This window comes from Microbacterium sp. K24, assembly GCF_004794465.1.
Lineage (GTDB): Bacteria > Actinomycetota > Actinomycetes > Actinomycetales > Microbacteriaceae > Microbacterium.
The window spans coordinates 53351-108501 of record NZ_SSDJ01000147.1; the positions used below are offsets into that span (position 1 = coordinate 53351).

The 55151-nt window shown below is 69.1% G+C and carries 61 protein-coding genes (2 of these 61 running past the window's edge); 33 read left to right on the forward strand and 28 right to left on the reverse strand.

The window, feature by feature from the left end; translation table 11 throughout:
* Both DW306_RS18520 and thrC read left to right on the forward strand, forming a co-directional pair.
* On the forward strand, positions 1 to 321 hold the 3' portion of the coding sequence (locus tag DW306_RS18520; RefSeq protein WP_136057047.1) for a methylated-DNA--[protein]-cysteine S-methyltransferase. The gene continues 174 nt to the left of window position 1, outside the view; only the last 321 of its 495 coding nucleotides appear in the window; the start codon falls outside the window, past its left edge; the stop codon is at positions 319 to 321.
* A gap of 88 nt (positions 322 to 409) precedes the next feature.
* The gene (gene thrC / locus DW306_RS18525) at positions 410 to 1813 is read left to right on the forward strand and encodes a threonine synthase (protein ID WP_136057048.1); all 1404 of its coding nucleotides are present in this window, start codon (positions 410 to 412) and stop codon (positions 1811 to 1813) included.
* A 30-nt stretch (positions 1814 to 1843) separates the two neighbouring features.
* Here the strand turns inward: thrC and DW306_RS18530 are convergent, their stop codons facing one another.
* The 5 genes from DW306_RS18530 to DW306_RS18550 form a co-directional block, all read right to left on the reverse strand.
* On the reverse strand, positions 1844 to 2254 hold the full coding sequence (locus DW306_RS18530; protein ID WP_136057049.1) for a VOC family protein: 411 nt from the start codon (positions 2252 to 2254) through the stop codon (positions 1844 to 1846).
* 94 nt (positions 2255 to 2348) lie between these two features.
* On the reverse strand, positions 2349 to 2615 hold the full coding sequence (locus DW306_RS18535) for a thioredoxin domain-containing protein (RefSeq protein WP_136057050.1): 267 nt from the start codon (positions 2613 to 2615) through the stop codon (positions 2349 to 2351).
* Positions 2616 to 2697: 82 nt separating this feature from the next.
* The gene (locus DW306_RS18540; RefSeq protein WP_136057051.1) at positions 2698 to 2919 is read right to left on the reverse strand and encodes a hypothetical protein; all 222 of its coding nucleotides are present in this window, start codon (positions 2917 to 2919) and stop codon (positions 2698 to 2700) included.
* Between the two features lie 6 nt (positions 2920 to 2925).
* Entirely contained in the window at positions 2926 to 3936 is a 1011-nt protein-coding gene (locus DW306_RS18545) for an FUSC family protein (RefSeq protein ID WP_240747270.1), read from the reverse strand.
* Positions 3937 to 3966: 30 nt separating this feature from the next.
* Positions 3967 to 4707 (reverse strand): NAD(P)H-binding protein, encoded by a 741-nt coding sequence (locus DW306_RS18550; RefSeq protein WP_136057053.1) that lies wholly within the window; start codon positions 4705 to 4707, stop codon positions 3967 to 3969.
* Between the two features lie 118 nt (positions 4708 to 4825).
* On the opposite strand from DW306_RS18550, the gene sigJ reads away from it, so the two are divergent.
* Genes sigJ through DW306_RS18565 form a run of 3 tightly spaced genes read left to right on the forward strand, consistent with a single transcriptional unit; the run spans position 4826 to position 8593 of the window.
* On the forward strand, positions 4826 to 5707 hold the full coding sequence (sigJ, locus tag DW306_RS18555) for an RNA polymerase sigma factor SigJ (protein ID WP_136057054.1): 882 nt from the start codon (positions 4826 to 4828) through the stop codon (positions 5705 to 5707).
* Between the two features lie 16 nt (positions 5708 to 5723).
* A complete protein-coding gene (locus DW306_RS18560; RefSeq protein ID WP_136057055.1) occupies positions 5724 to 7133 on the forward strand; it encodes a M20/M25/M40 family metallo-hydrolase in 1410 nt (469 codons plus the stop codon).
* The gene (locus tag DW306_RS18565; RefSeq protein WP_136057056.1) at positions 7130 to 8593 is read left to right on the forward strand and encodes an MFS transporter; all 1464 of its coding nucleotides are present in this window, start codon (positions 7130 to 7132) and stop codon (positions 8591 to 8593) included. Before DW306_RS18560 ends, DW306_RS18565 begins: the two co-directional genes overlap by 4 nt.
* Before the next feature lie 2 nt (positions 8594 to 8595).
* On the opposite strand, the gene DW306_RS18570 is transcribed toward DW306_RS18565, so the two are convergent.
* The 8 genes from DW306_RS18570 to DW306_RS18605 form a co-directional block, all read right to left on the reverse strand.
* A complete protein-coding gene (locus DW306_RS18570; RefSeq protein ID WP_136057057.1) occupies positions 8596 to 8994 on the reverse strand; it encodes an MmcQ/YjbR family DNA-binding protein in 399 nt (132 codons plus the stop codon).
* Between the two features lie 54 nt (positions 8995 to 9048).
* Positions 9049 to 9876, reverse strand: coding sequence for an acyl-CoA thioester hydrolase/BAAT C-terminal domain-containing protein (locus DW306_RS18575; protein WP_205814210.1), 828 nt, complete (start codon positions 9874 to 9876; stop codon positions 9049 to 9051).
* Positions 9873 to 10166 carry a hypothetical protein gene (locus DW306_RS18580; protein WP_240747271.1) on the reverse strand — a complete coding sequence of 98 codons (294 nt, stop codon included), beginning with the start codon at positions 10164 to 10166 and terminating at the stop codon, positions 9873 to 9875. Before DW306_RS18580 ends, DW306_RS18575 begins: the two co-directional genes overlap by 4 nt.
* Positions 10167 to 10327: 161 nt before the next feature.
* The gene (locus DW306_RS18585) at positions 10328 to 11497 is read right to left on the reverse strand and encodes an RtcB family protein (protein WP_136057059.1); all 1170 of its coding nucleotides are present in this window, start codon (positions 11495 to 11497) and stop codon (positions 10328 to 10330) included.
* Positions 11498 to 11771: 274 nt separating this feature from the next.
* Positions 11772 to 12176 (reverse strand): VOC family protein, encoded by a 405-nt coding sequence (locus DW306_RS18590; protein ID WP_136057060.1) that lies wholly within the window; start codon positions 12174 to 12176, stop codon positions 11772 to 11774.
* 45 nt (positions 12177 to 12221) lie between these two features.
* Positions 12222 to 12419, reverse strand: a complete 198-nt coding sequence (locus tag DW306_RS18595) for a hypothetical protein (protein WP_136057061.1) — start codon at positions 12417 to 12419, stop codon at positions 12222 to 12224.
* Positions 12420 to 12458: 39 nt separating this feature from the next.
* Complete coding sequence (locus DW306_RS18600) at positions 12459 to 13418, reverse strand: DNA-3-methyladenine glycosylase 2 family protein (protein WP_136057062.1); 960 nt, start codon at positions 13416 to 13418, stop codon at positions 12459 to 12461.
* A 46-nt stretch (positions 13419 to 13464) separates the two neighbouring features.
* Complete coding sequence (locus DW306_RS18605) at positions 13465 to 14175, reverse strand: winged helix-turn-helix domain-containing protein (protein WP_136057063.1); 711 nt, start codon at positions 14173 to 14175, stop codon at positions 13465 to 13467.
* A gap of 326 nt (positions 14176 to 14501) precedes the next feature.
* Between DW306_RS18605 and DW306_RS18610 the strand changes: the two genes are divergently transcribed.
* The 4 genes from DW306_RS18610 to DW306_RS18625 all read left to right on the forward strand — a co-directional run bounded on the left by DW306_RS18610 (position 14502) and on the right by DW306_RS18625 (position 19766).
* Entirely contained in the window at positions 14502 to 14810 is a 309-nt protein-coding gene (locus DW306_RS18610; RefSeq protein WP_136057064.1) for a GNAT family N-acetyltransferase, read from the forward strand.
* Positions 14811 to 14861: 51 nt separating this feature from the next.
* Entirely contained in the window at positions 14862 to 15329 is a 468-nt protein-coding gene (locus tag DW306_RS18615; RefSeq protein WP_136057065.1) for a DIP1984 family protein, read from the forward strand.
* Positions 15330 to 15584: 255 nt separating this feature from the next.
* Complete coding sequence (locus DW306_RS18620) at positions 15585 to 16754, forward strand: exonuclease SbcCD subunit D (protein WP_136057066.1); 1170 nt, start codon at positions 15585 to 15587, stop codon at positions 16752 to 16754.
* Positions 16755 to 19766, forward strand: coding sequence for an SMC family ATPase (locus DW306_RS18625; protein ID WP_136057067.1), 3012 nt, complete (start codon positions 16755 to 16757; stop codon positions 19764 to 19766).
* A gap of 27 nt (positions 19767 to 19793) precedes the next feature.
* Here the strand turns inward: DW306_RS18625 and DW306_RS18630 are convergent, their stop codons facing one another.
* Positions 19794 to 20351 (reverse strand): nucleoside phosphorylase, encoded by a 558-nt coding sequence (locus DW306_RS18630; protein ID WP_136057068.1) that lies wholly within the window; start codon positions 20349 to 20351, stop codon positions 19794 to 19796.
* A 106-nt stretch (positions 20352 to 20457) separates the two neighbouring features.
* Between DW306_RS18630 and nadE the strand changes: the two genes are divergently transcribed.
* The 3 genes from nadE to DW306_RS18645 all read left to right on the forward strand — a co-directional run bounded on the left by nadE (position 20458) and on the right by DW306_RS18645 (position 25600).
* A complete protein-coding gene (gene nadE / locus DW306_RS18635) occupies positions 20458 to 21276 on the forward strand; it encodes an ammonia-dependent NAD(+) synthetase (protein WP_136057069.1) in 819 nt (272 codons plus the stop codon).
* Positions 21277 to 21350: 74 nt separating this feature from the next.
* The gene (locus DW306_RS18640) at positions 21351 to 24821 is read left to right on the forward strand and encodes a bifunctional RecB family nuclease/DEAD/DEAH box helicase (RefSeq protein ID WP_136057070.1); all 3471 of its coding nucleotides are present in this window, start codon (positions 21351 to 21353) and stop codon (positions 24819 to 24821) included.
* A gap of 8 nt (positions 24822 to 24829) precedes the next feature.
* Positions 24830 to 25600 carry a hypothetical protein gene (locus tag DW306_RS18645; protein ID WP_240747272.1) on the forward strand — a complete coding sequence of 257 codons (771 nt, stop codon included), beginning with the start codon at positions 24830 to 24832 and terminating at the stop codon, positions 25598 to 25600.
* Between the two features lie 31 nt (positions 25601 to 25631).
* Here DW306_RS18645 and upp read toward each other — a convergent pair whose 3' ends face one another.
* Positions 25632 to 26264, reverse strand: coding sequence for a uracil phosphoribosyltransferase (gene upp / locus DW306_RS18650; protein WP_136057072.1), 633 nt, complete (start codon positions 26262 to 26264; stop codon positions 25632 to 25634).
* 81 nt (positions 26265 to 26345) lie between these two features.
* Between upp and tadA the strand changes: the two genes are divergently transcribed.
* Positions 26346 to 26801, forward strand: coding sequence for a tRNA adenosine(34) deaminase TadA (gene tadA, locus DW306_RS18655; RefSeq protein ID WP_136057073.1), 456 nt, complete (start codon positions 26346 to 26348; stop codon positions 26799 to 26801).
* A 25-nt stretch (positions 26802 to 26826) separates the two neighbouring features.
* Here the strand turns inward: tadA and DW306_RS18660 are convergent, their stop codons facing one another.
* Positions 26827 to 27798, reverse strand: a complete 972-nt coding sequence (locus DW306_RS18660) for a cation diffusion facilitator family transporter (RefSeq protein ID WP_136057074.1) — start codon at positions 27796 to 27798, stop codon at positions 26827 to 26829.
* Positions 27799 to 27857: 59 nt separating this feature from the next.
* Here DW306_RS18660 and proC point away from each other — a divergent pair, with 59 nt between their 5' ends.
* The 3 genes from proC to DW306_RS18675 are packed head-to-tail and all read left to right on the forward strand — an operon-like array spanning position 27858 to position 29508.
* The gene (gene proC / locus DW306_RS18665; RefSeq protein ID WP_136057075.1) at positions 27858 to 28697 is read left to right on the forward strand and encodes a pyrroline-5-carboxylate reductase; all 840 of its coding nucleotides are present in this window, start codon (positions 27858 to 27860) and stop codon (positions 28695 to 28697) included.
* A gap of 3 nt (positions 28698 to 28700) precedes the next feature.
* Positions 28701 to 28988: a DUF1905 domain-containing protein gene (locus DW306_RS18670; protein ID WP_136057076.1), complete on the forward strand. Its 288-nt coding sequence runs from the start codon at positions 28701 to 28703 to the stop codon at positions 28986 to 28988.
* 31 nt (positions 28989 to 29019) lie between these two features.
* Positions 29020 to 29508 (forward strand): hypothetical protein, encoded by a 489-nt coding sequence (locus DW306_RS18675; protein ID WP_136057077.1) that lies wholly within the window; start codon positions 29020 to 29022, stop codon positions 29506 to 29508.
* Positions 29509 to 29535: 27 nt separating this feature from the next.
* Here DW306_RS18675 and DW306_RS18680 read toward each other — a convergent pair whose 3' ends face one another.
* Both DW306_RS18680 and DW306_RS18685 read right to left on the reverse strand, forming a co-directional pair.
* Positions 29536 to 30207, reverse strand: coding sequence for a TrkA family potassium uptake protein (locus DW306_RS18680; RefSeq protein ID WP_116634434.1), 672 nt, complete (start codon positions 30205 to 30207; stop codon positions 29536 to 29538).
* Positions 30200 to 31630 (reverse strand): potassium transporter TrkG, encoded by a 1431-nt coding sequence (locus DW306_RS18685; RefSeq protein WP_136057078.1) that lies wholly within the window; start codon positions 31628 to 31630, stop codon positions 30200 to 30202. Before DW306_RS18685 ends, DW306_RS18680 begins: the two co-directional genes overlap by 8 nt.
* 104 nt (positions 31631 to 31734) lie before the next feature.
* On the opposite strand from DW306_RS18685, the gene DW306_RS18690 reads away from it, so the two are divergent.
* From DW306_RS18690 to DW306_RS18740, 11 genes are all read left to right on the forward strand, one after another.
* Entirely contained in the window at positions 31735 to 32151 is a 417-nt protein-coding gene (locus DW306_RS18690) for a metalloregulator ArsR/SmtB family transcription factor (RefSeq protein WP_136057079.1), read from the forward strand.
* Positions 32152 to 32358: 207 nt separating this feature from the next.
* Positions 32359 to 33285, forward strand: a complete 927-nt coding sequence (locus DW306_RS18695) for a cyclase family protein (protein WP_136057080.1) — start codon at positions 32359 to 32361, stop codon at positions 33283 to 33285.
* Between the two features lie 75 nt (positions 33286 to 33360).
* Positions 33361 to 33552 carry a helix-turn-helix domain-containing protein gene (locus DW306_RS18700; protein WP_046013605.1) on the forward strand — a complete coding sequence of 64 codons (192 nt, stop codon included), beginning with the start codon at positions 33361 to 33363 and terminating at the stop codon, positions 33550 to 33552.
* 21 nt (positions 33553 to 33573) lie between these two features.
* Positions 33574 to 34059 carry a hypothetical protein gene (locus DW306_RS18705; RefSeq protein WP_136057081.1) on the forward strand — a complete coding sequence of 162 codons (486 nt, stop codon included), beginning with the start codon at positions 33574 to 33576 and terminating at the stop codon, positions 34057 to 34059.
* 115 nt (positions 34060 to 34174) lie between these two features.
* Positions 34175 to 34273: an AURKAIP1/COX24 domain-containing protein gene (locus tag DW306_RS18710; RefSeq protein WP_003792170.1), complete on the forward strand. Its 99-nt coding sequence runs from the start codon at positions 34175 to 34177 to the stop codon at positions 34271 to 34273.
* A gap of 77 nt (positions 34274 to 34350) precedes the next feature.
* Entirely contained in the window at positions 34351 to 34653 is a 303-nt protein-coding gene (locus DW306_RS18715; RefSeq protein WP_136057082.1) for a rhodanese-like domain-containing protein, read from the forward strand.
* On the forward strand, positions 34650 to 34946 hold the full coding sequence (locus DW306_RS18720; protein WP_136057083.1) for a glutaredoxin family protein: 297 nt from the start codon (positions 34650 to 34652) through the stop codon (positions 34944 to 34946). The genes DW306_RS18715 and DW306_RS18720 overlap by 4 nt, the downstream gene beginning before the upstream one ends.
* Positions 34943 to 35245: a Dabb family protein gene (locus DW306_RS18725; RefSeq protein WP_136057084.1), complete on the forward strand. Its 303-nt coding sequence runs from the start codon at positions 34943 to 34945 to the stop codon at positions 35243 to 35245. The genes DW306_RS18720 and DW306_RS18725 overlap by 4 nt, the downstream gene beginning before the upstream one ends.
* Positions 35246 to 35394: 149 nt before the next feature.
* Positions 35395 to 36210: a transporter substrate-binding domain-containing protein gene (locus DW306_RS18730; protein WP_136057085.1), complete on the forward strand. Its 816-nt coding sequence runs from the start codon at positions 35395 to 35397 to the stop codon at positions 36208 to 36210.
* 34 nt (positions 36211 to 36244) lie between these two features.
* Positions 36245 to 37042: an amino acid ABC transporter permease gene (locus DW306_RS18735; RefSeq protein ID WP_136057086.1), complete on the forward strand. Its 798-nt coding sequence runs from the start codon at positions 36245 to 36247 to the stop codon at positions 37040 to 37042.
* On the forward strand, positions 37039 to 37794 hold the full coding sequence (locus tag DW306_RS18740) for an amino acid ABC transporter ATP-binding protein (protein ID WP_136057087.1): 756 nt from the start codon (positions 37039 to 37041) through the stop codon (positions 37792 to 37794). The genes DW306_RS18735 and DW306_RS18740 overlap by 4 nt, the downstream gene beginning before the upstream one ends.
* Positions 37795 to 37893: 99 nt before the next feature.
* Here the strand turns inward: DW306_RS18740 and DW306_RS18745 are convergent, their stop codons facing one another.
* The 6 genes from DW306_RS18745 to DW306_RS18770 all read right to left on the reverse strand — a co-directional run bounded on the left by DW306_RS18745 (position 37894) and on the right by DW306_RS18770 (position 42893).
* On the reverse strand, positions 37894 to 38070 hold the full coding sequence (locus tag DW306_RS18745) for a YegP family protein (protein ID WP_136057088.1): 177 nt from the start codon (positions 38068 to 38070) through the stop codon (positions 37894 to 37896).
* Between the two features lie 202 nt (positions 38071 to 38272).
* Positions 38273 to 39364 carry an ABC transporter ATP-binding protein gene (locus tag DW306_RS18750; protein ID WP_136057089.1) on the reverse strand — a complete coding sequence of 364 codons (1092 nt, stop codon included), beginning with the start codon at positions 39362 to 39364 and terminating at the stop codon, positions 38273 to 38275.
* Positions 39361 to 40164 (reverse strand): ABC transporter permease subunit, encoded by an 804-nt coding sequence (locus DW306_RS18755; protein ID WP_240747273.1) that lies wholly within the window; start codon positions 40162 to 40164, stop codon positions 39361 to 39363. Before DW306_RS18755 ends, DW306_RS18750 begins: the two co-directional genes overlap by 4 nt.
* Positions 40152 to 41105 (reverse strand): ABC transporter permease subunit, encoded by a 954-nt coding sequence (locus tag DW306_RS18760; RefSeq protein ID WP_240747274.1) that lies wholly within the window; start codon positions 41103 to 41105, stop codon positions 40152 to 40154. Before DW306_RS18760 ends, DW306_RS18755 begins: the two co-directional genes overlap by 13 nt.
* Complete coding sequence (locus DW306_RS18765; RefSeq protein WP_136057091.1) at positions 41102 to 42244, reverse strand: ABC transporter substrate-binding protein; 1143 nt, start codon at positions 42242 to 42244, stop codon at positions 41102 to 41104. The genes DW306_RS18760 and DW306_RS18765 overlap by 4 nt, the downstream gene beginning before the upstream one ends.
* 133 nt (positions 42245 to 42377) lie before the next feature.
* Positions 42378 to 42893: a GNAT family N-acetyltransferase gene (locus DW306_RS18770; RefSeq protein WP_136057092.1), complete on the reverse strand. Its 516-nt coding sequence runs from the start codon at positions 42891 to 42893 to the stop codon at positions 42378 to 42380.
* Positions 42894 to 42918: 25 nt separating this feature from the next.
* Here DW306_RS18770 and DW306_RS18775 point away from each other — a divergent pair, with 25 nt between their 5' ends.
* The gene (locus tag DW306_RS18775) at positions 42919 to 43746 is read left to right on the forward strand and encodes a TSUP family transporter (protein WP_136057093.1); all 828 of its coding nucleotides are present in this window, start codon (positions 42919 to 42921) and stop codon (positions 43744 to 43746) included.
* 95 nt (positions 43747 to 43841) lie between these two features.
* Here the strand turns inward: DW306_RS18775 and aspS are convergent, their stop codons facing one another.
* Positions 43842 to 45617 (reverse strand): aspartate--tRNA ligase, encoded by a 1776-nt coding sequence (gene aspS / locus DW306_RS18780; protein WP_136057094.1) that lies wholly within the window; start codon positions 45615 to 45617, stop codon positions 43842 to 43844.
* 143 nt (positions 45618 to 45760) lie between these two features.
* On the opposite strand from aspS, the gene DW306_RS18785 reads away from it, so the two are divergent.
* The 5 genes from DW306_RS18785 (at position 45761) to ccsB (ending at position 50727) form a co-directional block, all read left to right on the forward strand.
* Positions 45761 to 46390 (forward strand): histidine phosphatase family protein, encoded by a 630-nt coding sequence (locus tag DW306_RS18785; RefSeq protein ID WP_136057095.1) that lies wholly within the window; start codon positions 45761 to 45763, stop codon positions 46388 to 46390.
* Positions 46391 to 46521: 131 nt separating this feature from the next.
* Positions 46522 to 47187: a TlpA disulfide reductase family protein gene (locus DW306_RS18790; protein WP_240747275.1), complete on the forward strand. Its 666-nt coding sequence runs from the start codon at positions 46522 to 46524 to the stop codon at positions 47185 to 47187.
* Between the two features lie 16 nt (positions 47188 to 47203).
* Positions 47204 to 47986, forward strand: coding sequence for a cytochrome c biogenesis protein CcdA (locus tag DW306_RS18795; RefSeq protein ID WP_168429379.1), 783 nt, complete (start codon positions 47204 to 47206; stop codon positions 47984 to 47986).
* Between the two features lie 19 nt (positions 47987 to 48005).
* Complete coding sequence (locus DW306_RS18800; protein WP_136057096.1) at positions 48006 to 49745, forward strand: cytochrome c biogenesis protein ResB; 1740 nt, start codon at positions 48006 to 48008, stop codon at positions 49743 to 49745.
* Positions 49746 to 49749: 4 nt separating this feature from the next.
* Positions 49750 to 50727, forward strand: coding sequence for a c-type cytochrome biogenesis protein CcsB (gene ccsB / locus DW306_RS18805; RefSeq protein ID WP_136057097.1), 978 nt, complete (start codon positions 49750 to 49752; stop codon positions 50725 to 50727).
* A 14-nt stretch (positions 50728 to 50741) separates the two neighbouring features.
* Here the strand turns inward: ccsB and DW306_RS18810 are convergent, their stop codons facing one another.
* The 3 genes in view from DW306_RS18810 to DW306_RS18820 are tightly spaced (at most 30 nt apart) and all read right to left on the reverse strand, a layout consistent with a single transcriptional unit that may run on beyond the window.
* Entirely contained in the window at positions 50742 to 51332 is a 591-nt protein-coding gene (locus DW306_RS18810) for a 2'-5' RNA ligase family protein (RefSeq protein WP_240747276.1), read from the reverse strand.
* A gap of 30 nt (positions 51333 to 51362) precedes the next feature.
* Positions 51363 to 53243: a YhgE/Pip family protein gene (locus DW306_RS18815; RefSeq protein ID WP_136057098.1), complete on the reverse strand. Its 1881-nt coding sequence runs from the start codon at positions 53241 to 53243 to the stop codon at positions 51363 to 51365.
* A protein-coding gene (locus DW306_RS18820) for an MMPL family transporter (RefSeq protein WP_136057099.1) crosses the window boundary here: on the reverse strand, positions 53240 to 55151 show its 3' portion. It continues 860 nt past the right edge of the window; 1912 of the gene's 2772 nt are visible here — the last part of the coding sequence; its start codon lies beyond the right edge, outside the window; the stop codon is at positions 53240 to 53242. The genes DW306_RS18815 and DW306_RS18820 overlap by 4 nt, the downstream gene beginning before the upstream one ends.

The following is a 55151-nucleotide window of genomic DNA, read 5'->3' on the forward strand; positions in this document are numbered from 1 at the left end:
CTGACCGCATTCGATCTGCCGATCGATCTCGGCGTGCAGACCGCGGCGACGCAGGCCGTGCTCACCGCGCTCCACGAGACCGTGGGCTACGGCACGCCCGTCACGTACGGCGAGCTCGCGGCGCGGAGCGGAACGGCTGTGCCGGCTCGCGGGATCGGCTCGATCATGGGCGCGAATCCGATCCCGATCATCGTGCCCTGTCACCGAGTCGTCGCGGGCGACGGCCTCGGCGGCTACTCCGGCGGAGCCCCGGGGCAAGGACTCGCGACGAAGCGGTGGCTGCTCGAGTTCGAGGGCGCGCTGCCCGCATCGCTGTTCTGATCTCGGCAGCGGGATCCGTCATCCCGTCATCTCCGACCACCGGGGCCTGAGAGAATGGAGGCGCCGAGTCCCGACCCGAGGAGCCACCGTGCCGTTCATCTCCACCCGCGGCGGCATGCAGCCGCAGTCGTTCAGCGAGACGCTGCTGGAGGGACTCGCGCCCGACGGAGGGCTCGCGGTTCCCGAGGTCATGCCGACCGTCGACGGCGAGACGCTGGAGCGCTGGCGGGCGCTGACCTACCCGCAGCTGGCCACCGAGGTGATCGGCCTGTTCGCGACCGACATCCCGCGCGAGGACCTCGCGCGGATGACGGCGGACGCCTATGCGGACTTCCCGGCGGGTGTCGTGCCGCTGCGGGCGATCGACGACGACATCACGCTCGTGGGGCTGTCGGAGGGACCGACCCTCGCATTCAAGGACATGGCGATGCAGTTCCTCGGCCAGGTGCTCGAGTACACGCTGGAGCGCCAGGACTCGGTGCTCAACATCCTCGGCGCCACGTCGGGCGACACGGGCTCTGCCGCCGAGCACGCGCTCCGCGGCAAGGAGCGGGTCGCCGTGTTCATGCTGTCGCCGCAGGGCCGGATGAGCGCGTTCCAGCGTGCGCAGATGTTCTCCCTCGATGACGCGAACGTGCACAACATCGCGGTCGAGGGCGTGTTCGACGACTGCCAGAACCTGGTCAAGCACCTCGCCGGCGACCTGGTCTTCAAGCGCGCACAGCACCTCGGCGCCGTGAACTCCATCAACCTCGCGCGCATCACCGCGCAGGTCGTCTACTACTTCTGGGCCTGGCTCCGCGCGACGGACGCCGGAGGCTGGACCGAGCTCTCGTTCACCGTGCCTTCCGGCAACTTCGGGAACATCCTGTCGGGCTTCTACGCGAAGCAGATGGGGCTGCCCATCCGCCGGCTCGTGCTCGCCGCCAACGAGAACAATGTCCTCGACGAGTTCTTCCGCACCGGCATCTACCGCCCTCGCAACGCCGCCCAGACGCTGGCCACCTCCAGCCCGTCGATGGACATCTCCAAGGCGTCGAACCTCGAGCGGTTCATCTTCGAGCTCGTCGGTCGCGACGCGTCACGCGTCGTGGGCGCCTGGCACGAGCTCGAAGAGCAGGGCTTCTTCGACTTCTCCGCGGAGCTGTCGCGCTTCGTCGACGAGTTCGGCATCGTCAGCGGGACCTCGACCCATGAGGATCGGCTCGCGACGATCCGCTCCGTCTACGAGTCGAGCGGCGAGATCATCGACCCGCACACGGCCGACGGTGTGCGGATCGCACACGAGCACCTCGAGCCGGGAGTGCCCATGCTCGTGCTCGAGACCGCGAAGCCCGAGAAGTTCGCCGAGACGATCCACGAGGCCATCGGCATCGAGCTCGCCTACGCGCCCGAGTTGCGCGCGATGCTCGACGCCCCGCAGCACGTGACCGAGATGGCCGACGACGAGCACGCGCTCCGCGCCTTCATCGAGGAGAACGCGCTCCACTGAGCGCGGCCCACCATCAGGTGGGAATCCGGGTCACTCCGGGTCGCCCTGCAGCATCCAGGCGATGCCGAAGCGATCGACCAGCATGCCGAACGTCCCGCCCCACGGCGGCACGTCCAGCGGCATGGTGATCGTGGCGCCGTCGGACAGCTTGTCCCAGACCTGCTGCGTGACCTGCTGCGTGTTGCCGCTCAGCGACACCGAGATGCCCTGCGGCTTCTCGTATGTCATGCCCTCGGGAGTGTCGGACGCCATCAGGACCAGGCCGTCGGGCGTGGTCAGCTGGCCGTGCATGACGAGGTCGTGCTGGCTCGGGTCCTGCACCATGTCGGGGAAGTCGCCGAAGACGCTGATGTCGAGCTCGCCGCCGAGCACGCTCTGATAGAACTCCATCGCCTGGCGTGCTTCGGTGCGGAAGGACAGATACGGGTTGAGAGCGGGCATGAACGACTCCAAGGGTGAGCGGGAGGTGTCCGGGTGGGCATCTGTGCCCGTCAGTCTGCGCTCGGAGGCTCCGGTCCGCAAGGGCCCCTCGGGCTCAGGCCGGAAGAGCCCTCACTGCCGCCGCCAGCACCTGCGGCACCGTGGGCACGCCCTCGGCGCGGAAGACCTCCGCACCGGAACCGTCACGGATGATGACGGTCGGAGTGAAGCCGATGTCGAGTGCCTCAGCGGCATCCGGTTCGCGGGCGACGTCGATCTCGGTGACGGTCGCGTCGGGAAGGAAGCGCACGGCGTCGGCGAGCACGGAGCGGGTACGCGCGCACGCGCCGCAGAACGACGACGAGACCAGTGTCAGCTCCATGCGCACCTCGCTTCCAGGACATCGGGTTCGACGGATGCAACCGCCCACCGTCGCCGGGTGTTCCCGGTGACGGCCACGCGAGTCAGAAGTCGGTGCGCTTGACGAGCCCGCGGTTCGTGCGGATATGCTCGTAGTCCCATTGGATGTCGCGGGCCGCCGACAGCCATGCGGCCAGGGCGTCGACGTCGATGTCGTCCACGTCGGTGAAACGCGCTTCCGCGGCCTCGAAGCTGCCGGACGCGGCGAGCCCCTCTGCGCCGAACGACTGGCCGCTCCAGCTGTGCGGGCGGATCCACCCTGCCAAGGGGTCTCAGCGGCTCTCCGGCATCGCCCGCGGATGCAGGAGCCCGGATGCCGCTCCCAGAGCCGCACCGACGACCGTGTCGACGATGCGCTCTCCCGCCACGTCCATCGAGCCGATGTCTCCGGTCGCCGCCCCGGTGAGGAGCAGGACGAGCGGAGTGATGAAGACGAGCGCGAGAGCATAGTGTCGCACGACGACCAGCTCGATCGTGAACTGCAGCGCCGCCAGCAGGAGCGCCAGCCAGACGCCTGACGGATGCAGCAGCGCGAGCACCGCGTAGACGCCCGCTCCGACGACCGTGCCGAGCATGCGGTGCAGTCCGCGTTGGAACGCCGCCTTCCTCGCCGCTGCGACGCCGATGACCGCGACCGCCGACCCGACGATCCAGTACGTGCGTGCGGGATCGATGACGAGTCCGAGGAGCACGCCGACGACGGCGACGATGCCGACGCGCAGCACCAGGATGCGGGAGTCCGCTCCCAGAGAGGGCCCGGGAAGCAGGTCCCGCACAGGTCGGGAGGGCGTCGTGCGAGTGCGCCGCAGCAGCAGGGGTGCCATCGCGACCAGGTACGAGAACGCGCAGCCGGCCGTCAGCGCGGCGATGTAGACGACCGGTGTGATCGCCGAGACGTCGACCACGTGCGCCGAGAGCCCGAAGACCAGCACGAAGAACAGCGGACCCGGCGGGCCGAGACGGAAGCCGAAGGCGAGCGCCGCCGAGGCGACCGCCACGATCACGACACCGGCGCTCACCAGCCACACGTTTCCTGCGAGGAGCACGCCGAACACGGCGCTGAGGAGGAGGCCGGCCGCGACCAGCGGCAGCACCCGTGCGCGGTCGACGGCGGGCGCGGAGCCGAGATACAGCACCGTGAAGGCACCGCTCGCCGCGACATAGCCGAGCGCCGGCTGACCGAGAAGGGTCATCACCGCGATCGGCGCCCCGATGCCCAGCGCGGCCTGCAGTGCGAGCGGCCAGCGCGGGCCTCGTGAAGGGGCGAAGGCGAAGAGGCTCACCCTTCCATTGTCGTCCCCGCTCGGCATCCGTCAGCGCGCGGCGAGCCACTCCTCGAACGTCTGGCGTCCCAGAACGGCATCCGGTCCGGGCAGCGCGTCTCCGGCACGCATGCCCGCCATCTGGGGGCCGGGGACGTTGAGCGCGGGAATCCACCCGCGATGCCCTTCACGGCGCGCATACGAGCGGATCATCTGCGCCAGCTGCTCCTCGCGCGGGCCGGCGAGGTCCCGCACACGCCCCTGCGGCTCTCCGGCGGCGAGGTCGGCGAGCCGCTCGCCGACCTCGCGAGCGGCGATCGGCTGCGTGCGCGCGTTCGGCGCGAGATGCACGGGACCGACCTTCGCCCGCGCGAACATCTGCGCGGCGAACTCGTGGAACTGCGTCGCCCGGAGGATCGTCCAGGGTACGGGCGAGCGCTCCACGACCTTCTCCTGCGCGACCTTGCCCGCGTAGTAGTCGTAGGGGATGCGATCGATCCCGACGATCGACAGCAGCACGATGTGCGCGACGCCGGCGTCCGCGGCCGCCGAGACGAGGTTCCCGGTCGCGGCGGTGAAGAACTCGATGGCCGCGGCGGCCTTGAGGGTCTCGATGCTCGCGACGTCGATCACGGCGTCGACGTGACGCAGAGCCGCATCGAGGCCCGTCCCCGTGACGAGGTCGACGCCGTGGGAACGGGAGAGGACGACGGCCTCGTGGCCTGCGGCTCGCAGCGCCTCGACCGTGTGCCGACCGACGACTCCGGTACCTCCTGCGACCGCGATCCTCATGGGGGATTCTCCTTCTTGCATGCTCATACTCCTCCGACGCGGCAGCCGCGGCGAATGTGAGGCGCGCGCGTGAGACTCGTGTCGACGGATCGTCCGATGGGGGACAGGATAGGAGTCGATGGATGACATCGACGCTCTCGAAGCCGAACGCCGGAACCTCCTCGCTCGCGCGTACCGCATGCTCGGCACCGTCGCCGACGCGGAGGATGCCGTGCAGGAGACGTATGTGCGCTGGTACCGCCTCTCCGACGTGGAGCGCGCGAAGATCGTCAATCCGGCCGCGTGGCTCATGCGCGTCGCGGGCCGCATCTGCCTCGACGTGCTGGGATCGGCCCGCGTGCGACGGGAGAGCTACGTCGGACCGTGGCTTCCCGAACCGCTGCCGCGCAGTTCGCCTCTGGTCGCGACCGCACAGCTCGACCCGCTCGACCGTGTCACCCTCGACGAATCGGTGAGCATGGCGCTGCTGGTGGTGCTCGAATCGCTCACGCCGGCGGAACGCGTCTCGTTCGTGCTGCACGACGTGTTCGGGGTGCCGTTCGCCGAGATCGCCGAGACGGTCGGCAGGAGCCAGGACGCCGTTCGTCAGCTCGCCTCGCAGGGACGACGTCGGGTGCGGGATCGCCGCGAGGGCATGGCCACGCGGGAGCAGCACGACGCGGTGGCGAAGGCGTTCCTCGCGGCGTCCTCGACGGGCGAGTTGCAGCAGCTCATCTCGCTGCTCGACCCCGACGTCGTGCTGCGCTCCGACGGCGGGGGCAAGATGTCTGCGGCGCGTCGCCCGGTGGTCGGCCCCGACCGCGTGGCGCGCTTCCTGCTCGGGATCCCGCGTCTCAATCCGGGGATCGAGCTCAGCGTCACCGAGACCGCCGACGGTATCGCGCTGCTCGCGACGCTGGACGGTCGCACGGATTCCGTGACCTCCTTCGTGGTCGCCGACGGCCGTATCACCGAGATCTTCATCGTGCGGAATCCCGACAAGCTCACGCAGTGGCAGTGATGCGTCGATCGCTACGATGACGACTGTGACGACACCGACCGTGCGCCCCGGCATCGACGACCGCCTCTCCCAGATGATCCGGCTCCCGACCGTCTCGGCCGAGCTCGAGGAGCGCGGCGCCGGGCCGTTCGAGGAATTCGTCGCTCTGCTGGCGGAACTCTATCCGCTCACCCACGAGAGGCTGCGGCTGGAACGGCACACGGACTTCGGGCTCCTGTACCACTGGGCAGGACGCGGCGCGGCATCCGACGGGCCCGTGGTGCTGATGGCGCATTACGACGTCGTGCCCGTCGATGAGAGCGACGCCTGGACGCACCCGCCGTTCGCCGGAGTCATCGCCGACGGCTCGGTCCACGGCCGCGGAGCGCTCGATGACAAGGGGCCGCTGATCGTCGTGCTGGAGGCGGTCGAGAACCTGCTCTCCGACGGATTCGTTCCCGCCCGCGACGTGTATCTCTCCTTCGGCGGCAACGAGGAGACGTACGGTCGCGCGGCGGAGGAGATCTCGCGGGTCCTCCGCGACCGCGGGGTCGTGCCGTGGCTCGTGGTCGACGAGGGCGGGGCGGTCGTGGATGCACCGCTGCCCTTCGTGCCGGGGCGTGCGGCGATGATCGGTGTCGGGGAGAAGGGCGTGCTGACGGTGCGGCTGTTGGCTCGCGGTGACGGCGGACACGCCTCCGCCCCGCCCACGCTCACCGCCGTGCGGCGCATCGCCCGCGCCGTCGACCGGCTCGGACCGACCACCTTCCGCCCGCACGCGTCGCGCGCGATCCTCCGGATGCTGACGCAGCTCGCCGCGCAGACTCCGGGCCCGGCGCGCCACCTGCTGCGTCTGCTCGGATCGACGCCGCTGCTGACCGCGAGAGTCTTCGCCGCGCTGGGTGGGGAACCTGCGGCGCTCGTCCGGACGACGGTCGCGCCGACCATGCAATCCGGCGGAACCGCGGCGAACGTGCTTCCTTCCCAGGCCGCAGCGACCCTGAACCTGCGCATCGCGCTGGGCGAGACGACGCAGCAGGCGGTGTTCCGCGTGCGCCGCCGCATCCGGGATCCGCTCATCTCGGTCGAGGTGCTCGAGGCGAGCGAGCCGTCGCCCGAGTCGGCGACCGACAACCCGCAGTTCGCCCTGCTCGCAGAGGCGCTCGCGGTGTCGCATCCGGGCGTCCCTGCGGTGCCGTACGTGATGATGGCGGCGACGGACTCGCGACACTTCCACCGCTTCTCGCCGGCTGTCTACCGCTTCGCTCCGCTGGACATGTCGAACGCGCAGCGCGCCTCGATCCACGGGGTCGACGAGAGCGTCGAGATCGCCGCGCTGGAACGCGGAGAGCGCTTCCATCGCGCGCTCCTCGAACGGCTGCAGTGCCCTTCGACTCGTCGCTCCGCTCCTCGTTCAGTGACCGGCCCCGAAAAGGAACTCTCATGACGCGCAATCGCACGCTGGGCACTCTCGCCGTCGTCGTCGGCTTCCTCGCCTTCGTCGAGTTCACGAGCGGCGTGCTGCAGGGCTACTACACGCCCATGCTCACCGACATCGCCCGTCATCTCGGCATCCACGACGCCGACGTGAACTGGCTCGAGGGCGCGCAGCTCATGCTGTCCGCCCTCGTGGTCCCGGCGTTCGCGAAGCTCGGCGACATGGTCGGCCACAAGCGGATGCTGCTGATCTCGACGGCGCTCACCGCGGCGGCCGCGCTGGTGCTGCCGTTCACCGATTCGTTCGCCGTCTTCCTCGCCGCGTGGGCGCTGATGGGCTTCTACGTCGTCTGGCTCCCGCTGGAGATCGCCCTCATCTGGTCGCGTTCTCGGCGGATGGAGGGGCGTTCGTCGATCACGGCGAAAGCGGCCGGGCTCCTCGTCGCCGCGCTCGAGGGCGGCGCGATCATCGGTGCCCTCGTCGGCGGCGCGCTGATCGATGTCCTTCCGCTCACGGTCGTGCTCCTCGTGCCGGCCGTTCTCATCGTCGTCTGCTTCTTCGTGATCCTCTTCGGCGTGAAAGAATCGCCGGATCCGACCGGGGGAGTGTTCGACACGGTCGGGCTCGTGCTGATCTCCCTCGCGCTGGTCTGCTTCACCGGCGGTCTCAGCCTGCTCCGCCTCGAGGGGGGGCTCGGGAATCCCTGGTCGTGGACCGTCGTCGTCCTGGGGCTGCTGTTGGTGATCCCTTTCGTGCTGTGGGAACTGCGCTCGGACGACCCGCTCATCGACGTGCGCATGTTCCGCTCGCCCGCGCTCGGCCCGGTCTTCCTCACCGCGGGCCTCTTCGGGGTGAGCGTGCTCGGTGCGCAGGCCCCGCTGTCGACCTTCGCCCGCACTGATCCCGACGTGTACGGCTATGGACTCGGGACGACCGGATTCGCGACCTCGCTGATCATCGGGATCTACCTCATCGCCATGATCACGGGTGCGCTGCTCTTCCCGACGATCGCGCGACGTCTGTCGCCGCGGTTGACACTCATGGGCGCCTCCGTGCTCGTCGGGTTCGGGTTCCTGCTGTTTCTGCCCTTCCACCATGAGTATGCGCAGGTCATCACCAACATGGTGGTGGTCGGCCTCGGGTCGGGTGCTCTCGTCGCCGCGCTGCCGGCGGCCGCGGCATCCGCTGCTCCGGCCACGCAGACGGGCGTCGCGACCGGCCTCACCAACTCGGTGAAGACCGTCGGCGGAGCGATCGCGTCGTGCGTCTTCGGCATCGCGCTGCTCAACGGGGTGGCGAGCACGGCGGCCGGCGCCGCCGAGGGCACGGCGGGATCGCTGGCCGGTTACTTCACGGTGTGGCTCGTCTGCGGTGTGACCGCGCTCGCCGCGGCGGTGCTGCTCGTGTTCGTGCCCAAAGCGGCTTTCACCGATCGGTCGGTCGAGACGGAAACGGCGCCGGCCGTCTGAGATCAGCGGCCGCCGCGTCGGCCGTCCTGCCCGAACGTGGCCGGGTCGACCGGCCGTTTCGCCCGCGGGAGGTTCGCCACGACGAGCAGGTACGAATCCGTGACGAGGTCCTCGATCAGCTCAGGATCCAGGTCTCCGGAGGGGTTCACCGTGATCCAGTGCTTCTTGTTCATGTGATAGCCGGGGGTTATCGCGTCGAACTGTTCGCGGAGCGCCTTGCTGTCCTCCGGATCGGCCTTCAGGGTCACCCTCGGATCACCGGCGACATCCATCATCAACAGGAACACCTTGTCCCGCACCTTGAAGACCTCCCATTCGGGTCCGAACGGGTATTCCAAGACGGCACCGGGCAGCTCGTCGACCCGTGCCCGAGCACATTCCTGCAGTTCCTCGCCGTTCACGTGGGCTCCTTCATTCTGGGTCTCTTCACTCTGCCGCAGCGTCGGCGCACGCAGTCAGGCGCGCACGAGGTCGAGCGCTCGCGTGATCTCCGGCCACGCGAGCGCTCCGAGTTCGGCGTCGGCATCGGGTGAGCCCCCGCGCGCCATCGCCTGTCCGCCCACGACAGCGGTCTCGCCGGGCAGCAGGAGACGGTGACCGGCTGCGGGATGGGTGACGATGACGGTGTCGAGGCCGGCGGCCGTGCGCCGGCGCGCGAGGCGGTCGGCGAACGGGACGCTCGGCCACACCTGGTCGTCACCTCCGGCGACGAGGACGAGATCCCCGACGATGTCCTCGGCGCGGATCGTGGCGGCGACGGACAGCTCCGGATGATGCTCGATGCTCGACTCGTACAGCGAGCGGTACGCGGGCGGATCGGTGTCCGCCCGCCAGGACGAGTCGAACGGCATGGCCGGAAGGGGGTTTCCGCCATGCGTCCAATGCGACGACCAGCGGCCGTCTGCGACTCCCGACCAGACGACCGATGAGGGCGAGACAGCGATGGTCGCATCCGTCGGATGCACGGATGCCGTGACGAGTGCGGCCTCGGCGCCGAACGACGTCCCGAAGATCGCCACGCGATCGCTGTCCCGCCGCAGCAGTTCGAGCTGCTCGATGAACAGCTCGATCGGCACCTCGTGCGGCGCGGGCCGCTGCCCGACACCGCCGAACCAGCGGATGGCCCGCACGCGAGCGCCGTGCTGCGCGAGCAGGTCTGCGCGTTCGTTCTCGATGCGTCCGCTGGAGCCGGCGAGCAGCAGCACGGCGGTCCCGGAGGCGCACTCCGGGTGCGCGTCGTGAAGATCGGCCAGGTCGAGCGACCCGCTGTGCAGCGGGGTCATCCGTCGCGGTCGATGCCGAAGGTACGCTTAACGATCGCCTGCACGTCTCGGTCGAGTCCGTCGATGCGGGTGTTCACGGCATCGAACCGTGCGTTCATCTCGTTGCGGAGCCCGCCGATCTGCCCGTTCATCTCGTTGCGGAGCCCGCCGATCTGGCCGTTCATCTCGTTGCGGAGTCCGCCGATCTCGGTCCGGAGGATGCGGACGAACAGCGTGGAGACGACCGTGAGGGTGCCGAACATCAGCGCGGTGAACGAGCCGATCATGGTCCAGATCTGCGCGTCGTTCATGAATCCCATCTCCTCATCGTGGCATCGATCCGGCAAGCCTGCCAGAGCTCGCGGGCGAACATATCGGTTCCCCACGAAACGCGGACAACGCTTCTCCACCCGTGTCTGTGGAGGAGATGCGAGAGGCCGGGCGGTGGGTGTCCACCGCCCGCCCCCTCGTCTCAGTCGCCCTTCACGTTGACGAGCTGCCGCAGCGTGTGCCGGATCGATACGAGGCTCGCGGCATCCGCCATCACCTGGTCGATGGGCTTGTACGCCTGCGGGATCTCATCGATGAAGGCGTCCGTGTCACGGAACTCGATCCCCGCCATCGCCTCCCGCAGCTGCTCGTGCGTGAACGTCTTCCGTGCCGTCGACCGGGAGAAGTTCCGGCCGGCGCCGTGCGGCGAGGAGTTCAGCGACTGCGGGTCGCCGAGTCCCTCGACCACGTACGAGGCCGTGCCCATCGAGCCGGGGATGAGCCCGGGCCGACCGGCATCCGCCTGGATAGCGCCCTTCCGAGACACCCACACCTGCTTGCCGTCGTGCTTCTCCGACTCGGTGAAGTTGTGATGGCAGTTGATCCGCTCCTGCTCGTCGACCGGCGTGCCGAGGAACTCCGACACCTGCCGCACGACGCGGTCCATCATCTCCGCCCGGTTCAGCAGCGCGAAGTGCTGGGCCCACCGCAGCTCCCGGATGTACCGGGTGAACTCCGGGGTCCCCTCGACCAGGTACGCCAGGTCGGGGTCCGGGAGGTCGATCCACCACTGCTTCGCGAGCCGCTGCGCGACCGAGATGTGCTTCATGGCGATCTTGTTCCCGACGCCGCGCGAACCCGAGTGCAGGAACAGCCAGACCCGGTCGAGTTCGTCGGCCGAGACCTCGATGAAGTGGTTGCCCGAGCCGAGCGTGCCCAACTGCAGCCGCCAGTTCCCGGCGTACTGCGCGGGGTCGAACCCGTTGTTCTCGGCCAGCGCCTCGAGCTCCGCGATGCGGGGCGCGGCGGTCGCGACGATCTTGTTGTTGTACCGGCCGGCCGAGAGCGGGATGGCGCGCTCGATCTGCTCCCGGAGTTCGGCGAGGTCGCGACCGTCGAGGTCGCTCTTCGTGAAGTGGGTGCGGACGGCGATCATGCCGCAGCCGATGTCGACGCCGACCGCGGCAGGGATGATCGCCCCGAGCGTCGGGATGACCGACCCGACCGTCGCGCCCTTTCCGAGGTGCGCATCCGGCATCAGTGCCAGGTGCGGGTGGATGAACGGCATGCGTGCCGTGGTGTGCGCCTGCGCGAGTGTCTTCTCGTCGATCAGCGACGCCCACGACAGCAGCCGTGCGGAGAGCCTCTCCATGATTCCTTTCCTTGTGGTGATGTCCAGCCACAGGTCAGGGGTCTCTCCAACGGAAAACGCCCCGGACCTGACGGTACGAGGCGTGAGAGCAGCGGATGCTGTCAGACGGCGCGCGCCGGAGGGTACGACTCGTAGCGGTCGTTGCGCTTCGGCTGAAGCGCCTCGACCGCGGCGAAGGGGAGTTTCCGCAGGGCGGTCATCCGTCGTCTCCTCGGCTGGCGTGCTGCGCCGGTCGGCACAGCTTTCCGAGAATAGGGGGCGACACGCCCGGGCGTCAAGCCGGATCGCGCGGAGGGTTGTACATGAATTCGATGCGGATGCCGTCGGCGTCTTCGATGAACGAGGCGTAGTACCGGTCGCTGTAGCGCGGGTACTCCTTGGGCTCGCGCACCGCGGTCCATCCGGCGTCGAGCGCGACCGCGTGGAGGCGGTCGACGTCGGCAGGGGATTCCATCGCCCAGGCGAGATGCTGCCATCCGACGCGGCCGTGCCGGTGCGGGGTGCTGTCCTCGTCCCACACGTAGAGGATGATCTCGGTCTCATCGCCGTTGTTCCACGAGATCGAGTGATCGTCCTCCCCGCCGCTCTGATAGCCGAGCGCCGCGAGGACCGGATGGAACTGCGCGCGCCCCCGTTCGAGATCGGCGACGGTGATACCCAGATGATCGAGGAGAGCCATGGGGCCAGTCTTGCAGGGGCGACGGACGTCGCACCAGAGCGGCGCTCAGAGCTCGATGCCGTGGTCCTCGTCGTTGACGCCGGCGTTGTTCCCGCGCCGCGACTCGTAGCCGAGGAACCAGCCGAGCCAGACGATCGCCGCGAGCAGGATGCCGAGCCAGACGTTCTGGAAGATCAGGCCGATGACGACACCGACGACGAGCAGACCGGCGGTGACGGAGACGCGGAGCGCGGTGCGGGACATGACCTCAGCCTAGATCTTCGCTGGCGGGGAGCGGGCAGCTCAGCGGCCGCGATGGTTCTCGGGTGCGAGGCGCGGGCCGCGGCGGGGCTCCTTCACTCCGCTGGCGTAGATCAGCCGGATGACGCGCTGGCGGTGCCCCGCCCAGGGCGCGAGGAGCTCGAGCATGCCGTCGTCGTCCGTGCGCGTGCCGGTGAGCACGTAGCCCACCTCGTGAGCCAGGTGGTAGTCGCCCACGCTGACGGCATCCGGGTCGCCGAGCGCGCGGATGCGGGTCTCGGCCGAGGTCCACACGCCGATCCCGGGGAGGCTCGTGAGCACGCGGTCGCGGTCGATTCCCGTCGATGCCGCGCGCACCGCGCGCTCGATGCTGTCGCCACGGGAGGCGGCGCGCACGAGTGTCTTGGACTGCGGCGGCTCGACGGCCGCGCGGTGCCAGGACCACGACGGGATCGTGCGCCAGACGGATGCCGCGGGCGGCGCGAACATCGGGCGAGGGGTGGGGCCGGGTGCGCGCTCGCCGAAGCGCGATACCAGGAAGCGCCAGGCGCCGAAGGCCTGCATCGCGGTGACCTTCTGCTCGAGGATGGAACCGGCGAGGGCGTCGAACACCTCGTCGGTGCGGGCGAGGCGGATGCCGGGGTTGCGACGGGCGACTTCGGCGATGAGCGGATGCCCCGAGGCGTCGAACCCCTCGGCGTCGTCGCTCGCGCCGCACAGGTCGGGCACCCGGTCGAGCGCCTCGGCGGCTCCGGGCCCCCAGGCGGTCGCGCGGACTTCGTCGCCGATCGCGCGCATCGCGAGAGTCGCGGCTCCGAGCGGAGTGCGCACGGCCCGCCAGATCACCCGGGCGTCGATGACCGTCGTCGGATCGGTTCCCCCACGCCGCAGCACGCCGACGGTGCGACCGAAGTCGAGGTCGTGCCGAGGCCGGTAGACGGTCTCGTGCGCGGCACCCGACCCTGCGGCGGATGCCGCTGCGGGATCGGCTGTGAGGGTCATGCGCCCACCCTACGCGGCGGCGCCGACAACGCTGCCGGGGTCGTGCTCAGAAGCGGTCGGGCGAAGGCGTGCCGTGGCCGTAGCGGATGACGACGTCGGCGTGCCGGTCGAAGCGGTAGCCGATGCCCCGCACGGTGCGCACGATGTCCTCGTAACGGCCGAGCTTGGCGCGCAGGCGGCGCACGTGCACGTCGATGGTGCGCTCGCCGGGGGTCTCGTCGTCCTGCGCCTGCCAGAGGGCGGACACGAGCTCGGAGCGCTCGATGGTGCGGCCCTCGCGCAGCACGAGGTACTGCAGCAGCTCGAACTCCTTGTAGGTGAAGGCGGCGGACTCGCCGTCGATGAGGACGCGCTTGCGGGAGATGTCGACCGTGACGCCCGTCTCCTCCTCGACGGTGTCCTCTTCGGCGGCGGCCTTGGTGCGGGCGATCGCGCCGGGCTCCTGCAGTGCGAGGCGCACGACGTCGAGGTCGCGCCCGCCGGAGCCGTGCGGGGCGAGAGCCACCGTGGCGTGGGTCTCGGCGCCCGGCGCGAGCTCCGCGAGCGTGCGGCGCAGGGCGTCGACGAGGAGCGGGAGGCTCACGCCGGCTTCGGCGGCCTTGATCTCGTCGAGTCCGACGTAGAGGGCGAAGCCGCGGGGCGAGCGGACGGCGGGAAGATCGGCGGCGCCGTTCAGCGAAGCGGCCTCGGACTGCGGGCGGGCGGTGCGGGTCTGGGCTGCGGTGGCGGGACGCTCGAGAAGTGCGATGTTCGACATGATGATGAAGTCCTCAGGACGTGAGCCGGAGAGCGGCTCTGATGTGTTGCGAATGACCGGCGGAGCCGGGAAACGAGCAAGGGTGGATGCTCGGTGACTCTGACCTCGCAGATGGCGAAGGATCAGGTCAGGCGGGGTGGCTGTTCGTTCAGCGACACATTCGGCAACACATGCCAACGCGACCGGGCATCATCATCCCGGCAGTCCCGTTCGCCTCCTGGGCGGACAAAGGGCGTGCGTTGGTGGTCATGGGGGGATTATGTCCGATCGTGTCGCCTCGTGTCAAAACGGGCTCTGTGCGCATGAGCGGGCGTAACGTTGCTCGAATGACGATCTCGACCACGATCGGCGGGTTCATCCTGACCGACGAGAAGGATGAATCGCGCTACACCCTGATGCGTGACGGGCGACTGGTGAGCGTGCTCGACTACCGCGACGACGGCAGCACCGTCGCATTGACGAGAGCGTTCACGATCCCGACTTTCCGCGGTCACGGGTACGCGGGGAAGGTCGTCGAGGGCGCCGTCGCCGACATCGAGGCGCGCGGGGATCGCAAGGTCGACGCGGTCTGCTGGTACGTCGCGGACTGGTTCGCGGCCCACCCCGATCGCGCTCACCTCCTGCGCACGCGCTGACGCGCGCGATTGTTTCGTTCTGTTACGCGGTCGGCCTGACAGGATGAAGCCATGAAACTCGCCGAGGCCCTCACCGCCCGAGCCGATCTGCAGCGCCGCATCGAGCAGCTCCGCGCTCGCATCACCGCCAACGCCCGGTACCAGGAGGGCGAGGAGCCGGCGGAGGATGCCGCCGCCCTGATCATCGAAGCGGATGCCGCTCTCGCGCAGCTGCGCGACCTGATCCGCCGCATCAACGCGACGAACACGCGGCTGAGCCTCGGCGCCGACGGCACCATGACCGATGCGCTCGCCGCCCGCGACGTCCTGCGCCTGCAGCACTCGCTGCTGACGGATGCCGCGGCCGCCGCCTCCGGATCGAACGATCAGTTCCTCCGCCAGATGCGCTCGGAGCTCCGACAGATCTCCGCGCTCCCGGTGGCACAGCTGCGCTCCCGGGCCGATGCGGTCGCGCAGGAGCTGCGCGAGCTCGACAACCGGATCCAGCAGGCGAACTGGACGAGCGACCTGGAGGAGTGAGCGGAAGTCGGTAGTCACGACGAGGCGGGCACAACCCCGGCCGGAGGGGCAATTCCGGCACCTGTTGGGCGGAGGGCAGCCCGGATCTCGCATCGCGCAGCCCCGCACGCCGCACAGGTGAAGGCGCACACCGCACCACGCATCACCGCGTGCCGATCGTCGCGACGAGGGTGGGTCAGGGGACCTTCCGCTCTCTCCTCCCCATCTGCGGCACGCCTCGGACCGAATGTCGGAGGGGGTTCGTACCTTGTGAGTATGCGCATCCTGCACACCTCCGACTGGCACATCGGTCGCACGTTCCACGGTCACTCGACCATGGACGCGCTGGCCGAGATTCTCGGAGCGCTCACCGAGCAGGTGCGGGAGAACGCCGTCGACGTCGTCCTCGTCGCGGGAGACGTGTTCGATTCCGCCACGCCTTCGGGCCCCGCCTACACACTGCTCGGCGACGCGCTCGTCGCGCTGCACGAGACCGGCGCCCGCGTGATCGTCACGAGCGGCAACCACGATTCGGCAGCACGCCTCGGCTTCCAGGCCCGACTGCTGCGCGACGGCATCCATGTGCTGACCGATCCGCTGGCGGTCGGTGCCCCCGTGACCGTCGACGATGCTTTCGGGCCCGTTCATTTCTTCGGCATCCCCTACCTCGAGCCGGCCATCGTGCGCCAGCACTGGCCGGACGGCGACTCCGAAGGGCGACAGCTGCGCACCCAGGCGCAGACGATGTCGCATGCGATGGATCTCGTCCGTGCAGGCATGAGCGCGCACCCCGGCCGCTCGGTCGCGATCGCCCACTGCTTCGCGGCCGGGGTCGATGCCACTCTGGGCCTCGAACGCGAGGTAAGGCAGGGCGGCCTCGACGTCGTGCCGCTGAGTGTCTTCGACGGCCCCGATTACATGGCCCTCGGGCACATCCATGGACGGCAGCAGCTGAGCGAGCGCGTGCGCTATGCAGGCGCACCACTGCACTACAGCTTCGGCGAGCAGCACAAGCCCCGCGGCTCATGGCTGGTCGACCTCGATGCCGAGGGACTCGCCTCGGTCGAATGGCTGGAGCTGCCGGTGCCGCGTCGGCTCGTGACCCTCACGGGCCCGCTCGCCGAGATCCTCTCCGAGGCCAGCGTGGCCGCTCACGCCGACGACTGGGTCTGCGCGATCTACACCGACGCGTTGCCGCAGGCGGAGCCGATGCGCCGCCTGCGCGAGAGCTTCCCGTTCTGCGCGATGGTGCAGCACCAGCCCGCGATCGTGGCCGAAGAGCGGGAGCGCACTTATTCGCAGCGTCTGCGTGCCGCCGTCAGCGATGCCGAGCGGATCGAAGCCTTCCTCGAGCACGTGCGCGCGGGGCACGGGCCGACCGAGACCGAGAGCCAGCTGATCCGTGCCGTGCTCGACGACCGTGTGCGCGCGGAGGCGCTCGTCTAGATGCGTCTGCACCGCCTGGAGGTCGAAGGGTTCGGCCCGTTCCGGTCCCGCCAGACCGTCGACTTCGACGCGTTCGCCGACGATGGCATCTTCCTGATCGCCGGGCGCACCGGCGCAGGAAAGTCCAGCATCCTCGACGCCGTCTGCTTCGGCCTCTACGGCGGGGTGCCGCGCTACGACGGTGGTGAGAAGCGACTCCGCAGCGACCACTGCGAGCCCGATGACCTCTCCGAGGTCGTCGTCGAGTTCAGCGCCTCGGCCGGCCGCTTCCGTGTGACGCGATCGCCGGAGTACGTGCGCCCGTCGAAGCGGGGTGGGGGCACGACGAAGCAGGCTGCCGGCGTGGCGCTCGACGAGTGGACGGATGCCGGGTGGGTCGGCCGTGCCGCGCGGGCAGTCGACGTGGCGAATGAGCTCGACGAGATCCTGCAGCTGAGTCGTGACCAGTTCCTGCAGGTCATCCTGCTCGCGCAGAACCGCTTCTCGGAGTTCCTCCTCGCCGGCAGCAAGGACCGGCAGACGCTGCTGCGCCGACTGTTCGGCACGCAGCGGTTCGAAGACGTGCAGGCTCGCTTCGACGATCGGCGCCGAGCGGCCGAGCAGGCACTCGGCGCACGGCTCGCGACCGTCGCGGCGCGTGTCGAAGAGGCGGAGCGACTGGTGTCCACCGCCGACCTCTGGGGTGACGCGGTCGAGGCGGGCACGGGGGAGGCAACCGGTGCGGGGGAAGCCGTACGACCGACGGTCACCTCGACCACCGCCGAGCGCCTCGATGGTCTGCGCAGGGCGAAGGCCCGCGCCGACTACCGGGCGGAGCGGCGTGTATCCGACCGCGCTGAGGCGGAGAAGTCCTCGACGGCCGCCGACCTCGTGCTCTCCACGAAGCGCGAGGAGCAGCGTGCGCAGGCCGAGCGCGACCGCGCGCGCGCCGCCCTCGACCGGCTCGACGCCGAGGAGCCATCGATCGCCACGGCCCGGGCAGAGCTGTCGGATGCGCGGTCGGCCGAGGCGCTGCGGTCGACGATCGCCGCCGCCGCTCGCGCACGCACGGCTCTGGAGAGTGCGCGCGCGGCCGAGCAGACCGCGCGGGCCACGTGGGAGCGGTTCGGTGTCGCGACCGATGACGACCTCGAGACATGGGCCGCCACGCGTCTCAAAGAGAGCGGCGCGTGGGAGCGTGCGGCCGACCTCGAAGCACAGGAGCCGACCCTCATCGCCGAACTGCAGGCTGCGGAGGTCGCCGTGCAGGAGGCATCCGCACGTGTCGAGGAAGCAGCCGCAGAGCGCGCAGAGCTGCCGACAGAGGTCGTCGCGGTCACGGCCGAACGCGACGACGCGCGGCGCAACGCCGACCGGAAGGCCGATCTCGCCGCCGCTCGGGACGCCGCCGAATCCCGCGTCCGCGCCGCGCGCGATGTTCAGCGCCTCCGCGAGGCGCAGGAGATCGCCGAGCAGCAGCTGGCCGCTCTGACGACTCGGCACGCGACCGCCCAGTCCACGCTGGCGCAGCTGCGGCAGCGTCGTTTCGACGGGATGGCGGGCGAACTCGCCTCGGGTCTCGTCGACGCCGAGCCGTGCCCGGTCTGCGGCGCGCTCGAGCATCCATCGCCGGCCACGCATGCCGACCCCGTCTCGGCCGACGATGTCGCCGCTGCCGAAGCCGTGCGTGACGCAGCAGCGGAACGAGAGCGCGAGGCCGCCGCGACGTCCGCATCTCTTCGCATCGATCTCGCCGCTGCCGAGGCCGGAGCAGACGGCCGCACGGTCGAGCAGGCCGAGGGCGAGCACGCCGCCGCCGTCGACCTCCACGCGCAGAGTCTCGCCGCGGCCGACCGCCTGAAGACTCTAGACACGCAACTGCACGAGATCGCTGAACGGGCCGACCAACTCGAACGCGAACGCGCAGATCGCGCTGCCACCCTCGCGGCGGCGCGGGAGCAGCTCGCGCTTCGCGCACAACGACTCGAGCAGACGCGCGCTCTGACCGCCGAGGCCCGTGGGCCGTTCGACACGGTCGCGGAGCGACTCGCCGATATCACGGCGAAGGTCGCGGCGGCCCGACTGCTCGCCGCGGCGCTCGCCGAACGCGAGCGAAGGGCACAGGCGCTCGCCGAGGCCGAGAGCGAGCGGGATGCGGCGCTCGCCGAGTCCGCGTTCGACGACGTCGCCGCCGCCGAACGCGCGCTGCGATCGCCCGCGGTGCAGGAGGCTCTCGAGACGCGCATCTCTCAGCACGCCGTGCTGCGCGAGAAGGAACGATCGACGCTCTTCGACCTCGAGCTGCGTACGCTCCCCGAAGAGCCGATCGACATCTCGCCGGACGAAGAGGCGGCGGCGACGGCACGCGCCGCATGGATGCACGCCGTCGACGAGGCCAGTCGCGCGCTCGGCACCGTGGAGCGGCTCGAAGACCTCATCGCATCCGCGACCGCGGAGCATGCGAGGACGGCCGACGACGCGGCCGAGTTCGAGGTGCTGCAAGGTCTGGCCGACGCGATCGCCGGCCGAGGCGCCAACACCCGCAAGATGACGCTGGAGACTTTCGTCCTCGCTGCCGAGCTCGAGGAGATCGTCGAAGCCGCGAACCGTCGCCTCTACGACATGTCCACCGGCCGGTACCAGCTGCAGCACTCCGACGCGCTCGCCGCGCGGGGCGCAGCCTCCGGACTCGGCATCGTGGTGTCGGATGCGTTCACCGGACAGACGCGGCCGCCGCAGTCGCTCTCGGGAGGCGAGACGTTCCTCACGTCACTCGCCCTCGCGCTCGGCCTCGCCGAAGTGGTGACGGCCCGCGCCGGCGGCATCCGCCTGGACACGCTCTTCATCGACGAGGGGTTCGGGTCGCTCGACGGCGACACCCTCGACGTGGCGATGCGCACGCTCGACGAACTGCGACAGGGAGGCCGGACCGTCGGCGTGATCAGCCACGTCGAGGCGATGCAGGAGCAGATCCCGGCTCAGCTGACCGTGCGGGCGACGCCGAACGGGCCGAGCATCATCGAGACCCGCTGACCGCCCGATCAGCGGCGGCGGGCCGCGTCAGACGCCGTACTCGCCGCGGATGAAGTCGCGCAGCTGCACGCTGCAGCGGGCGACCGCCTCGCGCCAGTCGGTGAGCGCTCCGTCCTCGGCCTGGTCAGAGACGGCGCGGAAGACCCGGATCGGCACGTCGAACTGCTCGGCGACCCAGATGTAGGCGTAGGTCTCCATATCGACCAGCGCCGCGCCGCTCGGGCGGATCACGGCGGTCACCTCCGCGTCGTCGACGAAGTGGTCTCCCGTGGCGATCAGCACTCCCTCCCGGCCGGTCGAGACCCGCGCGGGCAGCGACACGTGCTGCCCGGCGATGCCGTCGAGGTCGGTGACGTCGTGCTGGAACGCGGTGCCGATCTCGTGGACCGTCGCCTCGAGGCCGGGGGCGATCGCACCCGCGGTGCCGACGACGACGATCTCCTCGTAGGGGTGGGCATCGAGCGCCCGCGTGAGGGCGAAGGTCGCCTGGAGCTTGCCCGGCCCCGTGACGAGACGGTCGAAGCCGTCGAGGGTCTCCGGGAAGGCGGACAGTTCGGAGGCGAGGGCGGCGACGAGGAGTTTCACTTCCTCATTCTTTCAGGTCGCACCTGACAGGAGCGTCGGAGAGCCGTTCGTCACCCCGGCGTAACACAGAGGGGCGATACTGATTCCAGGAAGAGTGGAGGACCACGTGTCGTTGCAGCAGCAGATCTCCGAAGACCTCGGCGTCAAGTCCGAGATCGATCCCGAAGCCGAGGTGGAGCGTCGAGTCGGATTCCTCGTCGATTACCTCCGCACCACCGGCGCGCGAGGATTCGTGCTCGGCATCTCCGGCGGGCAGGACTCGACCCTCGCCGGTCGCCTCGCCCAGCTCGCCGTCGAACGCGTCCGCGCGGAGGGCGGGGAGGCGAAGTTCCTCGCCGTGCGCCTTCCGTACCGCGTGCAGGGCGATGCCGCGGATGCCGTGGCGGCCTTGGAGTACATCGCGCCGGACGCCTCGGTCGAGGTGAACATCCAGAACGGCGTCGACGGCGTCGAGGAGGACATCGAGTTCGCCGTCACGAGCGACATCAGCGACTTCAATCGCGGCAACATCAAGGCGCGCGTGCGCATGGTCACCCAGTACGCCTTGGCGGGGCACGACGGGATGCTGGTGATCGGCACCGACCATGCCGCCGAGGCGGTGACCGGCTTCTTCACGAAGTTCGGCGACGGCGCGGCCGACATCCTGCCGCTGTCCGGCCTGACCAAGCGGCAGGGTCGGTCGCTGCTGCAGTTCCTGGACGCGCCCGATCGCCTCGCCTTCAAGGTGCCGACGGCCGATCTCCTCGACGGCCAGCCCGGCCGTGCGGATGAGGACGAGCTCGGCATCACGTACGAGCAGATCGACGACTTCCTCGAGGGTCGCCCTGTCGATCCCGATGTCGCCGGCCGTATCGAGGCGAAGTACCTCGCGACGCAGCACAAGCGCCATCTGCCGGTGACGCCCGACGACGACTGGTGGCGCTGACCCCGGACGCTCGCGGTTCGTCCCGTGTCGGATGCCGCGGATAGTGTCGAAGCATCCGACAGAACGGGAGCATCGTGCGGATCGACACTGAGGCGCAGCGCGTCATCTGGAGCGCCAGCGACCTCAAGGCGGCTGCGGAGTGTGAATTCGCCTGGTGCCGTGCGATCGACGCGAAGCTCGGGCGCGTACCCGCGGTCGTCGAGCCGGAAGACGCGACGCTGCAGCGGGCCGCTCTGCTCGGCGATGTGCATGAGCGCAATGTGCTGGCCCGGTACGTCGCAGACCTCGGCGCCGAGAGGGTCCATCAGATCGAGAAGGTGTCGTCCGTGGACGCCGAGGGGCTCCGCGCCGCGACCGACGAGACCGTCGCAGCACTCCGGTCCGACGCCCTCGTCGTCTTCCAGGCCGCTTTCGCCACAGAGGAGTTCGTCGGCTTCGCCGACTTCCTGCGCAAAGACGACGACGGCCGCTGGCGGGTGCAGGATTCGAAGCTGGCGCGCAAGGCACGGGTCACCGCGCTCATGCAGCTGGCGGCATATGTCGATCAGCTCGATCGGCTCGGCATCCCGAGATCCGATGACGTCGACCTGATCCTGGGCGACAGCAGCATCAGCACGCACGCCGTCGACGACCTCCTGCCGCTCTTCCATGTGCGCCGCGCGCGTCTGCGGGCGCTCATCGCCGATCGGCGCATCCCCGACGGCGCTGCGGGAACCCCGCTGGCGTGGGGCGACGATCGAGGCGACCTGCAGATCGTCGCGTGCGGCCGCTGCGCCACGTGCGAAGAACAGGTGCTGGCTCACCGCGATCTGCTGATGGTCGCTCGCATGCGTCCGGTGCAGCGAGCGCGGCTCCGCGCGTCCGGCATCGAGACGATCGATGCGCTGGCATCGGCATTCGAGGCTCCGGTCGGTATGAATGCCGACTCCTTCGAGACCCTCCGAGCGCAGGCGCGTCTGCAGATCCGCGCGGATGCCGACGGGGTGCCGACCTACGACGTGCACTACGCACCGGCGATCCACACGCTGCCGCTCCCCAGCCATGGCGACATCTTCTTCGATTTCGAAGGGGATCCGCTCTACACCGAACCGGCGCCGGACGGCGAGGCGCACTGGGGCATCGACTACCTCTTCGGGTGGGTCGACAACACCGACCAGTATTCGGCACTGTGGGCGCACACGTTCGCCGACGAGCGCCGGGCGCTGGAAGACTTCCTCGACTTCGTCCAGGTGCGACGGGCGGCGCATCCCGCGATGCACATCTACCACTACGCGCCGTACGAGACCTCGCACCTCGTGGCGATGGCCGCTCGGCACGGCGTCCGCGAGGGAGAGGTCGACCGCCTGCTGCGCGAAGGCGTCTTCGTCGATCTCTATCCGCTGGTGCTGCGCACGGTGCGCGTCGGTTCGCGCTCGTATTCGATCAAGAAGCTCGAGCCGCTCTACATGGGCGACGACGTGCGCACGAGCGATGTGCAGAAGGGCGACGATTCGATCGTGCAGTACGTCGCCGCGCGCGAACTCGCCGCAGCTGGCGAGAAGGCCGAGGCGGATGCTGTCCTGGCGGACCTGGCCGACTACAACCGCTACGACTGCGTCTCGACCCGGCGGCTGCGCAATTGGCTGATCGACATCGCCCGCCGACAGGGCGTGACGCCGGCGCCGCCGGATGAGATCGACGAGGTGATCTACGAGCCCTCGCCGCGGTCGGTGGCGCTGCTCGCCGACGCGGAGCGCGCGGTCGAGGCCGGGGGAGACGGGCTCGTGCATCGGATCGCGGCCGCGGCGATCGACTACTTCCCGCGCGAGGCCAAGAGCTTCTGGGTGTCGCATTTCCAGCGGCTGCGGGAGCCCGTGACGATGTGGGACGGCACGCGCGACGTCGTGCGCGTCGATCGCGCCTCCTCGACGGTCCGCCGCGACTGGAGCATCGGCGAGGGGCGACGGGTAATGTCCCGCGACGTCGAGATCCGCGGGGAGGTGTCGCCGGGCACGACGCTCGGGGTCGGCGCACAGCCGTTCGCCCTCTACGAGGTGCCGGCGCCGTTCGACACCGAGGTTCCGTCGCGCGCCGTCCACGTTCCGCACACGGTGACCGTCAGCGAGGTGCTCGACGACGGCTACCTGGTGACGGAGTCGGCGGTGCAGGGGCAGACGTGGGATGAGCTGCCGATCGCACTCACGCCCGCCGCGCCGCCGCGCGTGGTGTCGCTGCAGGGCGCGATCGATGAATGGGCCGACGCTGTGCACGCCGAGGCGCCGGGCTTCCCCGCCGATGCCGCGACCGACATCCTGCGCCGCATCCCGCCGCGCACCGCCTCGGGGGCACCGATCCCGACGGCGGGCGATGACGTGATCGATGCGATCGTGCGCGGTGTGCTCGACCTCGATCGCAGCTACCTCGCGGTGCAGGGTCCTCCCGGAACCGGCAAGACCTACACGGGGTCCCGCGTGATCGCGCGCCTGGTGAACGAGTACGGGTTCAAGATCGGCGTCGTCGCCCAGTCGCACGCCATCATCGAGACCCTGCTCGCGCGCGTCGTCGCCGACGGCGTCGCACCGGGGCAGGTGGCCAAGGCGCCGAAGGACAGCGAGGCGGAGACGTCCTACACCGCGATCGCCAAGAACGGCATGGCCTCATTCCTCGCCGAGCATGCCGACGAGGGCGTCGTGGTCGGCGGCACCGCCTGGGACTTCAGCAACACCCAGCGCGTCGACCGGGCAGGGCTCGATCTGCTCGTCATCGACGAAGCCGGGCAGTTCTCGCTCGCCTCGACGATCGCCGTCGCTGCCGGGGCGAAGCGCCTGCTGCTGCTCGGCGACCCGCAGCAGCTCCCGCAAGTCAGTCAGGGCGCGCACCCGGAGCCGGTCGACACCTCGGCCCTCGGCTGGGTCATGGACGGCGATCCCGTCGTGCGACCGGAGTACGGCTACTTCCTCGCGCGCTCGTGGCGCATGCACCCGTTCGTCGCGACGCCGGTGTCGAAGCTGGCGTACGCCGGGCAGCTCGCCTCCGCGCCCGGAACCGAGAACAGATCGATCGACGGCATCGAGCCCGGGCTCCACGTCGTGCCGCTCCGGCATCGCGGAAACGCCACTCAGTCGCCCGAAGAAGCCGCCGAGATCGTGCGTCTCGTCGGCGACCTCATCGGCCGCACCTTCACCGACAACGACCCCGCCGCGACGACGAGGCCGCTCGTGCAGTCCGACATCATCGTCGTCACGCCCTACAACGCGCAGCGCCAGCTCGTTCTCGATGAGCTCGCCGCTGCCGGCTTCCCCGATGTGCCGGTCGGCACGGTAGACAACTTCCAGGGCAAGGAGGCCGTCGTCTCGATCACCTCGCTCGCGGCCTCGAGCGGTCGGGACGCGCCGCGCGGGCCGGAGTTCCTGCTGCTGCAGAACCGTCTCAACGTCGCGATCTCCCGCGCGCAGGCCGTCGCCTACCTGATCCACTCGCCCGCGCTGCTCGACGACCTTCCCTACACGCCCGAGGGTGTCGCCCGGCTCAGTGCTTTCGCGCGACTGGTCGGGGCGGCGGGGTGAACGCGCGCGTGCACACCGAAGACGACATCCTGCGCGCGGCGGCGGCATGGGCGTGGTTTCCACGCGACAGCGACCGCGCCGACGAGCACCTGACGCTGGTGCGCTATCCGGCACGATTCGGCGGCGGGGTGCGGGGCTCGCAGGTGCGCTCGTCCTCCGACGCCGCGGCGGTGCTCGATCACGCCGTCGAGCGCACGAGGAAGTGGGGGGAGTCCCGACTGACCTTCTGGACCAACCCTTCGGACAGCCCCGACCTCGAAGAGGAACTGCAGCGACGCGGTGCACAGCACATCGACACCGTCGCTGTGCTCGCGCGCGCCATCGACGATCTCCTGATCGACGCGCCTCCGGGCGCGACCGGCGAGATCGTCCGCACGCTCGACCAGGTGCGCGAGGTCGACATGATCAACGTGCCCGTGTGGGAGCAGGCTCCGCTCGATGAGGACGGCCTGCGCGTCGAGTTCGCGGAAGTTCTCGGTCAGCAGCAGACGGGGGAGGGCGTGCGTGTGCTCGGACGCCTCGAGGGCCAGGCGGTCAGCACTGGCGGCTGCACGATCGTCGACGGTTTCACGCGCTTGTGGGGTGCCGCGACTCTGCCGGCGTTCCGAGGCCGAGGGGCATACCGGGCTGTGCTCGCCGAGCGGTTGCGCGCGAGTGCGGAACTCGGCGCCACGACAGCACTGGTGAAGGGTCGCGTCGCCACCTCGGCGCCGATCCTCCGCCGCGTCGGATTCCACCACTACGGCGACGAGCGCGCGTATCGGCTCGATGTCGCCTAGCGGTCGAGCCGCACGAGCCGCAGCGTCGTGATCAGACGGTGCCGTAGAGCCGATCGCCGGCGTCGCCGAGTCCAGGCACGATGTAGCCCTTCTCATTGAGACGCTCATCGAGAGCACCGAGCACGAGCGTGACGTCGCGATCGCCCGCCATCGCCTCGATCGCAGCGACGCCCTCGGGGGTGCCGAGCAGGCAGATCGCGGTGACATCCTTCGCCCCGCGGTTGAACAGGAACTGGATCGCGGCCGCGAGCGAGCCGCCGGTGGCGAGCATCGGGTCGATGGCGAAGCACTGGCGGTCGCTGAGGTCGTCGGGAAGACGCTCGGCGTAGGTGGTCGGCTCGAACGTCTCCTCGTCGCGGACCATGCCGAGGAACCCGACCTCGGCCGTCGGAAGGAGCTTCACCAAGCCTTCGAGCATGCCGAGACCGGCGCGCAGGATCGGCACCACGATCGGGCGCGGCTCCGAGATCTTCACCCCCATCGTCGTCGTCACCGGAGTGGTGATCTCGATCGGGCTGACCTTCACGTTTCGCGTCGCCTCGTACGCGAGCAGCGTCACGAGCTCTTCGGTCAGCTGCCGGAAGACCGGCGACGGGGTGCGCTGGTCGCGCAGCACCGACAGCTTGTGGGTGACGAGGGGGTGGTCGGCGACGTGAACACGCATGGTTACAGGCTAATGCGCGGCGCCCCTCGGCACGACATCGGCCTCGGCGGCACCTCGGCGCGGCTGTCGTAGGCTCGATCCATGACCGCCGCCGACGATCTCGCGATGCGACGAGCTCTCGCCCTCGCGGCGGAAGCATCGGCCGCCGCGGAGATCCCCGTCGGAGCCGTCGTCCTCGATCCGGAGGGCCGGATCATCGCCGAGGGGCGCAACAACCGCGAGGAGACGCACGACCCGACGGGCCACGCTGAGATCGATGCGTTGCGGGATGCCGCGGCATCCGTCGGCTCCTGGAATCTGCAGGGCCACACCCTCGTCGTGACCCTCGAGCCGTGCCTGATGTGCGCGGGAGCGATCCTGCAGGCGCGTATCAGCCGGGTGGTGTTCGGCGCCTGGGACGACAAGGCGGGAGCAGCGGGATCCCAGTACGACGTGCTCCGAGACCGCCGTCTTCCTTACCGGGCGGAGGTCGTCGGCGGGCTGGAAGCGGATGCCGCGACCGCCCTGCTGCGCGACTTCTTCGATCAGCGTCGCTGAGGCGACGTACTCGGAGTGCAGCGCCTCAGTCCGAGGACTTCAGCACGAAGACGTCGGTCGAGGGCTGGGGGTCGATCGCTGGGCGGTACACGTCCGGCTCGATGTACACGACCCGCGCGACCGGCACGGCCTCGCGGATGCGCGCCTCGATCGCGTCGATGTCGGCAGCCGCCTCGCGCAGCGGCTTGTCGGCGCTGAGCGCGATCTTCGCGGCCACCATGAGCTCGTCCGGACCCAGGTAGAGGGTCTTCATGTGGATGATCTTCTCGATCTCGTCACCCGCGTTGATCGCGTCGACGATCCGGTCGTAGTCCGCCTGGGTCGCGCCTTCGCCGACGAGCAGGCTCTTGGTCTCGACGCCCAACACGATCGCGATGACCACGAGCAGCACGCCGATCATGACCGTGCCGAGGGCGTCGAACAACGGATTTCCGGTGATCAGCGTGAGGCCGACGCCGAGCAGTGCGAACGTCAGACCGGTCAGCGCCCCGACATCCTCGAGCAGCACGACCGGCAGCTCCGGCGCCTTCGACCGGCGCACGAACGACACCCACGACTGGCCCTTCTCCCGCACGAGATTGCTCTCTCGCACGGCCGTGCGCAGCGAGAACGACTCCAGGCCGATGGCGATCACGAGCACGACGAGAGGCAGCCACCACCACGTCCGGTCGAGCTCATGCGGATCGGTGAGCTTCTCGACGCCTTCGTAGATCGCGAACAGTCCGCCGACGGAGAACAGGATGATCGAGACGACGAACGCGTACACATAGCGTTCGCGGCCGTATCCGAACGGGTGCGAGCGGTCGGCCTCGCGTCGCGCCTTGCGTCCGCCGAGCATCAGGAGCAGCTGGTTGCCCGAGTCGGCGACGGAGTGGATCGCCTCGGCGAGCATCGACGCAGAGCCCGAGAGCGCCCAGGCGACGAACTTCGCGAGGGCGATGCCGAGGTTCGCCAGGAACGCCGCGACGATGGCCTTGTTGCCTCCGGATGCACTCATGCCACGAGTCTAGAACCGCACGCTGATGGATACCGGAGCGCCCGCCGTAGGATGACGACATGGCTGAATCGCTTCCCTCCCTCGCGTTCCTCGGTGCCGGTTCCATGGGAGGTGCGATCCTCCGTGGTGTCGTCGCCTCCGGCATCCGCATCGACGGCGGGATCACCGCGACCAACCGCACGCCCGAGAAGGCGGCCGCTTTCGCGGACGTCGCCGGCGTCACCAGCATCGCGCTCTCGGAGAACCCCGAGGGCAATGCGGATGCCGTCGCCGGGGCGCGCATCGTGCTCGTCGGCGTGAAGCCGGCGATGGTGCCGGATCTGCTCCGTGAGATCGCACCGCATCTCTCACCCGACGCGATCGTGGTGAGCCTCGCCGCCGGCGTCACGCTGCAGACCTTCGCGGAGGTGCTCGGCGACGACGCGCGTGTCATCCGATCGATGCCGAACACCCCGTCGACCGTGCGCAAGGGTGTGGCAGGACTTGCCGCGGGAGCATCTGCGACGGCGGACGACCTTGCGCTCGTGCGCCGCCTGTTCGAGACCGTCGGCGCGGTCGTGGAGGTTCCCGAGTCGCAGATCGACGCGCTCGGCACGATCTCCGGCTCCGGCCCCGCGTACGTCTATCTGCTGATCGAGGAGTTCACGAAGGCGGCGGTCGGACTGGGCTTCGGCGAGGCCGACGCGCGGCTCATGGCCGAGCACACGTTCATCGGCGCGACGGCGCTGCTCGACGCGTCGGGGGAGGACCCTGCCGAACTCCGTCGCCGGGTCACGAGCCCGAAGGGCACGACCGAGCGTGCGATCGCCGTCCTGCAGGATGCCCACCTCGATCGCACCTTCGCGGATGCCGCGGCTGCCGCCCTGGCCCGCTCCAAGGAACTGGCGGCCGGGGGCTGATCGATGCGGCTGCGGGTCGAGGGGGAGATCTGGTACTGGCGCGGGCCGGCGCCGTTCCACTTCGTGACCGTGCCGCCGGTGGAGAGCGAGATGATCCACGAGATCGCCTCGGTCGTGACCTACGGCTGGGGGATGATCCCGGCATCCGTCACGATCGGTGCGACAACCGTGACGACGGCGCTCTGGCCGAAGGACGGCGGCTACATCGTGCCGATCAAGAAGGTGCTGCAGGACCGGGAGGGTGTGGCCGTCGACGACGTCGTCGAGCTCACCCTCGAGATCGACGCCTGAATGCGAACCGGCCCAGCGGTAGCTTCATCCCATGGGCGATGTAAGACTCCTGGGCACCTGCGAGATGATCCATGCGATGGATTACGGGCAGTTCACGATCTCGGGCGGGCCTGACGTCGATGAGCTGCGACTACTCGCTGCCGCGATGCAGCATCCCCCTTCCGCGGCGGACGGCCGATCGATCCTGGTACGCAGCCCTCATCAGAACAACTTCGCTATGCGTGTGACCGTGGAGAGATGGTCGGGCCGCCCTTCGCGCGACGATGCGGAGTGGGAGCAGATCTCGATCGAGCCGCTCACGGTGCGCGACCCCGGCGTCGTGCGACTCGGGAGCCCCACGCTCGAGGACACGGTCTGCGCGGTGCCGCCGGGTGAGTATCGGCTGGAGATCAGCGGACGAGGATTCGTCAACAACGGCTGGCCCGGGTCGACAGAGCCGGGCGATGAGTGGCGGCTCCGCTTCTGGCCGCGGACAGCGCACGAAGACGACGTGCGCAAGGTGTGGCGCAAACCCGACTGAGTCACGCCGGCGCGAGCGGATGCCGCCTCAGCGGTCGAGTGCGGCGAAGCGCTCGATGTCGCTGTTGGTGCCCGACACGATGATGAGGTCGTGGTTCGTGACGATCGTGTTGGCCTCGGCGTAGCGGAACGGCTTGCCGGGGCTCTTCACGCCGACGACGGTCACCTTGTACTTCGAGCGGACCCCCGACTCGTTGAGCCCCACACCGCGGATGAACTTCGGCGGGTACATCTTGGCCAGCACGAAGTCGTCATCGAAGCGGATGAAGTCGAGCATCCGGCCGCTCACGAGGTGGGCGACGCGCTCGCCGGCCTCGCGCTCGGGGTAGATGACGTGATTCGCGCCGACGCGGGCGAGGATCTTGCCGTGCGACTGCGAGACGGCTTTCGCCCAGATCTGCGGCACCTTGAGGTCGACGAGGTTCGCCGTGATGAGGACGGATGCCTCGATCGACGAGCCGACGGCGACGACGGCGACCTGGAAGTCGCCCGCCCCGATCTGGCGCAGCGCATCGATGTTCTTGGCATCGGCCTGCACGGTGTGCGTGACGCGGTCCGACCACTTCTGCACGAGTTCGAGGTTGTCGTCGATCGCGAGCACCTCGCGGTCGAGGCGGTCGAGCTCACCGGCACACGCGGCACCGAATCGACCGAGACCGATGACGAGGACGGGAGCGTCGCCCCGGAGGACTTCAACCAACGATCGGCCTTTCCACGGGCAGCGAGTAATACTGCGATCGCGATGTCGCGGCGACTGCCGCGGCGAGTGTCACTGTACCAACGCGGCCCATGAAGATGGTCGCGGCCATCACGTACGAGGCCGAATCGGGGAGTTCCGCGGTGAGACCGGTCGACAGGCCGACCGTGCCGAACGCCGAGATGACGTCGAAGAGCACATGACTGATGTCGTCTTTGGTGATCTGGGCGATGACGATCGTCGACAGGGCGACGATCGTGGCTCCCCACGCGACGACGCTGAGCGCGACGCGCTGCACGTCGCTGGGGATGCGACGGCCGAACACCTCGACGGACTGGCGCCCTTTCGCCTCCGACCACACCGCGATGGCGAGGACCGCGAGAGTGGTGACCTTGATGCCGCCCGCGGTCGACGCCGAACCGCCGCCGACGAACATGAGCATGCTGGCGGCGAGCAGGGACGACCCGTTCAGGTCGTCCATCTCGATGACGTTGAACCCGCCGGATCTCGTCATCGCCGACAGGAAGAACGCCTGGAACGTCGTGTCCGCCGCATCCATCGATCCGAACGTCTTCGGGTTGTTGAACTCCAGGATGAGGAACACCGCGGCGCCCAGCACGAACAGCAGCACGGTGGTCACGAGCGTGAGCTTCGTGTGCAGCGACCACTTCTTCACGTGCCAGACGTGCTTCGCGAGCGTGTAGATGACCGGGAACCCGATGCTGCCGAGGAACACGCCGATCATCAGGAGGGTCAGCACCAGGTAGTCATCGGCGAACACGGCGACGCCGCCGTCGTTCGGGGCGAATCCCGTGTTGGTGAACGCCATGGCGGCGAAGTACGGCGCCTCCCAGAGGGCGGCGATCGGATCGACTTTCGCCATCACGAGGGCGGGGTACAGCAGAGCGGCGAGCGACGCTTCGATGATCAGCGCCGAGACGGCGACGGTGGTGAGCAGCTGGCCGACTTCGCCGAGACGCACGGTCTGGCTCTCGTTCACCACGCCGCCGTGCGCGCGCAGGGGATTCGTGTCTCCCGCGGCCATCAGCTTCGCCCGCAGTCCGAGTCGCCGCGAGATCAGCATGCCCATCAGCGACGCGAGCGTCAGCACGCCGAGGGCCCCGATGTTGACGCCGACGAAGACGACCACGTGACCGAAGGGCGACCAGTAGTTCGCCATGTCGACGGTGGCGAGGCCCGTGACGCAGATGGTGGAGACGGCCGTGAAGAGCGCATCGCTCAACGGGGTGACGGTGCCGCTCGCTGTGGCGATCGGCAGGGACAGCAGCACCGTGAAGACGAGGATCAGCAGAGCGAAGATCACGATCGCGAAGCGCGACGGCGACGAGGTGACGATGTGCTTGACCCAGTCGACGGCACCTTCGAGGCGCTCACGCGGAGACGACGCCGAAGCGATCCCCGACATCGCGTCCTCCTTCGTCCGGCCTGTGCCCGTCCGGGCGATCGCACGACGCCTTTCGCCGAGCCTTCGTCATGGTACTCCGTGGCGGGGACGACTACCCTGATCTCATGACGGACATCTTCGACGTGATCGCAGACGGTACGAGGCGCGACATCCTCCAGCTCCTGCTGCGACGCACGGCCGAAGGAGAATCGGGTATCAGCGTCAGCCACATCGTCGCCGACCTGGGCATCAGCCAGCCCACCGTGTCCAAGCACCTGAAGGTCCTGCGCGACGCCGAGCTCGTGTCGGTGCGCGAAGACGGACAGCGTCGCTTCTACAGCCTCTCGGTCGAGCCGCTCGAGGTGGTCGACGACTGGCTGGTCCCGTTCCTCGTCGACGCGTACGGCGATGGCGCGCCCGACATCGACTACCCCGTCGTGCCGCTGCCCGACAGCGCTGCTCATGCGGCCGAGGTGGTCGGCCGCGCCGCGGCATCCGCCAAGCACGTCGTGACGTCGGCGCTCAAGCGGTTCGGCGGCTGACGGCCTTCTCGTCCTGCGCCGGCGAATGACGCCGGACATGCCTCGCCCCCGACGACAGGGGGGCATGTCGTCAGGGGCGATCCGCGGGCCCCAGCCCGCGTGGACTCGGCGGTGCCGGCACAAGTCCTGTCATGACAATGGCAGGTCCGGCTGGGTGGAAGGCCCGCAACGGCTATGTCTCCGCTGAGACTCCGCGATGATGTGGGGATGACGAAAGAGTTCCGCGCCCACTTCGACTTCGCCATCGCCTTCGCGAACGGCGGCGGCATCCACGGCGAAGGGTTCCGCCTCGACCTGCCCCGCGAGCGCATGACGGAGGAAGAGATCGGCGTTCTGCTGATCGCGCATCTCGGGCTCGCCTTGGTCAGCAACGTCGAACTCCGCGATCTGCGGATCGTCGAGGAGCCGCATCGCGGCAGCCGGGGCGTCGAGACCTCTGACGATGCAGCGGGGGAGAGGCGCGTCATCGACCTCAGCCATGCGATCGAAGCGGGACTGGTGACGTATCCCGGGCTTCCGGCCCCGATCATCTCGCCCCACCTCACGCGGGAGGATTCCCGCTCGAAGTATGCGCCGGGCACCGAGTTCGCGATGGACATCATCACGATGATCGGCAACACCGGCACCTACATCGACTCGCCGTTCCATCGCTACGCGGACGGCGGCGATCTGGCCTCCCTGGAGTTGAGCACCCTCGTGGACCTGCCTGCAGAGGTGTTCCATCTGCGCGACGCCTGGAGTGCGGACCGGCGCGGCATCGAGGCCGCGACGCTCGCCGATCGCGACCTGCGCGGTGCGGCCGTGCTCCTCGACACCGGATGGGATCGGCATTTCGGCACGCCGGAGTACGGGGTCGGCTCGCCTTTCCTCACCGAGGACGGCGCTCGCTTCCTCGTGGACGCCGGTGTGATCCTCGTGGGGATCGACGCCCTGAACATCGACGACACCGAGAGTGGAGGAGAGCGCCCGGCGCACAGCATCCTCCTGGCCGCCGGCATCCACGTGGTCGAGCATCTGACCGGCCTCGACGGTGTGCCCGCACGCGGCTCTCGATTCACCGCCGTACCTCCTGCCGTCCGGGGCTTCGGCACGTTCCCGGTTCGCGCGTTCGCGACGGTCGCCATGTCTCATTGATCACACGAGCCACATGGGTTTACAGGCGTCCCACCTACCCCATAGAGTGTGCTCATCGAGAAAGGGGTACGTGGGATGCCCGAAGTACCTGACGTCCGGTTCCTCACAGTGGCCGAGGTCGCCGAGCTCATGCGCGTGTCGAAGATGACCGTGTACCGGCTCGTCCACGCCGGCGAACTGCCTGCCATCCGGTTCGGCCGCAGCTATCGCGTTCCCGAGTCGGCCGTCGCCGACGCCCTGCAGCGCCCCATCGCCGACGTCGGCTGATATCCGGCAGAGGAGGAAGTCGTGGATGTCAGCACGTTCTACGCTCTCTTCTCCACGACGTGCTTCACGCTCACCGGTCTGTGGTGGAACGTCGTCCGCGCCCGCCGGGACTGGACATCCGACCCCGCGATGCGTCGCACGATCGGCGGGATCTACCTCTCCTTCCTGCTTCCGGCCCTGATGGGCCTGTTCGCCCAGGTCGGCGGCACGGAGAGCCCGATCCTCTGGCGCCTGTCGTTCGTCGTGGTCGCCGTCGTCGGCGGGCTGTCGATGGTCCGACTGGTCTCGCAGGCCTGGCGGGATGGGACTCCCCTCGCGATCAGGTGGACACAGATCGGCACCGTGGTCGTCTATGTCGCGATCGCGGTGATCGGCGTCGCGCCGCAGCTCGTCATGCCTCTCGGGCTGACCGGCATCCAGGTCGAGGCGCTGCTCCTGATCGCGCTGGTCGCGCTCGGGCACGCTCTGGTCTGGCGGTTCCTGGTGACCGAGACCGTCGAGGAGTGAGACGGCACAGAGTGCCCGTTCGGGTTTGCTAGACTGATCCGAGGCATTTTTTCGTGCCGGTTACCCGGGCGTCCGATTTTGCGCGACGCCCAGCCGCTGACTTAGTGAGGTTTCCGTGGGTTCTGTCATCAAGAAGCGCCGCAAGCGCATGGCGAAGAAGAAGCACCGCAAGCTGCTTCGCAAGACTCGCCACCAGCGCCGCAACAAGAAGTAAGCGGCCAGACACGAGCGCCTGTCTTCGGACGGGCGCTTTGTGTCTCTGCCCGCATCTCCGCACCTCGAGAGGACGCCATGAAGTCGATCACCGTCAACGAACTCGCCGAGCGCTCCGGCACGCCGCTCATCGACGTGCGCGAGGTCGATGAGTTCGCCGCAGGACATGTTCCCGGTGCGGTGAACATCCCGATGTCCGAGATCGGCAACCGGCTCGAAGAGCTGCCGAGTGAAGCCTTCGACGTGATCTGCCAGGCCGGCGGACGATCCGCGCGGGTCGTCGAAGCACTCGAGGGGCGCGGCTACGACGCGACCAACGTCGAGGGCGGCACGGGCGAGTGGATCGCCCAGGGCCGCGAGGTCGAGGTGCCGTCGGCGTGACCACGCTGACCCTCATCGGCAAGCCCGACTGCCATCTCTGCGATGTCGCCTCCGAGGTGATCGACGCCGTCGTCGCCGAGCTGCCGGATGCCGCGGCGGAGCAGATCGAGATCGTCGAAGCCTCCATCAAAGACGACCCAGCTCTGTACGAGCTGTGGTGGGAGAAGATCCCGGTCGTGCTGATCGACGGAGAGCTCCACGCACACTGGCGGGTCTCGCCCGAACGGCTGCGCGCCGCGCTCGAGGAGTCCGTCCGAACCGTCGCCCTGAGCGATCAGAAGGAGCTGTCGTGACCATCCGCCATGTCGTGAGCTGGAAGCTCGCCGCCGAAGACGCCGCCGAGCGCGCCACGCAGGCGGCCGAGGTGGCCCGTCGCCTGAACGCCCTCGACGGCGTGGTGCCGCAGCTGCTGTCGATCTCCGCCGGAGCCAATATGGCGTACGCGGACGCGAACTGGGACGTCACGCTGGTCGCCGACTTCGATTCGATCGCCGCGCTCGAGGAGTACCAGGTGCACCCGGCCCACGAAGAGGTCGTCGCCTACGTGCGCTCTGTCGTCTCCGGCCGCGTCGCGGTCGACTTCGAGGTCTGAGGCGCAATCCGCACGTCACAATCGGTCATACTTGCAACACAAATGTGATCCGCTGAAGCCCTCTCCCGGCAGTCCGGGTCCTGAGCCGCATGTTTAGATGATCACCTACCGTCCGTGGGCATCATCGCCCTCGTCTCACTGGAGCCGACATGCACCGTCGTAACATCGTCGCCGGCCTCGCCCTCGTCGCGACCGCCACCCTTGCCCTCGCCGGTTGCGCCACGGGCGCGGGAGACTCCGGAACGGGTGAGCCCGCAGCGGGCGACGAGTACGGCCTGATCGAAGCGGGCACCCTCACCGTCTGCTCCGACATCCCCTACGCCCCCTTCGAGTTCGAGGGCGGCGACAATGGCACCGGCTACACCGGTTTCGACATCGATCTGCTCGATGCCGTCGCCAAGAAGCTCGACCTGAAGCTCTCGGTGCAGGACGTCGGATTCGACGCGTTGCAGTCCGGCACCACTCTGGCCGCCGGCACGTGCGACATCGGAGCTTCGGCCATGACCATCACCGAGGAGCGCAAGGCGAACATCGACTTCTCCGACCCGTACTACGACTCGCTGCAGTCGCTGCTGGTGCGCACCGACTCGGGCATCGAGTCGATCGACGATCTCTCGGGCAAGAACGTGGGCGTGCAGCAGGGAACGACCGGCGAATCGTATGCGACGGCGAATGCGACGGGTGCCCAGCTCGTGCAGTACCCGTCCGACGGCGAACTCTGGCCGGCCATGCAGGCTGGACAGATCGATGCGATCCTGCAGGACCAGCCGGTGAACCTCGAGCACGAGAAGGCCGACAGCGCCTACAAGATCGTCGAGACGTACAACACCGACGAGTCGTATGGCTTCGCCTTTGCGAAGGGTGAGAAGGACGCACTCCTCGAGGCAGTCAATGGCGCGCTGAAGGATCTTCGCGACAGCGGCGATTACCAGACGATCTACGACAACTACTTCACCGCGAAGTAATCGGCGGGCACGGTAGGTCGGGAGGACCTTGACGATGGCGTTGAGGCGTACAACCAAGAGCAAGCTGTATCGGTACATCGTCTATGCGGTGCTGATCGCGATCGTCGTCTGGGCGGCGGTCAGCACCGACTGGGCGAAGATCGGTCCGCTGTTCTTCAACCCCGAGGTCGCGGTCAAGATGTTCCCCGGGATCATCACGACCGCTCTCGTCAACACCCTGTGGTTCACGGCAGTGGCGTTCGCGGGTGGTCTGCTGCTCGGCATCCTGTTGGCGCTGCTGAAGCTGTCGAGCATCGGACCGTTCCGCTGGATCGCCACCGCCTGGATCGAGCTGTTCCGCGGGCTCCCCGCGATCCTCACGATCTTCGGCGTGGCCTTCATCCTGCCGATCGCTCTGGGGATCTCCGGCCGCGACCTGGGCGGGCCTGTCGTGCTCGGGCTCATCGGTCTCATCCTGGTGGCGTCCGCCTACATGGCGGAGACCATCAGGGCCGGCATCCAGGCGGTTCCGAAGGGACAGACGGAAGCGGCGCGCTCGCTCGGCATGTCGCCCATGAAGACGACGTTCTGGATCATCGTGCCGCAGGGATTCCGCATCATCATCCCGCCGCTGACGAACGAGTTCGTGCTGCTGCTGAAGGACACGTCGCTGCTCTTCGTGGCCGGCACGTTCATCTGGTCGAAGGAGCTCACCAACTTCGCCCGTGATGCGGCGACGCAGAACACGAACGCGACGCCGCTGATCATGGCGGCGATCCTGTACCTGATCGTGACGATCCCGCTCACGCGTTTCAGCGCGTGGCTGGAGCGAAGGATGGCGAGGCAGCGATGATCACCGACCTGATTGATGTGCACGCCCCGGCGATCGACCTGCAGGGGCTGGAGAAGAGCTTCGGCGACAACAAGGTGCTCAAGGGCATCGACCTCACGGTCACCGCCGGCGAGGTCGTCTGCGTGATCGGCCCTTCGGGATCGGGCAAGTCGACGCTGCTGCGCTCGGTGAACCTGCTCGAAGAGCCGACCGGCGGCAAGGTGCTCATCGAGGGCATCGACATCACCGATCCCGACGTCGACATCGACCGCGTGCGCACGCGTATCGGCATGGTGTTCCAGAGCTTCAACCTCTTCCCGCACCTCGACGTGATGGGCAACCTCATGGTCGCGCAACAGCGGGTGAAGAAGCGCTCCAAGGAAGAGGCGCAGAAGGTCGCGCTCGAGATGCTCGGCCGCGTCGGACTCGCCGAGAAGGCGGATGCCTACCCCGGGCACCTCTCGGGTGGGCAGCAGCAGCGCGTGGCGATCGCGCGGGCGCTCTGCATGAACCCCGACATGATGCTGTTCGACGAGCCCACCTCGGCGCTCGACCCCGAACTCGTCGGCGAGGTGCTGCAGGTCATGCGCTCGCTCGCGGATGAGGGGATGACGATGCTCGTCGTCACGCACGAGATGGGCTTCGCCCGTGAGGTCGGCTCACGTCTGATCTTCATGGACGGCGGCTACATCGTCGAAGAGGGCGACCCGCGCGAAGTCATCGGCAACCCGCAGCACCAGCGCACGAAGGACTTCCTGTCCCGCGTGCTGTAGATCGCTCCCGCTCCCCGCTGAGACCCCGCTTTCGCGCCGAGACCCCCTGCTGCAGGCGTCCGCAGCAGGGGGTCTCGGCGATAATTGGGGGTGTCGGGATCAGCGCTCGACGACCTCGGCGTCCGCGGCGTTGCGGCGCACCGACTCGATCCCGGCGAGAGCGGCGGACTTCGAGGAGTAGCCCTCGCCGCTCGCGATGACCTCGCCGTTGCTCGCCTTCAGGTTGAACCGGTACTCGCCGGACTTATCGGTGTACAGCTCGAACGTGCCTGCCATGAGGCGTCCTTTCTCTGTCGGGTCGGAGGTTCGACCGCTCGCGATCACGCTATCCCCACCCCTCTATCGGAGGGAAGGGTCGCGCGAGTCCACGCCGGTCGCAGAAACTGCCGCCGACAGCGTCGCCGGGCGGCATGTATTGCGACCGGAACGGAGCCGGGCAGCGGGAACTGCGACCGGAAGCGAGGAGCGGCCGGTGATTTCAGCCGCGCGGGTGCACGGCCACGGGCTCGGGAGCGACCGCGATGCGCACGCGGTCGCCGAAGGCGGGGTGGATGCCGGGGGAGTGCTGCACCCGGACGAGCTCTCCCGCCTCGGTGCGCACGAGCGTGCGCCGCATGCTGCCGAGGAATGTGCTCTCCTCCACGAGCGCGTCGGTCGCGGCATCCGCTTCCGACGCGAAGAACACGTTCTCCGGCCGCAGGTACACGTCGACCGGGCCGTCGGCGGGCGTCTGCAGCGGAAGCGCCTGCCCCCACACCGTCACGTGATCACCCTCGGCGACGCCCGAGACGACGCTCGACAGTCCGACGAACGCCGCGACACCCGCGGTCGAGGGGGTCGTGTAGAGCTGCTCGGGCGAGCCGATCTGCTCGATGCGCCCCGAATTCATCACCGCGATCCGGTCGGAGACGGCGAGGGCCTCCTCCTGATCGTGCGTGACGAAGACGGTGGTGATGCCCAGGCGCAGCTGGATGCGGCGGATCTCGTCGCGCAGCTGCACGCGCACCTTCGCGTCGAGTGCCGACAGCGGCTCGTCGAGCAGCAGCACCTTGGGCTCGGTGACGAGTGCGCGTGCGAGGGCGACGCGCTGCTGCTGGCCGCCCGAGAGCTGGTGCGGGAAGCGGTCGGCGAAGTCCGCGAGCCCGACGAGCGCGAGCGCGTCGAGCGAGCGCTTCGCCGCATCCGCCTTTCCTGCTCCGCGTCGTCGCAGACCGAACGCCGTGTTGTCGATCACGCGCAGGTGCGGGAACAGCGAATACGACTGGAACACCATGCCGACGTCGCGCTTGTTCGTCGGCACGCGCGACACGTCGCCGCCGCCGAGCAGCACGGTTCCCGCGTCGGCGCCCTCGAGCCCGGCGAGCACCCGCAGGAGCGTCGTCTTGCCGCAGCCGGACGGACCGAGGAGTGACACGAACTCCCCGGGCGCGATGTCGAGATCGACGCCGTTCAGCACGCGGTTGCCGGCATAGCTCTTCACGATGCCCTGCAGCTCGACGCGGGTGCCTTCGCCGGCCTCGGCGAGCAGCACGTTGTCCTTGGTACGAGGGAGGGCGTGGTCGAGGGTCATGAGCGGGCCTTTCCGGTGCCGCGGGCGACGCGGCCGATGACGAGGAGCAGGAGGAAGACGAACACGAGCGCCAGCAGGGTGAAGATCGCCGGAGCGTACGGGTCCTGCTTCTGGACGACCACCATGGCCGTCTGGAACACCTGGCGGTTCAGGAGCGAGGCGATCGTGAACTCGCCGAGCACCACCGCGATGGAGATGAGGGATGCCGCGAGCAGCCCCTGGCGGATGTTCGGCGCGAGCACCTTCAGCACGACGGTCGGCCAGCTCGCCCCGAGGGAGCGGGCGGCCTCGGCGAGCGTCTTGAGATCGGCCGCATCGATCGACGCCTGGATCGAGCGGAAAGCGAACGGCAGCACGGTGATGCCGTAGGCGAAGGCGAGAGTCCAGGTCCCGGTGCCGAGCGTGCGGCCGATCTGCAGGTAGATCGGTGCGAGGCCGACGACGAGCACGATCGCGGGGATCGAGATCGGCAGCAGCACCGCGAACTCGAAGGCCGACGTGAGCTTCGGGAACCGCAGGTTCACCAGGATCATCGTGGGCGCGAGCAGGAAGAGCACGATCACGACGGTGACGACGGCGAGGATCAGCGAGTTGCCGAGTCCCGTCCAGATCGGCTTGATGGCGGCGGATGCTGCGGGGTCGAACAGAGCCGTCCAGTGCGTGAGCGACATCCCGCCGGCCGGATCGCGCAGCGTGAAGAGGAACGTCGACACCAGCGGGATCGCGAAGAACGCGCCGACCAGGGTGCCGATGATCCAGCGGGTCGCGAGAGACGGACCGAGACGGTTCACGACTGCCACCGCGCTGCTCGGCGCTGGATGAGGGAATACAGCGCCATGACGATTCCGACGATGACGATCATGCCGAGCGCCAACGCTCCTGCGAGGTTCTCGCGGCCGAGGACCGTCTCGCTGGTGAGCGCCGTGCGGATCTGCAGCGGCACGATCTGCGAGCCCTGGCTGGCGAGAGCGGCCGCCGTCGCGTAGGACGAGAACGCGTTCGCGAAGAGCAGCAGCAGGCTGGCGAGGAACGAAGGGGCGAGCACGGGGATGCCGATGCGCAGCCAGAAGCTCGCGCGGGTGCCGCCGAGCGTGAGGTTGGCCTCGGACCACTGCGGCTTGAGCGCGGCCAGGGCAGGCATGAAGGTGATGACCATGAGCGGGATCTGGAAGTAGATGTAGGGCAGGATCAGGCCGGGCAGCTCGTAGAGCCAGGTGCCGTTCGCGTAGATGTCGAGGCCGAAGGAGTCCTGGAGGAAGAGCTTGAGGACGCCCTGGATGCCGATCGTCGCGATGAAGGCGAACGCGAGCATGACGCCGCCGAACTGGGCGAGCACACCGGACGCGGCATCCACCATCGAGCGCACGGCGCCCTCGGGGTCCATGCCGAGAAGTGCATAGCAGACGAGGGCGCCGACCAGGGCGCCGACGACGGCGGTGAAGAGCGAAAGGCCCGCGGAGTTCGCGAACGTCTGCAGGACCACCGGGTCGCCGAGCGCCGACACGTTGGTCCAGGTGAAGCTGCCGTCGTCGGCGAAGAAGCCCGAGCCGATCGCGAGGACCGTCGGCACCGCGAGGAACAGCACGACGTAGGCCGCGAAGGGCACGAGGCCCAGCCAGGCCCACGACGGCGCGGACCGCCGGGCCCCCGCATCGCGCGAAGGCCCGGTGCCCGTCTCCCGAGTGGTGGTCGCGGGGACGGATGCCGCAGCATCCGTCCCCGCGGGGGTGAGAGTCGTCACTGGACGGCCGCTGCCCACTTCTCGCCGAGCAGCGTGCCGGCGTTCGCGGACTGCTCCTCGGTCGGGACGACCGTCTCGGACGGCACCTCGGGAAGGGCAGCAGCGAGGTCGCCGTCGATCGTGCCGGCATCCGTCATGGCCTCCATGCGTGCCGGGCGTGCGCCGCCCTTGAGCCACAGGTTCTGCACCTCGTCGCTGTAGAGGAACTCCTGCCACAGGCGCGCGGCGGCCGGGTTCGGCGCATCCTTGTTGATCGCCTGGTTGTAGTAGCCGGCGTAACCGGTGCCGTCGAGCACGACGACCTTCCAGTTCTCGTTATCGGCCACGTGCGACGCGTTCAGGTAGTCCCAGTCGAAGACGACCGGGGTCTCGCCGCTCGCGACGGTCGCGGTCGTGACGTCGACCTTGAGCAGGTTGCCGGCCTTCTGCAGCTCGGAGAAGAAGTCGATGCCGGGCTGGAAGTCGTCGAGCGTGCCGTCGGACTGGACGGTCGCGAGACCCACGGCAGCGAACGCCGCACCCGCCTGCGTCGGGTCGCCGTTGATCGCGACCGCGCCCTTGTAGTCGGCGCTCTTCAGATCGTCGAGCGACTCGGGGGCGTCGAACTTCGACGAGTCGTAGCCGATCGACATGTACCCGCCGTAGTCGCCGACGAACAGGCCCGTCGACTCCTTGAGTTCGTCGGGGATGTCGTCCCAGGTCTCGACCTTGTACGGAGCGAAGACGTCGGTGTTCTGCAGCGCGACCGTGAGGCCGAGGTCGAACACGTCAGGAGCGGTGTCGAGTCCCTGGTTCGTCTCGGCGGCCTGGATCTCCTCGGCGCTGGAGACGTCGGGCGAGGCCTCGTTGATCGTGATCTCGGGGTACTTCTCGGCGAAGAGGTCGAGGATCTCGCCGTAGTTCGCCCAGTCGCGGGGGAGGGCGATGACGTTGAGCTGGCCTTCGGCCTTGGCTGCGGCCTCGAGGTCGGCGAACGTGCCGAAGTCGGCGACGGACGTCGCGGATGCCGCGTCGACGTCGGAGTCGCCGCCGCCGGCCGTGGCGTCGGCCGCGCCGGAGCAGGCGGTGAGCGCGAGTACGGCCGTGGTGGCCAGGGCGATGCCGGCGCCGATGCGCGCGCGGCGGATGTTGCGAGCCATGTGTTTCCTCTCGGGTGACCGGCGATCGCCGGTTCGGGTGCGAGAGGACACTATGGGTGCGAGGTTGCCGATTGTGCCGGCGACGGTGAACGCCAGGTGGCCGGGTCGTGGCGGATCCGGATGCCGGTGGCGCTCAGCCCTGCGGAACCGTGTACTTGAAGCCCTTGTGGGAGCCGACGTAGCCGAGGCGCTCGTAGAAGCGGTGCGCGTCGATGCGGCTCGCGTCCGAGGTGAGCTGCACCATGGCGGCGCCGAGGGCGGGGGCGGCGGTGTCCGAGACCCAGCGCATGATCCCCGATCCGATGCCGGAGGAGCGCAGATCGCTGCGCACCCGGACGGCCTCGACCAGCAGGCGACGGGCGCCGCGCCGGGCCATACCGGGAATCGACGTGAGCTGCAGCGTGCCGACGATCTCGTCGCCGAGCTCGACCACGAGCAGATCGTTCGAGGCGTCGGCGAGGATCTCGACGAGTCCTGCCCTGTAGGCGGGGCGGTCTTCGTCGGATGCGACGTCGCCACGGGCCGCGCTGATCGGGTCGTCGGCGAGCAGGGCGATGACGGCATCCGTGTCGTCGATCGTCGCCCGACGCAACTGTGCCGTTCCGGCCCGGGATTCGATCGGATGGGGCAGGGCGAGGGCGTCGAGCATGCGTCCAGTCTGACATCCTGAGGGGATGGACATCGGCGCGCTCCTCGGGCTCGAACAGCTCACCTGGGGGATGCTGATCCTCATCGTCGTGGCGGCCTTCGCGGCCGGCTGGATCGATGCCGTCGTGGGCGGCGGCGGACTGCTGCAGCTCCCGGCACTCCTGCTGATCCCGGGCATCGCGCCCATCCAGGCGCTCGCGACCAACAAGCTCGCCTCGGTCTTCGGCACCGCGACGAGCAGCGTCACCTACTACCGACGTGCGAAGCCCGACATCCGCACGGCGATCCCCATGGCGGTGATCGCGCTCGCCGGATCCTTCGGCGGCGCGGCCGTCGCGACCATCCTGCCGCCCGCCGCGTTCAAGCCGATCATCGTGGTGGCGCTGCTGGCCGTCGCGCTCTTCACGGCGTTCAAGCCGCAGATGGGCGCGGCGACCCGGCTGCGCTTCCAGGGGCACAAGCACCACATCATGGCGGGCGCCGCCGGGCTCGCGATCGGCTTCTACGACGGCATGATCGGGCCGGGCACAGGCACCTTCCTCGTGATCACGCTCGTGGCGCTGCTCGGCTACGACTTCCTGCAGGCGAGCGCGAAGGCCAAGATCGTCAACCTCGCCACGAACCTCGGCGCGCTGCTGCTGTTCATCCCGCACGGCTCGGTGCTCTGGCTGCTGGGTGCCATCCTCGCGATCGCGAACGTCGGCGGCAGCTACCTCGGGTCACGGATGGCGATCGCCCGAGGTACGACCTTCATCCGCGTGGTGTTCCTCGTGGTCGTGATCGGTCTGATCGCGAAACTCGGCGTCGATGTGTGGAACGAGAACATCGCACCGGCGCTCGCCGCGATCGCCTGAGCCACGACCGCGAGACCCCGGGTACGCGCCGAGACCCCGTGCTGCAGACGTCTGCAGCACGGGGTCTCGGCGGTAAAGCGGGGTCTCGGCGGGGGTCAGTCGTCTTCGGGCTCGAAGTCGACGCCGGCCTCGGCGCGCTGTGCGGCGGTGATCGGCGCAGGGGCCGCGGTCAGCGGGTCGAAGCCGTTGCCCGACTTCGGGAACGCGATGACCTCGCGGATCGACTCGGTCTTCGACAGGTGCTGCAGCACGCGGTCCATGCCGAGCGCGATCCCGCCGTGCGGCGGGGCGCCGAACTTGAACGCGTCCAGCAGGAAGCCGAACTGCTCGTCGGCCTGCTCGTCGCTGATGCCCATGACCTCGAACACGCGCTTCTGCACGTCTTCGCGGTGGATGCGGATCGAGCCGCCGCCGAGCTCCGAGCCGTTGCACACGATGTCGTACGCGTAGGCCAGGGCCGAACCGGGGTCGGTGTCGAACGTGTCGGCGAACTCGGGCTTCGGACCGGTGAACGCGTGGTGCACGGCCGTCCAGGCGCCGGCGCCGACGGCGACGTCACCGGATGCCACGGCATCCGCCGCCGGCTCGAACATCGGAGCGTCGACGACCCAGGTGAAGGCGAACTCGTCGGGGTTCAGGAGGCCGAGGCGGCGTCCGATCTCGACGCGGGCCGCACCGAGCAGCGCACGGCTCTCCTTCGTGGAACCGGCGGCGAAGAACACGCAGTCGCCGGGCTCGGCGCCGACGAAGGCGGCGAGCCCCGCCTGCTCGGCCTCGGACAGGTTCTTCGCGGCCGGGCCGCCGAGCGAGCCGTCCTCGTTGAAGAGCACGTAGGCGAGCCCGCGGGCGCCGCGCTGCTTGGCCCAGTCCTGCCAGGCGTCGAGCTGCTTGCGGGGCTGACTCGCGCCGCCCGGCATCCGCACCGCGCCGACGTACTCGGCCTGGAAGACACGGAAGGGCGTGTCCTGGAAGTACTCGGTCGCCTCGACCAGCTCGAGACCGAACCGCAGGTCGGGCTTGTCGGAGCCGTACTTCGCCATCGCATCGGCGTAGGTCAGACGCGGGAGCGGAGTCGAGACCTCGACGCCGATCGTCTTCCACATCGCCACGACCAGCGACTCCATCAGCGCGATGACGTCTTCCTGGTCGACGAAGCTCATCTCGATGTCGAGCTGCGTGAACTCGGGCTGCCGGTCGGCACGGAAGTCCTCATCGCGGTAGCAGCGCGCGATCTGGAAGTACTTCTCGACGCCGCCGACCATGAGCAGCTGCTTGAACAGCTGCGGAGACTGCGGCAGGGCGTACCAGCTGCCGGGGCTCAGGCGCGCGGGCACGAGGAAGTCGCGGGCGCCCTCCGGAGTGGAGCGCGTCAGCGTGGGCGTCTCGACCTCGGTGAAGTCCTCGGCGTGCAGCACGTCGCGGATCGCCTTGTACACGTTCGAGCGCAGGCGCAGGTTCGAGGCCTGGGCCGGACGCCGCAGGTCGAGGTAGCGGTACTTGAGGCGCGCCTCTTCACCCACGGTCTCGGTATCGGCGAGTGCGGTCGACACCTGGAACGGCAGGGGAGCGGACTCGTTCAGCACCTCGACGTCGCTCGCGATGAGCTCGATCTCGCCAGTCGGCAGGTTCGGGTTCGCGTTGCCCTCGGGGCGCTGCGAGACCTCGCCGGTGACCTTGAGCACGAACTCGTTGCGCAGCGGGTGGGCGATCTCCTCGTCGCGGATCACGACCTGGGCGATGCCCGACGCATCCCGCAGGTCGATGAAAGCGACTCCTCCGTGGTCACGACGGCGATCGACCCAACCCGTGAGGGTGACGGTCTGACCGATGTGCTCGGCTCGCAGCGAGCCTGCCGAGTGGGTGCGAAGCACGGAGGATTCCTTCTGATCTGGGGAATGGTGAACCCGCCCAGTCTACGTGGGCGGGCGGTGCGTCCCCGGCGTCGTTCCCCGACCCGACACCGATCATCAGTAGGATCGCCACGACAGAAAGAGGCGCCCATGGATTCCGACGCGTGACGGCGACGCGACTGCACCTCGTCCGGCACGGAGAGGTGCACAACCCGCGCCGTGTGCTCTACGGACGGCTTCCCGACTATCACCTGAGCAAGGCCGGGCGCGCGATGGCGCAGGCCGCGGCCGATCATGTCGCGGCACTGGAGCGCCCGGTCGTGGAGCTGTACTCGTCGCCGCTCGAGCGCGCGCAGGAGTCCGCCGAGCCGTTCGCTGAGAGGTTCGATCAGGTGCCGGACATCGACATCCGTCTGATCGAGCCCACCAACGTGTTCGAGGGCACGCAGATGCGCCGCTCTCTGATGAATCCGCTCAATTGGTGGCACCTGCGTCAGCCAGCGACTCCGAGCTGGGGAGAGCCGTACGCGTCGATCGCCGAGCGGATGCTGGGCATCATGGACGAGGCGTGGGATGCCGCGGGCGGCGGCGACGTCGTGATGGTCTCGCACCAGGCGCCGATCTGGATCACCCACCTGCGCGTGGCGGGTCTTCCGCTCCGCCATGATCCCCGCACCCGCCGGTGCGCGCTGTCGAGCGTGACATCGTTCGAGCGCGTCGGCGACGTGTGGCGCGAGGTGGCGTACGTCGAGCCCGCCGCGACCGGGAGTGCGGTCGACGTCGGGGCCGTCTGACGACTGCTTTCGAATCGCGCGAATGGCCCCTTTTCGGCCCCGGAGGCGACCATTCGCGCGATTCGAAAACGAAGGTCGACCGGCAGCTCCGTCCACCCCATGCATAGGAACCCGCACGTAAACTGGGAATCGTGCCACTCGCGAACTCGGTCCCTGAGCCCGACGAAGGGTCGATCCGCAGCGGCCGCCCCTCCCGCAGCAGGCTTCCGCGCCGCGCGGTCGGAGCCGCGCTCGCCGCGGTGTTCGCCATCGGTCTGAGCGCCTGCGCTCCCGATCCCGTCAGCGAGTCCTTCCTCAGCGGGGAGAACACCGGCTACGTCGCGGCCGACGGAGCGATCACCGAGATCCCGGCGGCCGAACGCGGGGAGCCGGTGGACTTCGGCGGCGTCACCGAGTCCGGCGACAAGCTCGACAGCAAGGATCTCGCGGGCCAGGTCACGGTCATCAACTTCTGGTACGCCGGATGCGCGCCCTGCCGCGTGGAAGCCGCCGACCTGGAGAGCGTCTGGCAGGACTTCGAGGGCGAGGGCGTCTCGTTCGTCGGTGTGAACACGCGTGACCAGGCCGACACGGCGGTCGCGTTCGCCGACGAGTACGGCATCACCTATCCGAGCCTGATCGACGTCGACACGGCTCAGGCCAAGCTCGCGTTCGCGGAGGTCACCCCGATCTCGGCCACCCCGACCACGCTGGTCCTCGACAAGCAGGGCCGCGTCGCCGCCCGCATCATCGGCCCCATCGACGGCACCTCGATCCTCTCCACGCTCGTCAAGGACGCGCTCGCGGAGTCCTCGTGATCACCACGGGGGCGCTGTGAACATCGACGCGATCATCGGCTCCGGCGGCCTGTGGCTCGCCATCCCGGTCGCCATGCTCGCGGGACTGGTGTCGTTCCTGTCGCCGTGCGTGCTGCCGCTGGTTCCGGGATACCTCGGGTTCCTCGGAGGAGCGGTCGCACCGCGCGGCGACGTTTCGTCTCGCTCCGCTCGCTCGGCGACCGCGGTCGTCGAGGCTCCGACGCGGACCCGGCTCGTGCTCGGGGTGCTGCTGTTCATCCTCGGCTTCAGCGTGGTCTTCATCGCCATCACGGCGCTCAGCGGCACGTTCGGCGTCTTCCTGCTGCAGTGGGGCGACCTGATCACCCGCATCCTCGGCGTCGTGATCATCCTCATGGGACTCGTGTTCCTCGGCGCCTTCGGCTTCGCGCAGCGCGAGTTCCGGTTCCACGTCGACTCGAAGTACGGCGTCATCGGCGCCCCGCTCCTCGGCGTCGCACTGGGCATCGGCTGGGCTCCCTGCATGGGCCCGACCCTCACGGCCATCGTCGCGCTCTCGTTCAACGCCGGCGATCCGGCACGGGCGAGCTTCCTCGGGCTCGCCTACTCGCTCGGCCTCGGCATCCCGTTCCTGCTCGTCGCCCTCGGCTTCGGCTGGGCGACCAAGACGATCGGGTTCCTCCGCCGTCACATCCGCGTCGTCAACATCATCGGCGGCGTGCTGCTCATCGTGCTCGGCATCCTGATGGTGACCGGCCTCTGGACCGACATCATGTCGCGCCTGACGGCGGTGATGGGCAGTGTCCTCCTCCCGCTCTGAGACCGAGAACCAGGATGCCGTGACAAGCGACACCACCAACGATCCGCTCCGCCCGTCCGACCATGTCGACGGCGACGACTCGATCACGCAGCCGCGCCTCGGCATCGTCGGCTGGCTGCGGTGGGGGTGGCGTCAGCTCACCTCGATGCGCACCGCTCTCATCCTGCTGCTCGTGCTCGCGATCGCCGCGATCCCCGGCTCGATCTTCCCGCAGCGGATGGCCGACCCGAACGGCGTGACGCAGTGGCAGCGCGACAACCCCGACCTGTTCCCGGTGCTCGACGCGCTGAAGCTGTTCGACGTCTACCTGTCGCCGTGGTTCTCGGCGATATACCTGCTGCTGTTCGCGTCGCTCGTCGGCTGCGTGATCCCGCGCATCCGGCATCACGCGAAGGCGCTCCGCGCCCGCCCGCCGCGCACCCCCGCCCGTCTGCAGCGGCTGGAGGACTTTCGCGCCGTGGTGCGCGACGCGCCGGATGCCGAGGCTGCGGCATCCGCCTCGATCGATGTCGCGACGAAACAGCTGAAGGCCCTCGGGTACCGCGTCGAGCGCTATGACCGCGGCCGCACGTTCTCGGTGTCGGCCGAGCGCGGCTACTGGCGGGAGACGGGCAACCTGCTCTTCCACCTCGCGCTCGTCGGCGTGCTCGTCACGGTCGGCATCGGCGGCGGATTCTCGTACACCGGTCAGCGCGTCATCGTCGAGGGCGAGACCTTCGCGAACACCCTCATCGACTACGACTCGATGAACCGCGGACGCTTCGTGGGCGACGACGCCCTGGCCCCCTACTCGATGCGTCTCGATTCGTTCGACGTGACCTATCAGCCCTACGGCGAGCCCGGCTCCGGCCAGGCCGGCGACTTCTCGGCGAACGTGACCGTGCAGGAGAACGGCGATGAGCGCACCGGCGCCGTGAAGGTCAACGAGCCGCTCTCCGTCGCCGACGACGACATCTTCCTGCTCGGCAACGGCTACGCGCCGACGATCACCGTGCGCAATGCGGATGACGAGGTCGTGTTCACCGGGAGCGTCCCCTTCCTGCCGCAGGACAACAACATGTTCTCGCTCGGCATCGTCAAGATCACCGACGGGATGCCGGAGCAGCTCGGCATCCGCGCCCTGTTCTATCCGACGGCCGCGACGGGCGCCGACGGCACGATCGCCTCCGCGTATGGCGACCTCGTCAACCCGCTGCTCACGCTGGACGTGTTCGAGGGCGATCTCGGCGTCAACGACGGCGTCCCGCGATCGGTCTACGTGCTCGACACCACCGACCTCACCCAGCTGACCGGCCGGGCGATCGGCAAGGAATCGATCGAGCTGAGCCCCGGCAAGACGGCCGAACTTCCCGACGGGCTCGGCACGATCACGTTCGAGGACGAGTCTCCCGCCGGAGCGACCGACTCCTCGCAGTCCGTCAAGAGGTTCGCCTCGCTGCAGATCCACCGCGACGACTCGGGTCCGTTCGTCCTGGGCTTCGCTCTCCTCGCGCTCGCAGGCCTCATGATCGCCCTGTTCGTGCCGCGCCGTCGTGTCTGGGTGAAGGCGACCGCCGACGGGGGTGCAGTGAACCTCGAGTACGCCGCGCTCGCCCGAGGCGAGGACCCGACCCTCGCCGCCGCGGTCGACGACCTCGTCGCCGGGCACGGCCGCCTGCTCGACGCCGCGGGTGGCACGAAAGCCCGTGAGATCCCCGAAGACGCCGATCCGTCCGCGGAGCCGCAGACCCCGGCATCCGACTCCCCGAAAGTAGACTGACATCATGCTCGAGCTCAACGAGATCTCGCCGATCCTGCTGTGGACGGCGATCGCGATCTACGCGGCGGCCTTCATCGCCTTCGCCTTCGATCTCGCGCGCCGCTCGGAGGTCTCGGCACAAGCGCAGACCGTGCGGGAGCCGGCGCTCGTCGGCGCCGGCGGGGGAGTGATCACCGCATCGTCCGCGGGGTCGTCCGGCAGCGACGCGAAGCCGCAGCGATTCGTGATGGCACGCATCGGCACCTCGCTCATGGTGCTCGCCTTCGTCTTCCACCTGGGGGCGACACTGACCCGCGGCATCGCCGCCGGTCGTGTGCCGTGGGCCAACCTCTACGAGTTCGCGATGCTCGGCACGCTCCTCATCGTGGCGGTGTTCCTCGTGGTGCTCACGCGCATCGACCTGCGCTTCCTCGGCACGTTCATCACGGGTCTCGTCGTGATCCTGCTCGGCCTCGCCTCGACGAACTTCTACGTCGAGATCTCTCCGCTGATGGACCCGCTGAAGAGCGTCTGGCTCGTCATCCACGTGTTCGTGGCGTCTCTCGCCACCGCGTTCTTCGCGCTCGCCTTCGCGCTCTCGGTCATTCAGCTCATGCAGTCGCGGCGGGAGCGCCTCGTCGGCGAGGGTGCGGAGAAGACGGGCCCCGGGTTCCTCCGGACGTTCCCGAACGCAGAGCGTCTCGAGAGCATGGCCTACCGGTTCACGATCATCGGGTTCATCCTGTGGACCTTCACCCTGATCGCCGGCTCGATCTGGGCGTACTACGCGTGGAGCCGCTTCTGGGGCTTCGACGTCAAGGAGACCTGGACGTTCGTGATCTGGGTCATCTACGCCGGGTACATCCACGCGCGGGCGACCCGCGGCTGGCGGGGCAACCCCTCGGCCTGGCTCGCGATCGTCGGCTTCTCGGCCGTGATCTTCAACTTCACCATCGTCAACGTGTTCTTCAAGGGCCTGCACGCCTACTCCGGCCTGAGCTGACCCGCGGCCAACTGTCAGGGGCCGAGCGGGATGACCTCTGCGTGCTCGGCGCCGTCCTGGTACCACACGAGTTCGGCCTCGGCGATCGTCTCGGTCGGCTGCAGGGAGAACTCGGTCCGCGACGCGTCGGCGAATTCCTGCCACGAGTCCGGGTCGAGGGTCTTGCCGTAGACGACCGAGAGGTGGAAGGTCCAGTCATCGACGCTGCGCTCGTCGAGGCGTCGGAAGTCCGTGCTCTGAAGCGCCTCGCTGAGCGCTGCGTAGGCCGAGACGAGACCGGGTGTGCGGGCGATGCGCACGATGAGGATCTGCCAGGGCGCCGGGAACACGTCGACCGCCTCCGCCGTCACCTCGATCGGATGCTGGAGCGCAGCCCAGTCGCGGATCAGCGCCGACAGCTCGTCCCGGCGCTCGGGTTCGAAGAATCCGCGCAGCGTGACGTGCTCGGTGCGGGGATGCGGGATGTCGCCGCCGAAACGAGCGAGCGCGGCATCTTGCACCTCTCGGTACAGCGACGCGACTGCGATGGTCGGACGCAGCACGAGGTACTGCTGCCCTTCCAGTGACGCGAGCTGGGCAGGGTCATCCATGAACGGTCGGCGCATGACGTGAGCCTACGGGGCAGCAGCCGCGAGTCAGGCTGTCGCGAGCACGGCCTTCGCCGACGTCGTGCGCCGGAGAGTCACGGCCAGCGTCGTCGCGACGATCGACAGCACGCCCCAGACGACAAGTGCCGCGACGGCGGAGCCGTTCCCGGCGATCAGCCCCGTGAACGCGGGTGCCGTCGGAAGGGCGGCGCCGAGACCGGCGAGCCAGTCGGGCACGGTCGAGATGAGCCCGGTGGCGACGGCGATGACGCCGACGAGCGCGGCGACCCAGCGGCCGATACCGCCGAACAGTGCCACGAGAGCCTGGTTCACCGCGGCGAAAACGACCCCGGCGAGCACGGCCGTGCCGGCGAACACCCACCACGCTCCGATCTCGTAGCTGGCGATGAACTGCACCACGATCGAGACGAGCAGCCCCTGCGCCGCGCCGATCAGCGCGGCCGGCGCGAAGGCGCGGAGCGTGAGAGCGGCGGACGAGCGCCGCGATGTGAGCGTGCGGGCGGTGTGGGCGCGCATGACGAGGAACGACGCGAGTCCGCCGAACCACAGCACGACGGCGGTGAGCAGGGGGATCGCGGTGGGGCCGAAGATCGTGTTCGTCGAGGCGTTCGTCGACACCGGGTCGGCGATCACCGAGGCGAGGGATGTCGATTCCTGGTCGCTGAACGAGGGGAGCGAGTCGGATGCCGTGCGCAGCCCGCCCGCGAGGTCGCCCGTGCCGGTCGCCAGCGTGTCGAGCCCGGAGGCGAGCTCGGTCGTGCCCGTGGCGAGGTCGGAGGCGCCGCCGGAGAGCTGGGTCGCACCGGTGGCGAGGGAACGCGCTCCGGCAGCGGACTGGCCGATGCCCTCGTTCGCGAGCTGAGTGAGTCCGCCCGCGAGCTGGGTCGCGCCGGTTCCGGCCTGGCGCATCTGCGGGGCGATCGCGGCGGGCAGCGTCGCGAGCTGGCTGACGCCGGCTTCCGTCGCGGTTGCTCCTGCGGCCAGCTCCGTGAGCTGGTCGCAGTAGGCGGCCGTGAAGACGAGCGGATCGCAGCTCTGCGCGAGGGCGTTGATGCCCGCTGCCAGCTCCGTGGTCCCCGACGCGAGCGCCGCGGCCCCGGGTGCCTGTGCCTCGAGTGCCGCCGCTCCGCTCGTCAGGCCCGAGCCGATCTGGCTCGCACCTGCCGCGGCCTCTCGTGTCTTGCCGGCGATGGTGTCGAGGCCGGACGCGAGCGACGATGCGCCGGTGGCGAGCTGTCCCGCCCCCGACGCGAGCTTTGTGGCGCCATCGGGGATCGTGGCGGCTCCGTCTGCGGCGCTGCGCGCGCCGTTCGCCAGCTCGAGCGCGCCGTCGGCGGCGTCGCCGATCTGGTCGCCGATCGTGGTGAAGCCGACGAGCACGTTCTCGGTCGTCGCCTCGGTGAGCATCGTGCCCATCGTCGACGCGGCGACGTTCGCGATCTGGCTCGTGATGAGGTCGTCGGCGACGAGTCCGTCATCAGGGGTCGTCACGGTGATGGTGGCCTTCTCGGCTTTCCCGCCGCCGTCGGAGATCGCCTGACCGGACGAGGTCGCGGCGGCCGAGAAGTCCTCCGGGATGGTGATGACGGCCTGGTAGGTGCCGTCGGCCAACCCTTCGGCGGCGTCGTCCTCGTTGGAGATCACCCAGGTGAGGTTCGAGTCGAGTTCGTCGGAACCCTCGACGAGACCGGACGCCAGCTGCCGTCCGAGCGGTGTGAGCTGGTCGTCGATGGTGACCGGCTCATCGAGGTTGACGATGGCCGCCGTCATGGTGTCGAGGCGCTCGGTCGGGTTGTTCAGCGCCGCGACGAGGATGCCGCCGATGGCAGCCGGCAGCAGCAGGATGCCGAGGATCGTCAGCCACGTGACGGGCTTGCGGGAGCGCGCGCGCTCGATGGGGAGTGTCATGCGGTCACCTCGGTGGATTCTGCGGTGCTACGCCGCGGTGTGCGCGTGTCGAGAGTCTCGGCATCAGGCCATCCGGCTTCTTCGAGAGCGGTGCGAGCGGATGCCGCGTCGGCGGCCGTGGCGAAGATTGCGAGCGGACGCGATGCCGCGGCATCCCTGAGCATCGCCGTCGCCTGATCACGGCGGCCGCCGCTGAGGCGGTCCAGCCCGTCGATCACGACGAGCGAGGACGTCCCCCGTAGGGCTTCCGCGAGGTCGGCGAGTGCGGCATCCGCATCGTCCACGAGCACGCAGCCGACGTGCGACCGCACCCACGCGGCCCGTCCGGGCAGCAGATGGCTCGCGACGCGGAGGCGTCCGTCGCTCGGTGCGATGCGACCGGCGATCGTGAGGGCCAGCGCGCGTCGCGTGCGGGAGTCGCTGCCGGTCGCGATGACGGCCCCGCCTTCCGGGATGCGCAGGGAGAGGCGCTCGATGACGGGGGCATCGGCGCTGATCTGCAGGTCGTCTGCGGCGACCACGGAGCCGTCGCCCGGCCATGCCGCCAGGTGGCGCTCGCGCTCGACGGCTTCGCCCTCGATGTCGACACGGGGGAGGATCTTCTCCAGCCACGACGGGATCTCCCAGGCGCGCTCGCCCAGGATCGCCATCAGTGCGGGGATCAGCGTCATGCGCACGAGGAACGCGTCGATCGCGATGCCCGCCGCGAGTCCGAGTGCGATCGGCTTGAGCGAGGAGTCGCCCTCGGGCACGAACGCGACGAACACCGCGAACATGATGAGCCCTGCGGCGGTGACGACCTTCGCCGAGCCGGTGAACCCGCTGCGCACGGCCCGCAGAGCGGCGGCGCGCCGGGTCGCACGATCCGGGCTCTTCGAGTCGGGGTCGTGCACGAAGTCCTCCCGCATGCGGGAGACGAGGAACACCTGGTAGTCCATCGCGAGCCCGAACAGCACGCCCATCAGCACGATCGGCATGAAGCTGATGATCGGGCCGACCTTCGCGACATGCAGCAGGTCGGCGAACCAGCCCCACTCGAACACGGCGCCCACGACGCCGAAGGCTGCGACGATCGAGAGGAGGTAGCCGAGGGCCGCGGTGATCGGCACCCACAGCGAGCGGAACACGATCGTGAGGAGCACGAGCGAGAGACCGATCACGAAGATGCCGAACGGCAGCAGGGCGTTTCCGAGCTGATCCGAGATGTCGATGCCGACCGCGGTGAACCCGGTGACCTTGAGGTCGATGCCGAACTCGTCGAGCCACTCGTCGTGATGCGACCGGAGCTCGCGCACGAGGTCGGCGGTGGCGGGATCGTCGGGGGCGGTCTCGGGGATGATCTGCACGATGCCGGTGTCGGCGGTCTCGTTGGGCGTCGACAGCGCGACCTCCTTCACGCCGTCGACCTTCGCCACGGCATCCCCGAGATCCTCCATGAGGCCGAGCGGATCGGTCGAGGTGACGATCGTGCCGGTGAGGATCATCGGGCCGTTGAAGCCGGGGCCGAACTCCTCGGCCGTGAGGTCGTAGGTCTGCCGGGCCTCGGAGTCCTTCGGGAGCACGCCGGCGTTCGGCAGCGCGAGATCCAAGCTCAGGGCGGGGACGGCCACGATTCCGAGACCCAGGACCACGGCGAGCGAGACCAGCACCGGATGCTTGGTGACGCCGGTGGCCCAACGCGTGCTTCCCTTCACCCGCGCCTTCGGCTCCCGGTCGCCCTTTCTGGGCTTGCGTGGGCGTGGCGCCCGCCCGGCGACCTTCCCCTTCATGAATCCGAGGAGCGCCGGGGTGAGCGTCACGGCGATGGCGACGGCGACGGCCACCGCTGCCGAGGCGGCGATGCCCATGGTGGTGAGGAACGGGATGCCGGCGAAGCCGAGGCCGATCAGCGCGATCAGCACCGTGACT

What these genes read in the sequence shown, in the direction of transcription:
- DW306_RS18580 (WP_240747271.1), bottom strand. Translation starts at nt 10,166, where the DNA reads ATGAACGACGCGCAGATCTGGACCATGATCGGCTCGTTCACCGCGCTG.
- tadA (WP_136057073.1), top strand. Translation starts at nt 26,346, where the DNA reads ATGACCGCCGCCGACGATCTCGCGATGCGACGAGCTCTCGCCCTCGCG.
- DW306_RS18670 (WP_136057076.1), top strand. Translation starts at nt 28,701, where the DNA reads ATGCGGCTGCGGGTCGAGGGGGAGATCTGGTACTGGCGCGGGCCGGCG.
- DW306_RS18625 (WP_136057067.1), top strand. Translation starts at nt 16,755, where the DNA reads ATGCGTCTGCACCGCCTGGAGGTCGAAGGGTTCGGCCCGTTCCGGTCC.
- DW306_RS18610 (WP_136057064.1), top strand. Translation starts at nt 14,502, where the DNA reads ATGACGATCTCGACCACGATCGGCGGGTTCATCCTGACCGACGAGAAG.
- DW306_RS18615 (WP_136057065.1), top strand. Translation starts at nt 14,862, where the DNA reads ATGAAACTCGCCGAGGCCCTCACCGCCCGAGCCGATCTGCAGCGCCGC.
- DW306_RS18575 (WP_205814210.1), bottom strand. Translation starts at nt 9,876, where the DNA reads ATGACCCCGCTGCACAGCGGGTCGCTCGACCTGGCCGATCTTCACGAC.
- DW306_RS18675 (WP_136057077.1), top strand. Translation starts at nt 29,020, where the DNA reads ATGGGCGATGTAAGACTCCTGGGCACCTGCGAGATGATCCATGCGATG.
- proC (WP_136057075.1), top strand. Translation starts at nt 27,858, where the DNA reads ATGGCTGAATCGCTTCCCTCCCTCGCGTTCCTCGGTGCCGGTTCCATG.
- sigJ (WP_136057054.1), top strand. Translation starts at nt 4,826, where the DNA reads ATGGATGACATCGACGCTCTCGAAGCCGAACGCCGGAACCTCCTCGCT.
- upp (WP_136057072.1), bottom strand. Translation starts at nt 26,264, where the DNA reads ATGCGTGTTCACGTCGCCGACCACCCCCTCGTCACCCACAAGCTGTCG.
- DW306_RS18685 (WP_136057078.1), bottom strand. Translation starts at nt 31,630, where the DNA reads ATGTCGGGGATCGCTTCGGCGTCGTCTCCGCGTGAGCGCCTCGAAGGT.
- DW306_RS18590 (WP_136057060.1), bottom strand. Translation starts at nt 12,176, where the DNA reads ATGGCTCTCCTCGATCATCTGGGTATCACCGTCGCCGATCTCGAACGG.
- DW306_RS18745 (WP_136057088.1), bottom strand. Translation starts at nt 38,070, where the DNA reads ATGGCAGGCACGTTCGAGCTGTACACCGATAAGTCCGGCGAGTACCGG.
- DW306_RS18695 (WP_136057080.1), top strand. Translation starts at nt 32,359, where the DNA reads ATGACGAAAGAGTTCCGCGCCCACTTCGACTTCGCCATCGCCTTCGCG.
- DW306_RS18605 (WP_136057063.1), bottom strand. Translation starts at nt 14,175, where the DNA reads ATGTCGAACATCGCACTTCTCGAGCGTCCCGCCACCGCAGCCCAGACC.
- DW306_RS18775 (WP_136057093.1), top strand. Translation starts at nt 42,919, where the DNA reads ATGGACATCGGCGCGCTCCTCGGGCTCGAACAGCTCACCTGGGGGATG.
- DW306_RS18750 (WP_136057089.1), bottom strand. Translation starts at nt 39,364, where the DNA reads ATGACCCTCGACCACGCCCTCCCTCGTACCAAGGACAACGTGCTGCTC.
- DW306_RS18690 (WP_136057079.1), top strand. Translation starts at nt 31,735, where the DNA reads ATGACGGACATCTTCGACGTGATCGCAGACGGTACGAGGCGCGACATC.
- DW306_RS18600 (WP_136057062.1), bottom strand. Translation starts at nt 13,418, where the DNA reads ATGACCCTCACAGCCGATCCCGCAGCGGCATCCGCCGCAGGGTCGGGT.
- DW306_RS18730 (WP_136057085.1), top strand. Translation starts at nt 35,395, where the DNA reads ATGCACCGTCGTAACATCGTCGCCGGCCTCGCCCTCGTCGCGACCGCC.
- DW306_RS18700 (WP_046013605.1), top strand. Translation starts at nt 33,361, where the DNA reads ATGCCCGAAGTACCTGACGTCCGGTTCCTCACAGTGGCCGAGGTCGCC.
- DW306_RS18810 (WP_240747276.1), bottom strand. Translation starts at nt 51,332, where the DNA reads ATGCGCCGACCGTTCATGGATGACCCTGCCCAGCTCGCGTCACTGGAA.
- DW306_RS18815 (WP_136057098.1), bottom strand. Translation starts at nt 53,243, where the DNA reads ATGACACTCCCCATCGAGCGCGCGCGCTCCCGCAAGCCCGTCACGTGG.
- DW306_RS18715 (WP_136057082.1), top strand. Translation starts at nt 34,351, where the DNA reads ATGAAGTCGATCACCGTCAACGAACTCGCCGAGCGCTCCGGCACGCCG.
- ccsB (WP_136057097.1), top strand. Translation starts at nt 49,750, where the DNA reads ATGCTCGAGCTCAACGAGATCTCGCCGATCCTGCTGTGGACGGCGATC.
- DW306_RS18565 (WP_136057056.1), top strand. Translation starts at nt 7,130, where the DNA reads ATGACGCGCAATCGCACGCTGGGCACTCTCGCCGTCGTCGTCGGCTTC.
- DW306_RS18765 (WP_136057091.1), bottom strand. Translation starts at nt 42,244, where the DNA reads ATGGCTCGCAACATCCGCCGCGCGCGCATCGGCGCCGGCATCGCCCTG.
- DW306_RS18620 (WP_136057066.1), top strand. Translation starts at nt 15,585, where the DNA reads ATGCGCATCCTGCACACCTCCGACTGGCACATCGGTCGCACGTTCCAC.
- DW306_RS18550 (WP_136057053.1), bottom strand. Translation starts at nt 4,707, where the DNA reads ATGAGGATCGCGGTCGCAGGAGGTACCGGAGTCGTCGGTCGGCACACG.
- DW306_RS18595 (WP_136057061.1), bottom strand. Translation starts at nt 12,419, where the DNA reads ATGTCCCGCACCGCGCTCCGCGTCTCCGTCACCGCCGGTCTGCTCGTC.
- DW306_RS18560 (WP_136057055.1), top strand. Translation starts at nt 5,724, where the DNA reads ATGACGACTGTGACGACACCGACCGTGCGCCCCGGCATCGACGACCGC.
- DW306_RS18530 (WP_136057049.1), bottom strand. Translation starts at nt 2,254, where the DNA reads ATGCCCGCTCTCAACCCGTATCTGTCCTTCCGCACCGAAGCACGCCAG.
- DW306_RS18585 (WP_136057059.1), bottom strand. Translation starts at nt 11,497, where the DNA reads ATGGAGAGGCTCTCCGCACGGCTGCTGTCGTGGGCGTCGCTGATCGAC.
- DW306_RS18770 (WP_136057092.1), bottom strand. Translation starts at nt 42,893, where the DNA reads ATGCTCGACGCCCTCGCCCTGCCCCATCCGATCGAATCCCGGGCCGGA.
- DW306_RS18735 (WP_136057086.1), top strand. Translation starts at nt 36,245, where the DNA reads ATGGCGTTGAGGCGTACAACCAAGAGCAAGCTGTATCGGTACATCGTC.
- DW306_RS18660 (WP_136057074.1), bottom strand. Translation starts at nt 27,798, where the DNA reads ATGAGTGCATCCGGAGGCAACAAGGCCATCGTCGCGGCGTTCCTGGCG.
- DW306_RS18535 (WP_136057050.1), bottom strand. Translation starts at nt 2,615, where the DNA reads ATGGAGCTGACACTGGTCTCGTCGTCGTTCTGCGGCGCGTGCGCGCGT.
- DW306_RS18740 (WP_136057087.1), top strand. Translation starts at nt 37,039, where the DNA reads ATGATCACCGACCTGATTGATGTGCACGCCCCGGCGATCGACCTGCAG.